Below are 43,378 nucleotides of genomic sequence, written 5' to 3'. Positions count from 1 at the left end.
GAGCATGGAGTGTAAATCACGCTAACAAGAAGGTACTGAAGATAGCCTTAAACGCAAAAAGAAGGCCATGGCTCGATGGTATTTTTGCTAAAGTCGAAAACCTTGCCCCTCCTTTTCAATATCTTAATGCATAATGCGGGATTAATTCATTTTACGGATACAAAATGGATGGAATTTATCAGTTATCCGACTTCAACTATGATGGAAGCTCATATACTCTAAAACCGGGAGTGGTTTCTGTTACCAATTATAATGCACAGCCTGGCGACATCAAATTCAAAGACATTAGTGGGGATGGAGTAGTCGATCCGAACAATGACAGAACAATAATCGGGAAACAATTTCCAGACCTAACTTACTCGCTAAACCTGAGTTTGGAATGGAAACAATTTGATTTTGCTGCATTTTTCCAAGGTGTACAAGGTATTGAGGGCTATCTTTATTATGAAATTGCTACTCCATTTAGTGGAGTAGCAAATCTAGGATCATGGTGGAAAAACAGATGGACTCCTGAAAATCCATCCAACAGCATGCCTCGGGTAAGTTTAGATGAGTATCGTACCAATGTTCATTCTTCTTTCTATATGGAGGATGCTTCCTACCTTCGTCTAAAGAACATAGAATTGGGATATACGATTAGCCCGAGAATTACTTCGAAAATTGGATTAGGTTCCGTACGCGTGTACGGAAGTGTTCAGAATGCGTTTACAATTACCAAATTTAAAGGGTTTGACCCGGAACAAACGACTGATCAAACGAGGGCTGAGGCTTTCCCTCAGGTTCGCGTAATGACTGTGGGTTTAAATGTTAACTTTTAAAAGATCAGGATTATGAAAATTCTAAATAGAATTATTACAATATTACTTGTGTCATCTGTTTTGTTTGGATGTACAGAGGATTTGTTGGATAAAACACCGATGGACAGATTATCTCCTTCAACTTTCTTTCAAAATGAAACCCAGTGTATGATGGCGTTGATGGGTGTTTATAATGCCATTCAACCAAATGCAACACCAACTCATTTTTATCAATTTGAATTCATGGCGGACAACGGCTATTGTCAGGCTGCCTGGCAAGGATCAAATGAGGTTGGCTCATGGAGTACTAATTCAACCAGTTGGGCGCCTGGTGCTAAATGGGCTCAGGATTATGCCATTGTAGCTAGAGCGAATGAGTTTTTGCAGGATATAGCGGAAGCTCCGGTTAGCGACGGCGTAAAAAATCAGATGATTGCTGAAGCTAAATTTCTAAGAGGGTATGCTTATTCTGATTTAATTACTTTTTTCGGTGATGTGCCTCTTATTACAGAAGTTTTGCCGTTATCGGAAGCATATGTCGGTAGAACTGCCAAAAGTGAAGTGCTTACGCAAATTCTTGCAGATTTTAACGATGCAGCAACGGTTCTTCCAACTACCTATTCTGGTTCAAATGTTGGACGTGCTACCAAAGGTGCAGTCTTGGCTTATAAGGCGAAAATATTACTATATAACCAAAAGTGGTCCGAAGCAGCACAGGCGGCTAAAGATGTTATGGACTTGTCAGTCTACGATTTTTACGGAGATTATGCCGGTTTATTCGAGGAAGCGAATGAAAACAATGTTGAGGTTATTTTCGATATTCAGTATATTCAAACTCAATCACAACCATGGCCTGCTGAGCCATTTGTACTTGGAACCTGGCAAACATCAAACATTACTGCCGACATGATTAATTCATATTACATGACCAATGGCAAGCCGATTACAGATGCTGCATCGGGCTACGACGATCAGGATCCTTATACGAATAGAGACCCACGACTAGATGCAACGGTTGTGTTACCAGGTACAAATTACGGCGATGCTACTTTTATCCCTGCTAGTTATGCTGAATACCCATGTGGTGCAAAACCTCGCAAATACGCCGAGTACGGGGTTGCAGATGTAAATATTAGTTCGCTGAACACCATTTTGATACGTTATGCAGACGTGTGTCTGATGCGTGCGGAAGCTCTTGTTGAATCGGGTAGTACGGATCAGGAAATTTATGATTTGGTTGATATGGTACGTGCAAGAGTTGGTATGCCTACCGTTGAATCTGTAGAGGGTACCGGACTTAGTCAGGATCAGTTGCGTCAGATAGTGAGACATGAAAGACGAGTGGAGTTCTGTATGGAGGGAACACGATATGCAGATATGTTGCGTTGGAAAGACGAATCGTTGGTTCATGATGTGTATGGCTATGATAAATCGAAATTGTCAGATCCTTCAAGTCCAGCAACATGGACTTTTTCACAGATTAAAATTGCGACAAGAATCTTTAACGCAGAGAAGGCATGGCTTTGGCCCGTACCTCAATCTGATGTGGATATCAATAAAAATTTACTGCCAAATAATCCAGGTTATTAGCAGAATTTGTAATTAAAGTGAAAAGGGAGCTCAATTAGTTTGGGCTCCCTCCCCCAAAAAAAATAGCCATGAAAATCAGCCAACCGTTCAAGTATGATGACGGCTCTGGTGATAGGTTTTGAGGAGGATAAAAATGTACTTGAGAAGGAAAATTATATCCAGGGTCAGCAATATACAGCTGCCCGTGAAATTCTTCCACGCAGCGATAACGGCGAACCTCTTGTTTACGTTAATAGTGTTCCCAGCATTGACCAATCAACAATGTATGATGGGTACCGCTGGGGGAAATTTGAATATGCTATCGGGAGTACAAACCGTTTAAGTAACGACTTTCCATTATTACGCTATGCCGACGTTTTGTTTATGAAAGCAGAAGCCTTGATGAGAAGTGGTCAACCGGGAGCTGGTGCTTTGGTAACCCAAATTAGAGAAAGGGATTTCAAAGATAATCCGGCGAAAGCTACTGTTACCGATGAAGATTTGGAAGGTGGTAGTGCATATGATTATGGTCGCCGCGACTCTTATGAAACGACTTACGAAGGAGGAGCTGATATTCAATATGGTCGATTCTTGGATGAGTTGGGGTGGGAGTTCTGCCAGGAAGGACGTCGCCGCCAGGACCTAATCCGATTTGGCGTATTTACCACTAAATCTTGGTTTTCGCATGACGCTAGTAGTAGCCACAAAATTTTATATCCGATTCCAAACCAAGCATTATTGACTAACTCTAACTTGACGCAAACCCCGGGTTACTAAGAGATAATTTATTAAATATTAGTGAGGGGATTTATCACGTCCCCTCACTTTCTCATTTTTAGGCCGAATGATGCCATCTTTTATAGAATTTGATGTGCGAATATCTTCTATGTTCTCAATTAAGTAAGACAAAAACCATTGACAATGAAAAGATTTTTTTATTTGATTTTAATGTTCCTGGCTCTATATATGGCAGCCTGCGCTCCTCAGGAATATGAAAAAACTCAGTTTGGATTGAAAACTATAGTCGATTCAACGGAAATCGAGATTCAATTTTTTTCACCCAAAATTGTACGCGTACTGAAATCGGAAACAGGATTCGACTTTGAAAAGCAAAGCTTGGCTGTAGTAAAAGGACCGGAATCAAATGAACTAAAAACTGAAACGAAGGGCGATGAGGTAGTGGTTTCATCTTCAGACGTTAGTGTCCACTTAAATCTGAAGACCGGTAAGGTTTCTTTTTATACACTTACTGGTACATCTATACTCAATGAGAAAGAGAATGGAGCCCAGTTTACACCAGTGAAGGATGTTGATGAGGATAGCTATGTCGTCAGCCAGTCGTTTGTTTTAGACCAGGATGAAAAAGTTTATGGGTTGGGACAGTTTCAGGACGGAAAAATGTCACAGCGCAACCAGGAACTTTATCTGTTACAGGATATTTTAATCACAGCGATTCCTATGTTGCAATCCGATAAAGGTTATGGATTATATTGGGACAACTATTCACCTACTTATTTTACCGATACAGAAGTTGAAACATCCTTTAGATCAACCGTTGGCGATTGTGTTGATTACTACTTTATGTACGGTGAAAATGCCGACGGAGTAATTGCCCAAATGAGGGAGCTAACCGGACAGGTTCCAATGTTTCCATACTGGACCTATGGTTTCTGGCAAAGCAAGGAAAGATATAAGAGTCAGGATGAAACCCTTGATGTTGTAAAAAGATATCGTGAGCTGGGAGTTCCCCTTGATGGGATCATCCAGGATTGGCAATACTGGGGAGATAATTACCATTGGAATTCCATGGAGTTTTTGAATCCTGAATTCCCTGAGCCACAAAAATTGGTTGATGAGGTTCATGATTTAAATGCAAACATCATCTTCTCGATCTGGTCGTCTTTTGGCCCTCAAACCAAGCCATATAAGGAGCTTTATGAAAACAATATGCTGTATGATTTTAAAACCTGGCCGCTTACTGATAAAAATGTATGGCCACAACCCAAAGATGCTGCACCTTCGGGAGTCCGGGTTTATGATGCATATAATCCTGAAGCACGTGATATCTATTGGAGGTATTTGAATCAGGGCATTTTCAAACTGGGTGTTGACGGTTGGTGGATGGACTCTACAGAACCTGACCATTTTGAACGGGTAGATTCAGACTATAATCAAAAAACACATTTAGGTTCATTTCGTAAATTCAGAAATGCTTATCCTTTAGTGACCGTTGGTGGTGTGTATACCCATCAACGTGAAACAAGTACTGAAAAGCGGGTCTTTATTTTAACCCGCTCGGCTTTTGCCGGTCAGCAGCGTTATGGGGCAAATTCCTGGTCGGGTGATGTTAGCACCGATTGGAGCGTGTTGCGGAATCAAATCTCGGCGGGCTTGAACTTCTCGCTTTGTGGAATCCCTTATTGGAACAGCGATATTGGTGGATTCTTTACCGGGCGTTTCCCAGGGGGTGTTGAGAATAAAGCATTTCACGAGATTTATGTTCGGTGGTTGCAATTCGGGACATTTTGTCCCATGATGCGCTCTCACGGTACTGATACACCGAGAGAAATCTACCAGTTTGGCAAAAAAGGGGATTGGACCTATGATGCGATTGAAAAATTTATCAACCTGCGTTACCGCCTGTTGCCTTACATTTATTCAACTTCGTGGGACGTAACAGCCAACAGCTCAAGCATGATGCGCGCATTGGTAATGGATTTTGCGGAGGATAAAAATGCCCTTGATATTAACAATGAATACATGTTTGGCAAATCGATTCTGGTCTGCCCGGTCACAGAACCAATGTACGTAAAAGCAAAACATGAAAATAATAAGTACACTGGGGCGAAAGAAGATTTTAGCAAGGTGAGGTCAACCAACGTGTATTTGCCAGCCGGAACGCAATGGTTCGATTTCTGGACTGGTGAAAAGATGGAAGGCGGTCAGGAAGTAGAAAAGGAAACGCCAATCGACATCATGCCGCTGTATGTAAAAGCTGGGTCAATTTTACCGTGGGGGCCTGAGGTGCAATATGCTTCAGAAAAGAAAGCTGACAATATGGAAATCCGGATTTACCCGGGAGCCGATGGCGAATTTACGTTATACGAAGACGAAGGTGATAATTATAACTATGAAGATGGGGCTTTTGCAACCATCACTTTCAAATGGGATGATGATGCTCAAACTTTGAGTGTATCTGATCGTCAGGGGAAGTTTCCCGGTATGCTGAATGAGCGTCAGTTTCGGATAGTTATCGTTGGTGCAAAGTCAGGAATAGGATTGGCCGATAGTAAACCTAAAAGCACCGTTGAATATGCAGGAGTAGCCCAAACGGTCAAGTTCTAATCCGCGTGTTGTTAATGAATTATGGCATCGACCAATTTGTAGATTCCCGGTGTTTGGATTGAAACATTTACAACGTTCCAACAGAGACCCGGTTGTTAAGTTCTATAAATTAAGTATGGTGGAGAGCAACGGTGTGTTGTTCTTCACTTTTACTTTTAATCCAATTCGAGTGAGAATTGGTTGGGGGAATTCCTCGTTTTCTTCGTCTTAGTCTTGATCCGTATTCTAAAGGCTGAAAATAGATTTTTTGTAATTCATACAACTTTTGGATTAATAGAATCCGATCACTTCTCTTGTTTGGAAAACGACTAAACTATGTCGGGAAAATCGTCTGTAGTTGGTTTTAAGTGTCAGTTGTGCAGTGAATTATGAATTCGGGATAGTTGTTTTTTGATTTGTGCCAGTACTGAAAATTGTCCAAATGAGATAAAAAACGTATTTTGTACTTTTAATGTTTCGGAATCGATTTTATCTAAGCATAAACAATCCAATAAAATGAAATTTTTAAACTACTCCACGGTCATTTTTCTGGTGGTTTTTTTGGCGTCCTGCCAATCTTCGAAAAAGAAAGCCGAACCCTTTGCTCAAGGTGGATTTAAAACCTGGGCACAAACACCACCAATGGGATGGAACAGTTGGGACTGTTATGGACCAACCGTTGACGAACACGAAGTAAAGGCTAATGCCGATTATATGGCTGAAAAACTGAAAGACTACGGATGGGAATACATCGTAGTGGATATTCGCTGGTTTGTGGAGAACGACAAAGCCGGTGGATACAATCAAACTGATCCGCGCTATGTAATTGATGAGTTCGGACGTTACCAGCCCGCTGTTAATCGCTTTCCTTCGGCTGAAGACGAAAAAGGCTTTAAAGAGTTGGCCGATTACGTTCACGGTAAAGGTCTGAAATTCGGGATTCACATCATGCGTGGAATTCCCAAAGTGGCTGTTGAAAACAAGTTGCCAATCAAAGGAACGGATGGTATTACGGCCGATCAAATTTACTCAACCGAATTACAATGCCAGTGGTTGCGTGACAATTACACCATTGTTGCCGACAAACCCGGCGCACAGGAATACTACAATTCCATTTTCGAATTATATGCCGGCTGGGGAGTTGACTTCATTAAAATAGATGACCTTTCCCGTCCGTATCATCAAGGTGAGATCGAGTTGATCCGCAAGGCAATTGACAACTGCGGCCGTCCGATTGTGCTGAGCACGTCACCAGGCGAAACGCCAATTGAAGCGGCTGACCATGTAAAAGAACATGCCAACATGTGGCGCATGGTTGACGATGTTTGGGATACCTGGCCGCACTTTACCCATCTGATTGATATTTGCCAAAAATGGTACCCACATATTGCTCCCGGAACCTGGCCAGATTGTGATATGATTCCGTTGGGACGAATTTCTATTCGTGGTGAACGCGGAGAAGATCGCATGACCCGTTTGACCAAGGACGAGCAATATTCGCTGATGACTTTGTTTACCATCTTCAAATCGCCTTTGATGTTTGGTGGTGATTTACCAAGCAATGATGATTTCACACTTTCATTGTTAACGAACAAGGAAGTGTTGAAGATGCACGCTGAGAGTACGAATGTGCACCAGTTATTCAATGAAAACGGGAAAGTGGCTATCGTTTCGGAACACCGGGATAATGGAGATAAATACATGGCGCTTTTCAATATTGCCGATGAACCGCAAACGATCATCGTGGATATGACGAAGCTCGGATATATCAGTGATTGTGGTTTGGTGAACCTGTGGACAGGTGAGGATTCCGGTCAAATTTCAGGGGAGTACAGTGTGGAACTTGCACCGCATGCCAGCGCATTGTATAAAATTGTGTACTAAAAATATTCCTACGATACGATTATGAAACTACAATCAATCATTTTCTTGTTCCTGGTAATTTTTTCAGCTTCGAAAGTTCAGGCTAACGAGCCCGATTCAGCCTATGTATTTTCTTATGCAACATTGGAAAATAACGGCAAAAACGGCTTGCACTATGCCTGGAGTATCGACGGCAATAACTGGAATAGCATCGGGCCGGAGTTCCGTTTTCTGTTTTGTGATTTCGGAACCTGGGGATCGCAAAAGCGCATGCTCACTCCTTTCCTGTTTCAGGATCAGCAGGGAACCTGGCACGAGGTATGGAGCTTGAACGAAGAAGTTGGCCAATTTGCACATGCCGAAACGAGTGATTTATACACATGGGAGCCCCAATCATACCCAGAAGTGATGAGCGAAGGCAATGTGATCCTGCCGGAGATTTCTTATCAAGCTGATCAAAACAACTATTTGATTACCTGGTTGAGCGATCAGAATGGGGTGCAAAAAGTTTTCAAAACAACCACAGCAGACTTTAAAAAATATACCGAAACTGAAGAGGCCACCGAAAGCGACCGACTGAATGCTCGCCGGGAAGTACTGGTTGACGGAGAGACGCAATTAGGTACGGTTTCGAAAGTTTCATGGTCGGTTATCGATGGAATAATTAAATTCTACGAACTGACGCAGTACTACGAGCAACAACGCGCTGAGCGTTTGACGGATGATGCTGTACGATACGCTGATTTGAAAGCCTTGGATGCAGAAATTACCATGTTGCCGGAGAATAGCAAAGCGATCAGTGATTTGCTGATTGGCGTTTTCTTCGAAGACATCAACTATGCTGCCGACGGTGGTTTGTATGCTGAACTGATTCAAAATCGTGGATTCGAGTATACACCGGCTGATACGAAGTTCCGCGGTAAAAACTGGAACAGCAAAAAAGCCTGGAGTTTTACAGGAGCTGAAGATGGTTTTGTAATTGACACGATGGCTCCCGTTCATTCGAACCAAAAGCACTATGCTGTTTTATCCGTTGCCAAAGTTGGAGATGCTCTTCAAAATGAAGGTTTTGACGGCATCCCGTTGAAGGCAGGAGACCGATATGATTTCACCGTATTTGCCAAAGGACTGGATGGCGCAAAAGGGAAACTGAAAGTTCGCCTGGTTGATGCGGACGGTAACGTATTGGCTGAAGGAATGACAAAATCAGTTGGCGCTGACTGGAAAAAACTGGAGATCACATTAACAGCCAATGAAGCTGTTGACAAGGCACAGCTACAGGTCATTCCGCAATTCACCGGGAAAGTGGCGCTGGATCTTGTTTCACTCTTTCCGCAGAAAACATTTAAAGGGCACAAAAATGGTTTGCGTTCAGATCTGGCACAGACCATTGCCGACTTGCATCCGCGATTTGTCCGCTTCCCAGGAGGCTGTGTAACTCATGGCGATGGATTGGATAATATTTATCGTTGGAAAAATACCATTGGGCCACTGGAAACCCGGAAGACAGACCGTAATATCTGGAATTATCATCAGTCGATGGGGCTGGGCTATTTCGAATATTTCCAGTTTTGCGAAGATATGGGGGCTGAGCCGTTGCCAGTGATTGCTGCTGGCGTGCCCTGCCAAAATTCCTCAACAGGCGGACATGGACAACAGGGAGGGGTCCCGATGTGCGATATGGATCAGTATGTGCGGGATATTCTTGATTTGATCGAATGGGCCAATGGCGACAAAAATACCAAATGGGGAAAACTGCGCGCCGAAGCAGGTCATCCAGAACCTTTCAACCTGAAATATGTAGGTGTTGGAAACGAGGATCTGATCAACGATATTTTTGAAGAACGCTTCACGATGATCTTCAATGCCGTCAAAGAGAAGCATCCGGAAATTACCGTGATCGGCACAGTCGGCCCGTTCTCAGAGGGAACCGATTATCGCGTTGGCTGGGAAATTGCTTCGAAGTTGGAAGTGCGCATGGTGGACGAGCATTACTACCAACCTCCCGGCTGGTATTTGAATAATCAGGATTATTACGACCGTTACGACCGGTCGAAATCCAAAGTCTACCTGGGTGAATATGCCACGCACATTCCGGGACGCAAACTCACCATTGAAACCGCGCTTTGCGATGCGTTGCATTTGATTAATGTGGAACGTAATGCCGATGTGGTGAGCATGACTTCTTATGCGCCGTTGCTGGCTAAACACGGGCACACGCAGTGGACTCCCGATTTGATCTATTTTAATAATACCAAGGTGTTTCTCACACCCGATTATTACGTGCAAAAATTATTCGGGCAAAACGCAGGTGACGAGTATATCGCTTCGCGGATCATTCTGTCGGAGAACAAAAATGATATGATAAAACGGGTAGGTTCGTCGCTTGTTCGCGACAGCAAAACCGGCGACTATATTCTGAAGTTGGCAAACTTATTACCCGTTGCCGTAATTTCTAAAATCAATTTGACCGGTTTGCCTGTCGCAACAGGAGAGGCAGCGCTCGAAGTTCTTCAAGGTGGTGTTGCTGATGAGAACGCGAGTCCGGAAAGCAGTGTGATCACTGTTTCGTCGGAGTTTCAATACAGCTTGCCGGCTTATTCCTTTTCAGTAATTCGGATAAAAGCGGAGCCTGCGAAATAAGCGAGGACGCTATAGGGTAGTCCCGAAATTATTTCGGGATTTTTAGCACAACGAGCAGCAGATCCTGAATTAAGTTCAGGATAACTGCACAGTACTTTGGCGTGTCATCAATTCAAAAAAAAGGTGATGAATGCAAACAAATAATAACCATGTTCTAATCAAAAATAATATGAAACCAGTAAATCAATTTTTTTTATCTTTTGCGGCTGCGTTTTTGCTGTCGGTGACAAGCATCTTTTTCAGTTCATGCAGCAAGCCGCTCGATGAGCAAAAGGAGGCTTACCTTTTTGCCTACTTCACCGGTAATGATCCGGGTGAAGAAGCCATTCGTTATGCGATAAGCACCGATGGTTACAACTATCGTGCGTTAAATGACAATCAACCAATTGTCGATTCCAAAGAAATCAGTACTTCAGGAGGTGTGCGCGATCCGCATATTTTGCGTGGAGCTGATGGAAAAACCTTCTACATGGTGGCCACCGATTTGTATGTGCCGGAGCAGGGATGGAACAATTTCGCGATGATCCTGATGAAATCAACCGACTTGATTAGCTGGGAAAGTACGGTAGTAAACATTCCGGAAACCTATCCGAATGATTTGGGCGATGTGCACCGTGTGTGGGCGCCGCAAACCATTTATGATGAGGTCGCCGGAAAATACATGATCTACTTTTCGATGAAACAGGGTGACAATCCGGATATCATTTATTACGCGTATGCGAACAATGATTTCACTGGTTTAGAGACTGCTCCCAAACAATTGTATTTCCCACCTGTCGAAAGTAATACCAAAGCTTGTATCGATGGCGATATCATTCCGTTCGAGGGTAAATTCTACCTGTTTCACAAAGCTGAAGATGGTGATCCCGGCATAAAACTGGCTATTTCTGACAAGCTGACTGAAGGCTACGAGTTGGTGAGCGACAAGCGCATTGACTGCCAAACCAAGCCCGTTGAAGGAAGTGGTATTTTCAAAATGAATAGTTCAGACGAATACATTCTGATGTATGATATGTACACCAGCGGTCGCTACGAGTTTACAAAAAGTACCGACCTGAAAAGCTTCTCTGTGATTGATGAAGACGTTTCGATGAACTTTCATCCGCGCCACGGAACAGTGATGCCAATCACCGGGAAAGAGTTGAAACGCCTGGTGAGCAAATGGGGTAGTTTCGATGATTTGTTGGTCGAAGCGACTTCTCCGGAACTCAAAAAGTTAAACGTTGATATTAAAGGTGATGCAAAAACGATTCACTTGCCGGTGAAGCGTGGTGTTGATCTGGCGAACTTCGACCCGCAGTTTAAATGCGTGGCGGGAATTACCGCCACGCCGGAAGGTCCTCAGAATTTCACTTCCGGTGCGCTCGATTACACGTTCACCATCGCCGGTAAAGGTGATGTTATTTATGCAGTTACTGCATCTGAAGATCATAACCCGGTGCTGGAAGGTTATTATGCCGACCCGGATGTTTTGTATGCCGAGAAAACCGGTAAATACTACATCTACCCAACCACCGATGGTTTCGATAGTTGGTCGGGTTATTATTTCAAAGTATTCTCGTCCGACAACCTGGTTGACTGGACCGATGAAGGTACCATTCTCGACCTGCACAAAGATGTTACCTGGGCCAATCGCAATGCATGGGCACCTTGTATTGTTGAAAAGAAGATTGATGGAGAATACAAGTATTTCTATTATTTCACGGCTGCTCAAACAATTGGTGTTGCTGTGGCCGATAATCCTACCGGACCATTTGTCGACAGCGGAAAAGCGCTGGTTGATTTCAAAACACTTGGTGTTGACCGTGGTCAGGAGATTGATCCTGATGTGTTTACCGACCCCAAAACCGGCAAAAGCTATCTCTACTGGGGGAATGGCTACATGGCGGGTGCTGAGTTAAACGACGACATGATCTCGCTAAATATGAAAACGTTGAAGCAGTTCAATATCGATGGAACGTACCGCGAGGGCACCTATGTGATTTACCGCGAGGGTACTTATTATTTCATGTGGTCGGAAGACGATACCCGCAGCCCGAATTATAAAGTTCGCTACGGAACATCGGATTCACCAATGGGCACGCTGACGATTCCGGAGCATAACATTGTCGTAAAAGGAGATCCGGAAACCGGTATTTTTGCTACCGGACACAATTCTGCGATCCAGATTCCCGGAACTGACGATTGGTACCTGGTGTACCACCGTTTTACTTATCCTAAAGGAGTTGATATGCCGCGCGGATCAGGAGGTTTCCATCGCGAAGTGTGTATCGATAGACTGAACTTTGATGTCGATGGAAACATACTGGAGGTAAAACCCACCTTTAAAGGAATCGATTCGGTAAACTGAAATACACTAAGCCAATGTCAATGATAAAGATTTGTAAAAAAGGAATTTGGGGAATGGCCCTTGCCGGTATGTTGTTTTGTTCTTGTAGTGCCAATAACAAGATTGAAACCCAAAGTGGTTCGGTTGTTTTTGAGCTGGAGGATCCGGATTACCAAACTAGCCCGCTAACGGGCATGACGCGTGAGCACTGGAAAGATGCTGCTCGTTATCTGCTAGATGGTGCTTTTAGTTACATCAATCAATTGGACGATCCGATGCAGTTCCCAAAACAACCGGGGAAAAGCTATCCGCAGCGGGAAGATCAGGTGCCAACGGAAAAACTGGAAGGTTTGTGCCGTACCTTGTTTGTTGCTGCTCCCTTGTTGAAGGACGATTCAACCTTAGTCTTGAATGACATCAAGGTGGCTGATTATTATCGCCATCAGATTTCGGATCTTATCAATCCCGAAAGTCCGGCTTTCATTGTTCCACGAAGCAAAGATGGAGGTCCCAGTCAGAACTTGGTCGAATTTGGAGCCTTAGCCATCTCTTTGTTTACCATTCCCGATGTAATTTGGCAACCCCTGCCTCAGTCGCAAAAAGATGCTTTAGCCGACGTCATGTTGAGCTATGGCGATGGGCCAACAGTTTCCTCGAACTGGAAGTTCTTCAATATTTTTGTGTTGAGCTTTTTCAAAGATCAGGGGTACTCTGTCAATGAAAAATTACTGGAAGAGTACCTCCGAAAATCGCTGGATGATTATCGGGGTGAGGGATGGTATAATGATAGTCCAGCCTACGATTACTATAGTATGTGGGCATTTCAGCTTTATGGTGCTATATGGTCGGAGGTATTTGGTCAAAGATATTACCCGGATTATGTCGCGAAGTTTAAGAAAAACTTTGTCGATATGGCGGAAAACTATCCCTACCTCTTCTCGAAAAATGGCACGATGGTAATGTGGGGGCGTAGTATTTCGTACCGAATGGGATCGGTTGCACCTTTGCCTTTTATCGGTTTAGTTGAAGGTGGGGAATTCAACCTGGGATGGATGCGACGTATAGCCTCTGGCACGATTCTTCAATTTTTGCAACATCCCGATTTTCTAAAAGATCGAGTGCCGACACTTGGTTTTTACGGTGCTTTTGAACCCGCTGTGCAAATTTATAGCTGTCGCGAAAGTGCCTTCTGGTTGGGGAAAGCTTTTCTGGGGCTCCTGGTACCGGCTGAAAATCCGTTTTGGACAGCCGTGGAAAATGAAGGACCATGGGAAAATGAAATGCAATCTGATCTGATATATAACCGTTTTTCACCTGCAACGAACCTACTGATCACGAATTATCCGACCATCGGTGCGTCGGAGGTGCGTTCGTGGTGTCATGAGAAAGTTGCCGACGATTGGCAAAAATTCCGGTCAACCGAAAATTACAACCGTTTGTCGTATTCCAGTGCTTTCCCCTGGCAAGCCGACGGTGTGAATGGTGAAGTTGCCATGAATTATGTTTTTCGAAATGCAAATGACGAGTGGGAAGCATTGCGTCTTTACACGTTTCGGAAGTTTGAAGAAGGGGTTTATTACCGTGATGCTGTTTTAGAAACTAACGAAAATATCCGAATTCAGTTGAGTGAGATGCCTTTGCCAAACGGTATCCTTCGTGTTGACCGGAACGTCAGCTTAGAGACAGTGTTCATGCGTTTGGGACATTACGCCTTGCCGGTAAAAAATGAGGAAATTCACTGTCGAACACAGCAGGTGGGCGACTATGAGGCGACCATTATTGATAATGGAGAGTATCAGTTGGCTCTGGTACCGCTGCGGGGTTGGGAAAATAGTGAAGTGGTGAAAGCCACCGGCTTGCATCCCGAATCGGTACAAAGCAGTGTGATTGATGTTACAGCCAGTTTTCACCCGGGGGTTGATAGTCAGTCGATTTACGCATGTCTGATGCTCTGGAAAAAGTCAGGTGAGCTATGGACCGATGATGAACTATTACCCGTAAAACAAATTGATGTCCTGAATAATGGGACTCAGGTGAAGCTCAGCTTCGGGGCGGAAAAGCAACAAACCATCTCGTTTGAATAGAAGATTACACAATAAATAGTTTATTAATGACTGCAAACCGTAGAGATTTTCTAAAAAAGGCCTGTATTGCCGGAGGTTGTTTATGCGGCTTTTCCAGTTTAGCCGGACAAAACGTTTCGGGCGCAGAAACTGTGGCGGATGATGAGGCCCGGCGAGAGATGATGCAAAAATAGATTTCGATTCTGATGGTCAGTGTGGACAAACATACTGATGAGAAGTTGTCATGCGATTTGTTGAAAAGTTGTGCTTGTGCGCATTATGAGCAGTTAGAAATGGATGGGGTGTTACAGCCATTCGAGGGAAAGGTAAACGGCTTTTGTTCATTTTTGGAGCAGCAATGGGGTTGGAAAGTGAAATACAATGAAGGGGCAAATACAATTTTGGCTGACGAAAACAAAAACTATTGTGTGTGCCCGATGATGAGCCACGACAACGGGCTTATTTATGCTGCTTTATGTTGTTGCTCTGAAGGTTATGCAGAACTCATGTTCTCAAAAGTCGCGGGTCGTCCGGTGGAGGCGACAATCCTTTCGTCGCTCCATCGGGGTGATGACCGTTGTAAATATCAAATTAAACTATAGACAGAAATGAAACTTAGAAATTTAATCTACTTGTTCGGTTTATTGCCGATGCTGGCAGTTGGCCAACAAAAACAGGCAGCTGAGGTTTTCCAGCTTTCAGAAGTCCGTTTGCTCGACAGCCCGTTTAAAAAAGCCATGATGACGGATATGGATTACATTCTGGTGCTGGATATGGACCGTTTGCTGGCTCCGTATTTAAAAGAAGCCGGTCTTCAACCTAAAGCCGAAAATTATACGAACTGGGAAAACACCGGTTTGGATGGTCACATCGGAGGTCACTACCTGTCGGCGCTCTCGAAAATGTATGCCGCTACCGGCGACGAACGTATGAAAGAACGCATGGACTACATGTTGGCTGAATTCAAGCGTGCACAGGACGCCTGTGGCGACGGATATTTGTCTGGTGTTCCCGGCGGTAAAGCCATGTGGCAGGAAATCTCGGAAGGAAAAATTGATGCGGGTTCATTCAGCCTGAATAAAAAGTGGGTTCCGCTGTACAATATTCATAAAATTTATGCCGGCTTGTGCGACGCTTATGTATTTGGCGGAAGTGATAAAGCGAAAGAAATGTTGATTAAGCTGACCGATTGGGCCATTCACTTGGTGAAGGACTTGTCGGATGATCAAATTCAGGATATGCTGCGCAGTGAACATGGTGGCCTGAACGAAGTTTTTGCCGATGTGGCAGCCATTACCGGCGATGAAAAATATGTGAAACTGGCTCAACAGTTTTCACAAAAAAGTATCCTCGAACCTTTAATTAAGCACGAAGATCACCTGACGGGGATGCATGCCAATACACAAATCCCCAAAATTATTGGGTACAAACGGGTGGCCGAAGTTAACGGTGATGAATCGTGGGCTGATGCAGCCCGCTATTTCTGGGAAAATGTAGTTGACAAACGGTCGGTTTCGATTGGCGGTAACAGCGTTCGTGAGCATTTTCACCCGATTGATGATTACTCGTCGATGATTGAAAGTGAGCAAGGCCCTGAAACCTGCAACACCTACAACATGCTGAAGCTGACCAAACAACTCTTTCTGAGCGATCCGGAAGTGAAATATATGGATTATTACGAGCGCACCATGTACAACCACATTCTCTCAACCGAGGAGCCGGATCATGGTGGTTTTGTGTACTTCACGCCAATGCGTCCCGGCCATTACCGGGTGTACTCGCAGCCGCAAACCAGTTTTTGGTGTTGCGTTGGCTCCGGTTTGGAAAACCATACAAAATACGGCGAACTGATTTATGCTCACTCCGGCGACGATATTTACGTCAATCTCTTCATCCCTTCAACCCTAAACTGGGAAGAAAAAGGGCTGGAACTGACACAGGAAACCAAATTCCCGGATGCCGAAAGTTCAACTCTGACCATCAATCCAAAAAAGAAAAGTGAATTCGCCCTTTACATTCGTTATCCGAAATGGGTAGAAGCAGGGGCTTTAAAAATTCAGGTGAATGGCGGAAATGTGGTTGTTGACGGAACTCCGGGCGAATATGTTGCAGTAAAGAGAACATGGAAGAAGGGTGACAAAGTGAACCTGACCTTCCCGATGGAAACAACAATTGAGCAATTGCCGGATGGTCAAAACTATTACTCGATCCTTCGCGGGCCAATTGTGTTGGCTGCAAAAACGGATACCGCAAATCAGGATGGTCTGTATGCCGATGATAGCCGTGGCGGCCACATTGCTGCCGGCCCAAAATATCCGCTGAGCGAAATGCCGGTTGTAGTTGGCGATGCGTCGGAATTGGCAGAGAAGGTGAACCCGGTTGCCGGAAAGCCAATGACTTTTATGCTAACTGGTTTGTCGGATAAGCAAGATTTGGTGCTGATTCCGTTTTTCCGTTTGCACGAGTCGCGTTATATCCTCTATTTCCAGGTGGTGAGTGCAGCCGATTTGCAGGCAATGGAAAATAAAACGGCTAAAGAGGAAGCGGAGAAGAAAGCATTGGCCGAAGCAACCATCGATTTGGTTTTCCCGGGAGAACAACAGCCCGAATCAGATCACTTTATTCAATCTGAAAACACGAATTCCGGTGTCAATCAAGGTAGGCACTGGCGCGATGCAACGGGCTGGTTAAGTTATCAGTTGAATGATAAAAACAGAAAAGCAGGCAAGTTGCGAATTATGTATTTCGGTCTCGATAGCGGGCGAAACTTTACAATCAGCATTAATGATGAGAAGGTCGCCGATGTGACTTTAGACGGAAGCAAAGGTTTCGAATTCTTCACGGTTGATTACGAAATTCCACAAGAAATAGTGGAGGACGCTGATGGTAAGTTTCGGGTTAAGTTTGAAGCCGCTCCGGGCTCGATTGCCGGAGGGATTTATGAAGTCCGGCTAATGAAGTAATCTTAAATTACAGGCAGAATATAGAAGGCCCGGCAATTGTCGGGCTTTCTTTTTGTAGTTTTGAATACATGAGAACAGTAAATAATGGATTTTAAAGCATTGGCAACGGATCGCTATACCACCAAAAAATACGATCCAACGAAGAAACTTCCGGAAGCATTAGTAAAGGAATTAAAAGAGATCTTGCATTTGAGTCCTTCCTCCATTAATAGCCACCCCTGGCGGTTTACATTTGTTCGCGATCAGACGTTAAAAGAAGAGTTGGCCGGGGTTTCGTTTCACAACGTGGAGAAAGTAAAGGATGCCAGTCATATTGTTGTTTTTAGCGTGATTGATAGCATTGAGTTGTTTGAAGAGCAGATGGCGGAATACCTGCCTGAAGGCGCAATCGGGTACTACAACAAAAACATAAAACCGGGAACAGAACAGCAAATTAAAGCTTGGATGGCGCACCAGATTTATTTGGCGCTGGGATTCTTCCTTAGCGCTTGTGCTTCGAAAGAAGTGGATTCAACACCAATGGAGGGAATTGACACGGCTGAGTACGATCGCATTTTGGCTGTGAAAGATTATAAAACTTTGTTTGCAGTGGCCTTGGGTTATCGTGATGCGGATGATGCGAACAGGCCTTCGGTGAAAGTCAAATCGAGACTGGAGATTGGAAAAGTAGTCTTTTCACTTTAAAGCAAACAAACCGAAAACGGCCCGTCAATCAGGCTGGCCGTTTTCGGTTTTTACGACAGGAAAAGTCAGTTCGCTTAATAGGAATTTTTAAGCACCTGGTTAAATGTCTCCGGTTGTGCTTTCTGCTCCCCATCTGTGCCGAAAGTAGGGCTGTATTTTCCTGCCGGAATATCACTAATAGTGTAAATGTTACAGCTACGTGCAACAACAATCTCTTTGGTTAGTGATGTCGCGAGCATACTCCCCACCAGATTGCCAACGATGCTGCCGGTATTCACCGAAATGTTTAAAGTTACGTCGCCGGTGCGGTGAAAAAGCACTTCGTCGGTTTTCGTTGATTTGAGCAGATAGTCGATGTTGACACTGATTTGCGATGCGATGGATGTTTTGCGCCATTCGTTGATGGTGGTGAACAAAACAGCATCGACACCGAATAAATCGCCAACCTGTTTCATGGAGCTATTCAGGAACATTTCGGCATCGTAAGCACTTTCTTCCTTCAGAATTTCCATCGATAAAAGCGGAGGCATAACGTAGTAACCCGCTGATGCAAAGGGGACAGACAGGGAACTGTAGAACAGCTCTTTCGCTTCAACTTTTGTGCTTCGGTTAATTGGTGGAAGCACGAGGATTGAGAGTGGTTTTTCTTCGTAGATGGTTTTATAGACCTCCGATTTAGGCAATAAATCGGCCGTGGTACAGCTAGCCATTAAGTATACGAATGCTGCGAAGTATAGAATTTTTTTCATTCTTCAAATCTTTTGATAATTCTGTCGATAAATTGTTTTGATTCGGGGTACAAAATGGTTTCACGAACCAGAAGTTCTTTGCCTTTTTCGGTTTCACCCTTTTTAAGCAGAATATAACCATAGTCGGCACAGACACCCGGTGGCGGAGCTTGTCTTGTCCCGCCTGGTTTCTCGATCAGTTTATCATAGATTTTAATGAGGTGCTCCACGCTCTGCTCATCGGCCGTTTTTGTATAGGCATAAACAGCATCATCGTATCCTTTCCAGTTGTAGAGAGGCTGTTGCACAGTGCACGATATTGCGGCAAAGGCGATCAGGCTTGCTGCGGTCAGTTTTGTTAGGTGGTTCATTGTAGGACTATTTTTTTAGTTTCTTGTAAGCCAATGAAAACATTTTCCTGGATCAGTGTTTTTCCGTCCGAAATAACTTCAATCTGATGCTTTCCGGGAGAAATGGCAACCGGGCGCGCTTTCCGGATCATCTTTAGTTTGTAGACTTTTTCAATAGGGTAGCTTTCTCCGTCAACAACAACCGATACGTTTTCGTATTGCTGTCCGTTGGTAACTACAACAATGAAAGATGAGTTATCTTTTCCGGCCGACATGCTGTTATACATATGCGGGCCACATGCTGTAATGGAAAACAGAATGATAATGGATGATAGTAGCTTTCTCATAGTTCTTATTTTTTCTCAACGATATAATACTGATCCAGAGCCGATAAATCTACTTGTCCATCGGTTAAAGAGGCCATCGAAATTTCATCTTGAGGCATTGTTCCCATTGTCGCGTCAATTTTAATTGATGCCACAACTTTGCCGGGTAGTTCAATGTTTAAGCCGGTTTGAGGGTTTTTAACCATCTTGCCTTTCTGGACGACGGAGAAAACATCTCCTTCGTTAATCCCTTGCGATTGCCCCCCCGAAATAATATAACTGCCGTCCTGTTCTGCCAGAATGTAGGCTTTCCAAGGCTTGTCCATGCAGGTGTTGATGATGTTTTCAACAAGTTTCGAGATTGCTGCGGAAATAGCTTTGTCTGAGAGCGTTGCGTCGTAATCGGCCGTTTTACCTAGCCCCATAACTTGCCGGTCTTCTGCTGTTGCTTCGCCTTTGGCCTCGCCACTGTAAATAATAATGCCGGTTGAAACGTCAACCAAACGGAGGCTAACGCCAGCTTCAACAATTTGTTCTTTGCTGTTGGAAAACACCTTCTGTGTTCCAATGGTTTTTCGGCCGTATTCGGTAATCGACCCAATAATCAGAAAATCGGCTCCGATATTTTGCGATATGCCACCACTGGTGTTCAGTTCATTCACGATCTTGTCGTAATCCTGGCGTTCAATTAAAAGAAATTTGTCGGAGGCAGCCAAACGGGTCGAAAGAATGTCGCTGGCCTGTTTGCCCATCGGATCATTTTCTTTATCGTAGAAAATGCTCTTCGCATATTGGGTTTCATTTGAGAAACGTCCAATAGCGACTTTCCTTTTTAACGCCATTTCCTGTTGTGCGTAACAATTAACACTGGTCATGGCAAGCACCAGTATTAAAAGGTAGAAAGGCTTCTTCATAAGAAATGAGTTTTTAAATAATTAAGATAAAAGTATTTCAATGTTATGTGAACGGTCGTATATTGTTCACTCAGCTTGTTTGCCGGTTGCTTTAGTCGTTTGTATTTATCTGTATATCATATTTTATTTAAGTTGTAGGTGTTGAAGGATCGTATGTGTGTGTGAATAATTTTGATAAGCAATATAGGTTGTTTTTATGAGCTGTAAATACGATTTAACTAAAATAGTTGTCCGACAATTTATTTTCTTGTTAAATAATCGAACCGAGAGCGCAGTCGCGGTGGACCCGGTCGTGCAGGGTCATTTCTAGTATTTGTACGATTCCGGTGAAAAATGTTAGGCTGAGTTTCGTCAGAATTGCTGTCGGTTTGTTTTTTTATTTTTGAAGCTAGGTTGAAAAAAATAAACTAGAATATGATATTCATGAAAAGATGGCTACTACTTGCAGGCATAGCCTTGCCTTTTTGGGGCTTGGGTCAACGTGTTGATCAGCAACAACTGCAAACAATCCGGTCGGGTTTTGTAAAAGACAAATACACCGTAGGGATGCAAAATGCACTTTCATCGAACCCGATTGAAAAACTGGCATGGAGCCGGGAAAATGAAGGAACGACCGACCACAATTTCACCTACCGGGTCGATGTGAAAGGTATTACCAATCAAAAAAGCTCGGGTCGTTGCTGGTTGTTTACTTCGCTCAATGTTTTTCGCCCAATGGCCATGCAGCATTTCAATACGGCTTCCTTCGAGTTCTCCGAGAACTATCTGTATTTCTGGGATTTGTTCGAAAAAGCGAACTTGTTTCTGAATAACATTGTAGCAACGGCTGATCGTGGGTTCGACGATGAGAAAGTACGTTGGTATTTCAGCTCTCCGGTTGATGATGGCGGACAGTGGATCAACTTTGTAAACCTGGCCAACAAATATGGCATGGTTCCACGCGAGGCGATGGAAGAAACCTACTCGAGCGAAAATACCGCGTGGATGACTCGTTTGCTGAAACGCAAATTGCGCGAACAGGCACTCGAATTGCGCGATCTGAAAAACAGTGGTAAAACCAGTAAGCAAATTGAAAACCGTAAGGTTGAGATGCTGGGTGTAATTTACCGTATGTTGGCTTTAAATTTGGGCGAGCCACCCGTTGAGTTCACATACCGATACAAGGATAAAGATGGAAAGTTAGCTGATACAAAAACGTTTACCCCGGCATCGTTTATGAAGGAAGTGTTGGGCGATATTCAACTGACCGATTATGTGATGCTGATGAACGATCCTACGCGTCCGTTCTGGAAACACTACGAGGTGGAGAACTACCGCAATGTGCAGGAAGGCGAAAACTGGCATTACGTGAATCTGCCAAACGAAGTCATTAAAGCATTTTGTATTGAGTCGATCAAAAATAACGAGGCCATGTATGCGTCATGCGATGTGGGTAAACAGTTGCGTCGCGATTTTGGTGTGCTCGATGTCGACAACTTCAACTACGAGGCAGTTTATAATGTGCCGTTTACGATGAGCAAATCAGAACGGATTCAAACCAAAGAAAGTGGCTCAAGCCATGGTATGGCACTTGTTGCTGTTGAGGTTGATAAAAACGAAAAGCCGCTGAAGTGGCAATTCGAAAACAGTTGGGGAGAGAAAGCCGGGGAAAAGGGCTATCTCACTTTTACCGATCGCTGGTTCGACGAGTATATGTTCCGTATTGTGGTGCATAAAAAATTTGTTAGTGAAAAGGTGCTCGACATTTACGGCCAGAAGCCCGAAATGCTACTTCCCTGGGATCCGATGTTCTAGTTGTATATAGAATGGCGAATGGAGCCCGGAAATGAATTGCACCCCAAAAGTTGAACACAACATTTGGGGTGTTTTTTATGTCACATCCAAAATGAAAGGGGGCTGTATTAGCGGCATGGAATAAATCGTTCGATCGGGTGCCGGATTAATAAAGTTCAATTTTCCTTATCTTCCCAATTCAATTAAATCGAAAAATGAAACGAAAAGTCTATTTTCTATCAACCTGCGATACCTGCAAGCGAATCATGAATGAAGTGGGTGTTGATGAAAGTTTTGAGCAGCAAGACATTAAATTCAACCCGGTTACAGAAGTGCAAGTGGCTGGTTTTTATCAACACACCGGTAGCTACGAGGCTCTGGTAAATAAGCGAGCGCGAAAGCTAAAAGACGCTCTGACTGCGCAGCCCGTAGCGGGTGATGCGGATTATAAAACGATCCTGCTGCAAGATTATACCTTCCTAAAACGCCCGGTTTTCGAAATCGGAGAGGAATTGTTTGTTGGCAATGCTGCCGGAACGATTGAGGCCATCAAGCAAACAATTAGGGGTTGACATCAACCGACTGCGATTCCGATTGGGAAATGTTAGTGTCGTTTTGTGCTTTATCGGTAATAGTTCGCGGGATGGTGACATAAAAAGTTGATCCCTGGTGTTTTTTTGATTCCACAGAGATTGTTCCGCCCAAAAGCTGAGCGTTTTCCTGCGAGATTGACAAACCAAGTCCCAAACCGCCAAATCGCCTCGACAACTCTTTTTCTTCTTGTGCAAACCGCTCGAAAATATGGCTCATGTTTTTATCCGAAATACCAACGCCGGTGTCGCTTACAAAAAAAGTCAGCTCGTTCTCGGAGCAGGTGTATCCCATTTCGATGTGCCCCTTGTTGGTGAATTTTAGCGCATTGTCGAGCAGATTTCCCAATATTTTCGACAGAATGTTTATGTCGGTGAATAGGGTGAGTTGTTGCTGATTTGGTGGAGTTTTCACTAAAATAGGCAGATTGCGTTCCCGGGCTTTTAGGCTAAATATTGTTTGCAATTCCAGAAGCAACTTGTTAACCGGAACTGGCTCCCGATTTACGCTGATATTCAATGTGCGAATTGAAGAAATCTCAAGAATAGAATCGATCGTTTGAAGCAGTTGGCGGCTGCAGCTGCGAATGATTTCAATGTAGCCAATTTGTTCGTCCGAAGTGACTTTTTCGTTCACCAATAGCTCGGTAAACCCGAATATGCCGTTCATCGGAGTGCGTATTTCGTGCGACATGTTACGCAAAAATTCGTTTTTGAGGTTATTCGCTACTTCCGCATTTTCTTTGGCGGTATACAGTTCGTCGTTTAATATCTTCAGACGGTCTTCCGAATCCTGAAGTTCCGCGATTCGTCGGGCCAGTTCTTTTTCAGTCTCCCGAAGTTTGGTTGTGTCTATGGTAACCACAATGTTTTTGTTCTCCGAGAACGAAGAAAATGCATAGATGATGGACGGGATGATCTGTCCGTCTTTTCGGGTATATTCGGTGTTGCCAACAAATGAGTGATTGTCCTTCAGCAGCTCTTTAATCAATTCTTTCAGCGTAGCCAGCGAGTTTTCATTAAAAATTCGGGGCAGGTTTTGCATCAATTCCTCTTTCAATTCATAACCCAGCATATCCACAGCCGCCTGATTAACATTGATGATTTTAAACCGATTCACACACTGAATTAAGAAGTCAGGATTTGATTGAACGTATGTTTCAATGTCGCCGTGTTCGTCGCGTATTTGTTGCAAATAGCTCATCAGTTCGCTAAAATCTTCCTCCCAAAGCGGAACCGGATTGTTTTCGAATAAATGTTTGAACCGATTTGCGTTCGTTTCGGCCAGCGCTATAGCTTGATGGAGCTCTTCGTTTTGGTGTTTGTACTTGTTATTTAATGCGATGTATTCCTCATTTTGTAATTGCAGTAATTTGGCCATTTTTCTCTTCTTCACAATAATTACCGACAAGATGAGAATAAAGAAAAGAGCCGAAATAAGCGCGGCAATCAGCGAAGGGATAAATTGTTTATAAGTCTCGAAAAAAGAAGCGGGTTGGTTTATGATGACCGAATCAGAAGGTAAGAGGGATTCCTTCACCCGGTAAAGGCTCAATAAATTATAGTCGAACATAAATTTATTGGGGCTTTCATTGTTGATGCTTATCTGAGAGGGCTTTTCACCGGAAAGGATCCGGGAGGCTATCAAGGCGGCTGATTGCCCCTGGTTGTAGTGAGAAATCAATTTTCCACCGAAAATTCCTTTTCCCAGGCCGTGTTCGTACATATGGAAAATAGGTGAGCGAAGATTCGAACGCAGCATTTTTACACTCTGGTTAAAGTCGATGATCTCCGATGCACTGTCCTGATAGGCCGAAATTAGAAGAACAGGTATTTCCGCCGGAATTTTTCTCAAACTGTCTCGAAATTCTGCAAATGTGAGTTGCCCCAAATCCAATTCGCGAGAGTCGATAGCGGGCATGGTTTTCACCCGTTCCCGGTACCTTTTTAAATCGGCTTGACCTGCATCAGTTCGGTCGCAAATTACATAGATCGTTTTATTGAGTGGGAAAAGTGTTACCATTAGGTCGATGGTTTCATCCATCGAAACGGCTTCAACGACACCAGTCACCAAGGGATTGTTCTCTTGGGCAAGAGCCAGATCAACATTGTTAACACCGCAAAAAACAATCGGTATTTTGCTGAATAGCTCATTTTGACGGGCCAGTACGAACTCTAAAGCCGCATCGTCGGTCGTAATTACAATGTCGTAACTTGCTCCATTCTGTATTTTGAAAGCCAAATTTTGTTCAAATTGATCGATGAATGCCTGTGCCGGGAATCGTTTGTAATCCATAAACTCCAGGTCGATGTCAGTATTGCATGTGTCCAGTATTGACTTGATGCCCTCGATTTGATTGAAGAACGTTGGGAAGCGCGAGTTGTACGAGCTTATTAGCAAAACTTGCTTGCGATCTTTAGCATGCAGAATCGTAATTGATAAGCAACAGATCAATACAAATGAGAGTATTTTAGATGTCATTTCCCACGGCAATTAGAGATTGAAATAGCATAACATTGGCTAAATATAAGTAAAACAATGAAATCATGGTTATTGTTCCTGTTGTTTTGTGTATCTGGTAGAAAATGAGTAGTGTAGGTGTTTCGGGTGAGGGGGCTGGCAACCCGTTTAAGACTTCAGGAATCGATAGGTAAGATGGCTGTATTCCCCCGGGAAGTGCAGCTGCTGAATGCGATCGTTTTCAATTCCCCGTTGTCATCTGCTTTCGCATCGATCGCCCTTGTTTTACGCCCCGCGAATAAGAACTGAGGTCGTACTCAGCGAGCCTGCGATTGATTTTTCGTTGAAAATCGAGATCCGATCTTTCTCCCTCTTTTTGGTGGCAGCGCGTACAGAAAAGGCAAATAATATTCGGGTGAGGAAATGGATTTCTTCGGAATGAAATTTCGCCCCTATTGCTAAATTTCAATTATCATTTGTGGCCGTGGTATTGATGATAGAAACAGATAAAGATATTCTTTACTATTTTGCAGGTAAATTGAATCGATAAGATTGAAATTTTGAGAGCAAATAGGGGGGTGTCGGGCCTAAGAACATTTAAAAAAAGATCGTTTAAACATGAACTTATGTCCCGCTTTTTTGTCGTAATAAGAGATTTTTCAATCTTTTTCTGTTTAATCAGACTATGGAAAAAATTAAACACAATCACTCTGCCGAGCATGCGGTGCCTGATAGCTCAAAGCAATCAGATTACACAACTGTGGTTGCCGAATTTAGGAGGAAGGTAGCTTTTGTAACCTCCCATGGGCCAACCAAAGCCATTGAGAAGCATCGGGGAAGGGGAAAGCTGCTTGCTCGCGAACGCATCGATTTTTTAGTCGATCCGCGAACGCCGTTTGTGGAACTTTCGTCCTTTGCGGCCTATGGGCAGTATGACGATGCCTTTCCGTCGGCTGGAATTGTCACAGGGATCGGTTTGGTGCAGGGGCGTGAATGTATGATTGTGGCGAATGACGCCACCGTGAAAGGTGGTACTTATATTCGGGAAACCATCAAAAAACATATCAGGGCACAGGAAATAGCCCGGCAAAACCATCTGCCTTGCATTTATTTGGTCGATTCGGGCGGCATTTATTTGCCCGAGCAGGCGCAGGTTTTTCCCGATCGCTTCGATTTTGGCCGGGTTTTTTACAATCAGGCTCGGTTGTCGGCTGAAGGTATTCCGCAAATAGCAGTGGTGATGGGCTCTTGTACTGCCGGTGGGGCCTATGTTCCGGCCATGTGCGACGAAACCATCATTGTGCGTAATCAGGGAACCATTTTCATTGGTGGCCCGCCACTTGTAAAAGCGGCTACCGGCGAAGAAGTCACAGCTGAAGAATTGGGTGGCGGCGAAGTGCATTCCCGTATCTCGGGAGTAGCCGACCATTTGGCCGACGACGACCTTCATGCTTTACGCATTTGTCGCGATATAGTAGCTGGCTTGCCTAAGGTTGGTAAACGGGAAATCACCGTTGAAACGCCGGTTGATCCGGTGTACCCGGCAGAGGAGTTGTATGACTACCTTTCGACTGATTTGAAGAAGCCGATTGAGGTGCGTGCGATTATTGAACGACTGGTTGATGGTAGTCGGTTGCAGGAGTTCAAAGCTGAATACGGCAAAACGTTACTCACCGGCATCGCCCGAATTAAAGGCATTCCGGTTGGAATTTTAGGGAACCACAGTTTTCTCACAGCCGAGACGGCCCGAAAAGGAGCGCATTTCATTCAGTTGTGTAATCAACGGCAAATTCCGCTGCTTTTTTTACAGAATATCAGTGGTTTTATCGTTGGCAAGAAATACGAACATGAAGGCATTGCCCGCGATGGTGCAAAGCTGATTAATGCGGTCGCAAATTCAACTGTACCGAAAATAACCCTCGTAATCGGAGGGTCATTCGGAGCCGGAAACTACGCGATGGCTGGACGAGCTTACGAGCCCGATTTTCTGCTTATGTGGCCACACTCGCGTATTGCGGTAATGGGTGGCGAGCAGGCGTCGGGGGTGTTGGAAACCATTGGCGGAAGCGGAGAAAACAATAATCTGGTGGAGCAATTCGATCAGGAAAGCTCAGCGTATTTTAGCTCGTCGCGCTTATGGGACGACGGCATTTTTGATCCGGCAGATACGCGTGACTTGTTGGGATTCCTTTTCAATGTCACGCTCAACCAACCAATTCGTCAGGCGAATTATGGCGTATTCCGGATGTAAATCTTAAAAATGAAAACCATGAAAAACGATCAAAATATTCTGCTTCAGATTGAACACGATAAAGCAACCATTTTGCTGAACCGTCCAGAGCAGCACAATGCCATCAATGCGGAGCTGATTTCCGAATTGCATGACGTGCTAGACGGACTGGCTGAAAACCCGGAGGTGCGTTTTGTTGTAATTGCCGGGCAAGGGCGTTCGTTTTGCGCCGGAGCAGACATAAGCTGGTTTGCCAACTCGGTAAACCGCGACAAGGCGGAAAATTGGCACGAGTATCTTGAAATGGCCGATCTGCTGAGAAAAATAAACAACTTCCCGAAAATTGTAATCGCGGCAGCGCACAAAAATGTTTTGGGAGGTGGAAATGGTATTCTCGCAGCCTGCGATTTCGCTGTCGCGGAAAAGTCGACAGCTTTTGCATTTGGAGAAGTGAAATTGGGGATCATTCCAGCCACTATTTTGCCTTTTGTAGCCAAACGGCTTTCAATCCAAAACCTGAAGAAACTGATGTTCTCCGGCGAACGAATCTGGACATCTGAAGCGCAGGCAATCGGGTTGGTCGACTTTGTCGCTGCCGATGATCAGCGTATGGCTGTGGTCGACAAACTGATATCGGAATTGCGACAGGTATCGCCAGCGGCGCTGGTGGCATGTAAACAGCTAATTCAAAAAGTGGGCTTAGGCGAAGTGACTACGGAAAGCAGTGAATATACTGCTGCAGTGTTGGCCGACTTGGTTGAGTCGGTTGAGGGGCAAGAAGGAATGCGGGCTTTCCTCGATAAGCGGAAACCCGACTGGAACGCACTAAAAATGACTGAGAATTGAGGCGTAAAATAAATAAAATACTCATTGCGAACCGAGGCGAAATAGCGGTTCGGATTATTCGAACAGCGAAGAAGTTGGGCGTTCGCACGCTGGCCGTTTATGCCGGCGACGACGCTGGTTCGCTTCACGTAAGTATGGCTGACGAGGCCTTTTTACTGGAAGGAAGCTCTTTGGCTGACACGTATCTGAATCAGCAAAAATTGGTACAACTTGCGTTGGATGCCAACGCTGACGCCATTCATCCCGGCTATGGGTTTTTGTCGGAAAATGCTGCCTTCGCGGCTTTAGTTGAGGCTGCCGGAATTTGTTTTGTTGGTGCCACACCCGAACAAATTAGTTTAATGGGAGAAAAGACCCAAGCGATTGATTTTGTGAAAGAACTGGGTGTTCCGGTAATTCCTGGAGTGCGTGGAGCGGTGAATGATATTATTCGCGAAATAGCAGAACTTGAGTTCCCGTTGTTGGTGAAGGCGGCTGCCGGTGGTGGAGGCAAAGGAATGCAGATTGTTCCGAAAGCTGCGGATTTACCATTGGCTTTGCAGCAGGCTCAGCGCCAGGCGCGCGAATATTTTGGCAACGGGGAGTTGTTTGTTGAAAAATATTTACCCAAAGCCAGACATGTTGAGGTGCAGCTGATGGGCGATGGAAATGGAAATGCCGTTCACCTTTTCGAGCGGGACTGCAGCTTGCAGCGTCGCTATCAGAAGGTGGTTGAAGAGGCGCCGGCGCCAAACCTGTCGGATAAAACCAGAGCAAATCTGCATCGGTACGCGTTGAAAATAGCAGAGGCGGCCAACTATCGCGGAGCCGGAACCATTGAGTTTTTAGTTGACGAAAAACAGAACTGTTGGTTTCTGGAAATGAATACCCGACTGCAGGTGGAGCATCCGGTAACCGAGGCAATAACCGGGCTCGATTTGGTGGAGTGGCAACTACAAATTGCTGCCGGAAACGGTCTTCCGTTGCTTCAGGATGAAATTCAGTTGTCCGGTCATGCGATTGAAGTGCGGATTTGTGCCGAAGATCCGGCTCACTATTTTGTCCCTTCATCCGGAACCATTGCCGCTGTTCAGCTGCCTGATCATGCTCGCTGGGACAGCTTTGTATCTCCCGGAATGCTGCTTTCTCCGGCTTACGATTCTATGATCGGAAAATTGATTGTGCACGGATCAGATCGAGACAAGGCAATAGCTCAAATGCAAACTGCGCTGGATGGACTTTTGCTTGGCGGAATTAAAACGAATCAGTCGTTTTTGCGCATGCTGGTCAGCGATGCGGCATTTCAGAATCTTACGGTGCATACCAATTATATCGAACAAAACTTAGCTGTACTGCTCGGGGCTATGACGAATCAGCGACTGGCGCTATTGCCTGTGATTCCAGCAATTGCCTACGTTTTGCATCATTTTTTTTCGGGCTCAAAAGCGTCGGGTAATCAATTGGACTATTGGCGCATTAACCCTGTTTTTCAACTTCAGTTGAATGGCGAGGAGATTGAATTAGTTGTCCGGAAAGATCGCAGCGACTATTTAATTTACTATAAAAATGAACCACTTTCTGTTGGCGACGTTTTCTACAATAATCAGCGCGTTTCCTTTAAAATAAACGGAACCGGGCATGATGTTTATTGGGTTGAAAAGTCGAATTGTACAGAAATTCAGTACGATACCCATCGATTTGACGTCAGAAGCCGACACATTCCCTCGCACGTAAAGCTTGAGCGGAAGTCGACTGCTGCAAATGGCGAAAGGCAGTCGCTAATTGTTGCCGAATTGTTCGGGAAGGTAATTGATGTGTTTGTCGAAGCTGGCGATATTTTGAAAAAAGGACAAAAATTATTGGTTATTGAATCGATGAAAACTGAGTTTACGATTCAAAGTCCGGTGGATGCTGTTGTGAAAACATTACATGTAAGCAAGGGTAAAACCGTACAGGACAAAGAACTACTATTGGAATTGGAAGGGTGAGGTATCCATTTGGCCGCATGATGCAAGCATTTTGCGGTACGATAAACCGAAACCCAAAACATTGAATATTATAGGTTAGAGACCCCAAACGAAAAACCATTTATGAACGCTTTACTAAAGAAAGTACACCATGAGGTGAGAGCCAAAGTTCGAGCTTTTGCCGAAGAAAAAATTAAGCCGGTAATCGGCGAATTTGAGGCTTTGGAGCAATTTCCGATGGATCTGGTGAAGTCGATGCGTAGCCTGAATATTTTTGGGATGCATGCCCCCGTTGCCTATGGTGGGCAAGGGAGCGACTACCTTTCCTTCATTATTGCAGTGGAGGAGTTGGCTCGTGTCGACAGCTCAATGGCTGCGACGCTGGCTGCTCATAACTCATTGGGAATTGGCCCGATAATGGCTTTCGGAACTGAGGAGCAAAAGCAGAAGTATTTACCCGGCTTGTGTACCGCTGAAAATCTTTGGGCTTTTGGTTTAACTGAAGAGAACGCTGGTTCTGATGCTCAGGGAGTTCAAACACAGGCTGTACAAACCGACAAGGGCTGGTTGGTGAATGGCCATAAAAAATACATTACAAATGCCGCTTCCGAAATGGTTGCCGGGATTAGTTTTGTCGCTCAAACGGGTATTCGCCCCGATGGAAAGAAGGAGTTTACCACCTTTCTGGTTTCCAAAGGAACGCCCGGCTACACGAAAGAATTTATGAAGCAAAAGTTCCTGTGGCGAGCGGCCGATAATGGAATGGTTTATTTTAAGGATGTTGAAATTTCAGCTGAAGATCAACTCGGAGAACGAGGGCAGGGCATTAAAATTATGCTGAAAACCATCGATTCTGGTCGCTTGTCGATTGCTGCAATGGGACTGGGATTGGCGCAGGGAGCATATGAGATGGCTGTTTCTTTTTCGAAAAAGCGGAAGCAGTTTGGTAATGCGATTGCCGGATTTCAGTCCATCGCGTTTAAGTTGGCCGATATGGCGACAAAAATTGAAGCTGCCCGCAACTTGCTTTACCATGCCTGTTGGTTGAAGGATAATGGTCATCCATTCGGAACACAGTCGGCCATGGCAAAGTTGTATTGTTCGCAGGTAGCCAGCGATGTGGCCAGCGAAGCGATGCAGATTTTTGGCGGAGCCGGTTTTTTTCGCAACGACGAATATCCGATTGAACGTTTCTTCCGCGATCAGCGACTGTTGTCGATTGGAGAAGGAACCTCGGAGGTATTGCGAATGGTTATCTCCCGTGATGTGCTGAAAGATAAATAGTGCACTTATGCCTGGTCGATTCGTACAGCGGATGATTTCAATCGGAGCTTTGGACTTCTTTCGGCTCGCCAATTTGTCGCTAAAACACACTTGCAATCGACCAATCATGGAAATTTCAATTGACTATTTTGAACCCAAAAGGAAGGAATAGGAAAATGCATTGTTTACATTTGCCTGTTAACTTTTCAAACAGTATGGAAAAAGACCGAAAACTCGAGCACATTCAAATGGCTTTCGCCTCACAAACCGGCTATCCGGAGCATGACCGCCGATTTATTTATGAGCCCTTGCTGGCTGCTCATCCAAGCCGGAACACGCCCGCATTTTCATTTTTAGGAAAGCAAATGGCAGCTCCACTTTGGGTGTCGAGCATGACCGGCGGGACTGGTGTGGCAAAAAACATCAACCGAAATTTGGCTCGTGTCTGTCGCGAGTTTGGCTTGGGAATGGGTTTGGGCTCATGCCGTAAAATCCTGTTCGATAAAAGCAATTGGGCCGATTTTGATATGCGTGACGAGATCGGTCCGGATCAGCCATTTTGGGCTAATTTGGGTATCGCGCAGGTTGAACAGCTTTTGGCGAAAAAGCAGGAACAGGCCATCGTTGATCTAGTTGGCGAATTGCGCGTCGATGGATTGATTGTGCATGTGAACCCGCTGCAAGAATGGTTTCAACCTGAAGGAGACCAGATAAATCAGCCGCCACTGGAAACTATTCAGCAATTGATGACCCGCATTCGTGTGCCGCTGATTGTGAAAGAAGTGGGGCAGGGAATGGGGCGAGAGAGTCTGAAACACTTGCTGAAGATGCCATTGGCTGCTGTTGAATTTGCGGCTTATGGTGGCACCAATTTCTCGAAACTCGAGATGATGCGCGAAGATGAAGCAATGAAACAGCTTCACCAGCCATTTGCTTTCGTTGGACAAACAGCCGCTCAAATGCTGGAAGATGTGAACAGCCTGATTGAAGAGTGCGACATCGCTTGCCAATCGCTGATTATTTCGGGTGGCATGAAAACTTATCTCGATGGCTACTATCTGGTTTCCAAAAGCAAATTGCCGGCTGTGTTCGGAATGGCCTCGGCCGTTCTGAAGCATGCAACGGGTGACTATGAAGACTTAAAAATTTATGTGGATAATTTATTGAAAGCCTACCGATTGGCGGAAACTTATTTGCGTATTAACCCTCATTATGAAGGAAAATAAACCGATAGCGGGCTTCTCAAAATTCAGCAAAAGCGATAAAGTCGCATGGTTGACTGAGCAGCTTAGTCTTGATGCCAAAACAAGCGATTTTCTGGCTGATTTCGAGACGAAAAATCACTCAGTACAAGCTATCATCGCTGAGCTCAGCGAGAATCATCTTTCAAATTTTCATTTCCCTTTTTCGGTGGCGCCTAACTTTCTGGTCAACGGCCGGTATCGGGTGTTTCCGCTTGTTACTGAAGAGAGTTCTGTTGTTGCTGCGCTGGGCAAAGCCGCCGGCTTTTGGGCAAAGCGGGGAGGTTTTCGTGCCGAAATATTGGGAACGGAGAAGAAAGGTCAATTACACTTTTTATGGGCGGGGAATCCAAAGAAGCTTACAGATAACATCGACGATTTAGCACAGAAATTGCGTGCTGACGCAGCGCCAATCACCAAAAAAATGGAGCAAAGGGGTGGTGGGATCAGATCGATCGAGCTATTTTATTTGCCAGATATTCTGCCTGATTATTATCAGATTGATGTGGCCTTTGATACTTGCGACGCGATGGGCGCGAACTTCATTAATTCTTGTTTGGAGCAGTTTGGGCGAAGCTTGAATGACTGGTTGTCGACGAAAGACGACTGGCGGGAAGAGGAGCGTCAGGCTGAAATCGTCATGGCTATTTTATCGAACTATGTACCCGACAGTCGGGTTCGCGTTTGGGTTGAATGTCCGGTGGAAGAACTGTTGGAGCATGATGCTCCGGAGGATGCGCGCCGGTTTGCCGGGAAGTTTGTCAGAGCGGTGCACGTTTCACGGAATGATGTTTCGCGGGCGGTGACCCACAATAAGGGGATTTTCAACGGGATAGACGCTTTGGCCATTGCAACAGGGAACGATTTTCGGGCGATTGAAGCCGGAGGACATGCTTTTGCCGCCAGAAACGGTCAATATTCAGGACTGAGTGAGGCGGTGATCCACGATGGCTTGTTTCGGTTTTCAATGGAACTTTCGCTTGCCGTTGGCGTGGTTGGTGGTGTAACAGCTTTGCACCCAATGGCGAGATTAGCCATGCAAATACTCGAAAATCCATCGGCCAAAGAACTGATGCAATATCTGGCAGTTGCCGGACTGGCCTCTAACTGGTCGGCTGTGCGGGCATTGGTAACCACAGGCATTCAGCAGGGACACATGAAAATGCATTTGAGCAATATTTTAAACAGTTTGCAGGCGACCGATGAACAAAAAGCCGCCGCACGCCTTTATTTTGAAAATAAGGAAGTGAGTTTTTCCGATGTGGAGCAATACTTAAAATATGGTGCAGGATCTTAAAGCAATAAAACAAACTTATCGGGCACATGGTAAACTGTTGCTCACCGGCGAGTATTTCGTGCTGTGCGGAGCCAAGTCGATTGCATTGCCGTTGCAATATGGTCAGCGCATGGAAGTAACCGAGGGAAAGGACAATGGAATCCTGAGCTGGAAAGCTTTTATGCAGGAAGGACTTTGGTTTTCGTGCGAACTAAAGCTGCCCGACTTTGAGATCGTTAATAGCTCGGATGTTGAAAAAGCTGAAATTCTCCGTGATACCTTTCGAACGATTCAGAAAATGAATCCTGACTTTCATCCAACTAATCCGTTGGAAGTGAATACATACATCGACTTCAATAACCAGTGGGGACTGGGAAGTAGTAGTACGCTGATCGCGAATTTGGCAAGCTGGGCCAAAGTTGATCCTTTCAAATTAAATGAACTGGTCTTTCATGGCAGTGGTTTCGATATCGCTTGTGCTACGGCTGAAGGGCCGATTTTCTATCGTCGGAATCAGCAGCCTGAGCCGCTGGACTTGGATTATCCGTTCCTCGAAAATTTGTATTTTATTTATTCGGGAGCGAAAAAAAGTACCCGTAACGAGGTGCGCCGTTTTTTAAACGAAGGAGCAGTGACCCGGCATCAGATTGAACAAATGGATCAGCTTTCGGAAGCTTTCGCCGGGGCTCAAAAACTCAACGATTTTCAGCGTTTGATTCGCGAACACGAACAGTTGGTGTCATCGCTGCTGGGTAGTCCAACGGTGAAGTCACAATATTTCCACGATTTCAACGGCGACGTGAAATCGCTTGGAGCCTGGGGTGGCGACTTTTACCTGATCGCTACGCCAATGAATGACCGTGATGTGTTAAGTTATTTCAAGGAGAAAGGTTTGCGGGTGGTTTTTCCATGGCGTGAATTGGTCCTGAACGCGGCGAAATAGTAACACGTTATACGGTTGTTTACAAACCGAAACAGAACATTTAAATTGGTCGGCGACCTTCAAAAAAAAACATTCATGACAACTTATACGTCCAATTGGTTGAGTCCTTCTAATATCGCATTGGTGAAATATTGGGGTAAAAAACCGGAGCAACTGCCAATGAATCCTTCCCTTAGCTTCAGTTTAAAACAGGCGCGAACACGCACTTCGGTGAGCTTACAACCGCTGGAGTCGAAAAAGTTCAGCTTTTTATTTGAAGGGAAAGAATCGCCTTTTGCAACGCGTATCGCTAAGTACCTGGATGCCCTTTCGATTGAACTTCCCTGGATTAACGATTTTTCAGTGCTAATTGAAAGTGCGAATACCTTCCCACATTCTACCGGAATTGCCTCGTCTGCTTCCGCTTTTGGAGCGTTGGCGCTTTGTTTAACAGACTTAAACCGGCAATTAACGGGTGCCAATCCGGAGGAGGAAAAGTTTTTTCAGGCAGCCTCTCGTTTTGCACGGCTGGGGAGCGGAAGTGCATCGCGGTCGGTTTACGGAGGTTTCGCCTGGTGGGGGAAATCATCGGCCATGCCCGAATCGACTGATTGTTACGCGATTCCGGTGTCGAAGTATATTCATGAGAGCTACTTCCAATTGTGCGATGCGGTTTTGCTGGTTGATACAAAGACGAAGAAAGTGTCGAGCTCGGCCGGCCACGAATTGATGAATAACCACGTCTACAAAGCAGCGCGTCTGACGCAGGTAAATCAAACAATAGAGCAGGCGTTGCAGCTGATGAAAACTCCCGATGAACGCATGGCTTTTATTGATTTGGTTGAGCAGGAAGCATTGAGTTTGCATGCATTGATGATGACCTCGTCGCCATCGTTCCTGTTGCTGAAACCGGGAAGCCTGGAGATTATTGAGCAGATACGCGATTTTAGGCGACAGACGGGTTTGCCTGTCGGTTTTACAATTGATGCAGGGCCTAATATTCACTTGTTGTATTGGAAGGAAGATCAGGCACAGGTTCATGCGTTTGTAAAATCCGAGCTTTTGTATTATACTGAAAATGGTGAATGGCTTGATGATCAGGTTGGTGACGGGCCGATAAAAGAATAGGCTATGAAGCGATATCCGGCAAAACTCCTGTTGTTTGGCGAGTATGGGCTTATGTTTGGCGCCAAAGCATTGGCCATCCCTTTTCCGACGTATAGTGGTTGTTTTGCAACACCCAATACGGCTTCACAGTCAGAATATCAGAAAAATAGTAATGCCGAGCTGCGGCGTTTTGTCAGTTGGTACGAACAAGAGCAGATTGCCTTGCAAATGAACTTCCCGTTGGATATTGGCCGCCTGTCGGTTGATTTGGAAGTTGGTTTGTATTTCGAATCGGATGTGCCATTGCAGTACGGCGTGGGAAGTTCGGGAGCGCTTTGTGCCGGCTTGTACGATTGCTACAGTCGCTTTTCGGGTTTGGATGATTTCAATCCGGAACTCGAAGGTGATCAAATTTTGCAGTTGAAGGCCGACTTTGTTTTGCTGGAATCGTATTTTCATGGCCGAAGCTCCGGGCTTGATCCTTTGGTTGCCTTCCTTAACCGTCCGGTACGTGTTTCTGATGGGAAAATCAATCTTCCGGCTCTGTCGCTCAATACCCAGCCATGGGCTGTTCATCTGATCGATACCGGAATGACCAGTGCGACATCGCCATTGGTGAAGCTTTTTCTGGAGAAAATGGCAAAAGCTGATTTTGGGGCTAATTTTCGGGACAACTACTTGCCGGTCAATGATGGGGTTGTTGACGCTTTTATGCGGCAGGATGCGGATTCGTTTTTTGAGAATTTAAAACGATTGCACGATTTCCAGTTGATAAATTTTTCAGAGATGTTCCCGGAGCCTTGCTTGCCGCTGATTGAGGAGCTTGCCCGGCTGGGGATTTTTGTGAAACTGTTGGGGTCGGGGGGCGGTGGTTTTCTTCTGGCCTTTGCTCCGTTGAACGCGGAATTTCCTGCTATAAAAAAGAGTTTCCGGATTTTCTGAAATTAGATTCTTCGATCCGGAAACATCGTATTGAGTTCGCTATTATCATTGTGGCTTAACCTTTTTAACAATCGGCCGGCGCTTGTTTTTCTGATTCTGGTTTGGCTTTCTACGCTTGTTACTTGGGCGTTTTTTCTTCTCCATTAAATCCAAATCAGCACTTCCTACATTCATCTCGTTAACCGGTTTTTCTTCTTCACCCAAATAGCGGTTTAGCGATGGCTTTTTGCCTCGCTTGTTGAGTTGAATGATCGCTTTTACGTCTTTCAGTTCAAGAACGATCGGCTTGTTGGAGTATGCTCCTTCAACCGTATACCAGACTCGTTTGCTCAAAATTTCCGTTTTGAAATGTCGGGCCAATCCTTTTTCTGTTTCCAGATTCAGCAGCTCGTACGGGAAATCGTCCTGAGCTTCCAGATAGCTGTCCAGTTCGTACATGAGACAGCATTTTAACTTGCCACATTGTCCGGCCATTTTCTCAGCATTGGGCGAAAGCCCTTGTTTTAGAGCGGCATCCGACGTTACACTCGAGAAATCGGTTCTCCAGCTCGAGCAGCATAGTTCACGGCCACACGATCCTATTCCGCCTACTAGCCCGGCTTCCTGACGAGCTCCGATTTGCTTCATTTCAACTTTAATTTGAAACTCGCGCGCATACCGACGAATCAGCTCCCTGAAGTCAACGCGTTCATCGGCAATGTAATAGAAGATTGCTTTTAAGCCATCTCCTCGAAACTCTACTTCGCCAATCTTCATATTTAACCCGAGCTCGGCCGCAATTTGTCGCGAACGAACCAGGACTGCATATTCTCGTTTTCTCGCGTCTTCCCATTTCTGCTTGTCTGTTTCGGTCGCTTTGCGGTATATTTTATTCCAGCTATAGCGCTCAGGCCGTTTTATTTTGCGTTCAAATTGCTTCTTGGCCAGCGTGCCGGTTAAGGTTACAACTCCAACATCGTGCCCTGGGTTGCAGGCAACCACCACCAAATCGCCCACTTTTAGCGAGAGCATATCTTCGTTTCTGAAAAAATCTTTATGTGTTGCCTTGAAACGGACTTCCACTATTTTGCTTAAGTGGCTGGTATCCGGCAAATCTTTTAACCAATCGTGGGTGGTTAACATTTGCGGCCGGTCGGAATCCATTTTCATGGTACATCCAGTGCATCCCATAGTTTTCTGTTTAAATTCTATTTCGGACAAATTTATCTAAAATTAGCAGTTTCTCTATGTTTATCGAGTCTAAATAAGTGACATTTGGAAAATAGTTGTAAATTGAAAAGGCGATTAAGTAAAAACAGAACAAAATAAAATATGGAATTGGTTGGACTATTGGATGCTATTAATTATCTGGCCGTGGTTATTGCCGCATTGAGCACGTTCCTGATTGGAGGAATCTGGTATTCCGGTATTTTGTTTGGAAGAAAATGGATGGAACTTAATGATTTCACCGAAGATTCTCTTAAAAAGCGGGCAGTTCCCATGCCTGTTATTTTTGGGGGTTCTTTCATCGCTTCTTTATTCGCAGCCTTTTCGTTGTCCCTGTTTCTAGGCTCGGCAGCTAATTTATGGTTCGGTTTATTTGCCGGATTTATGATTGCTGTCTTTTGGATCTCAACATCACGCCTGATTACAGTCCTGTTTGAACAACAAAAATTTTCCCTTTTCCTAATTCATGCAGGTTACGATTTGGTTTCGTATATGGCTATGGGAGCGATTATTGGCGCCTGGCGCTAATATTGTTTAACTGATCAATTTACATGAAAGCTGCCTTTCCGAAGGCAGCTTTTCTTTTGTTGAATAGTCCCGTGCAGCAATTCAATTCAAAAATCGAAAGGCCCAGGTTCGGGGGTGTTGAGAATTTAGACGGTACATTTCGTGATGTACCGGCTTTTTACTTCTTTTGAAGAAAAAACGTGAAACGGTTATTTCTGATTCTTTTTGTATTTCTCGGACTGCTTCAGTCGGTGCAATCTCAAAATATTCGCTTAAGCGATGAGGCTGAAATTTCGGTGTTGACTTGTGGCGCGAGCGATCTGATCCATGCCATTTACGGTCATACTGCCATTCGTGTGAATGATCCGGTTCGACATTGGGATGTTGTATTCAATTACGGGGTGTTTAGTTTCAATGCGCCTAATTTTGTCTATCGTTTTGCAAAAGGGAAAACCGACTATTTATTGGCTCCGGAGCGTTACGACAGTTTCTACGATGGGTATGTTCGTAATGGAAGAAGTGTACTGGAGCAGGTGTTGAATCTGACAAAAGAAGAGAAGCAGCTGCTGCTTGACTTTTTAATTGATAATGCGAAACCTGAGAATCGGGAGTATCGCTACAATTTCTTCCACGATAATTGTGCGACTCGGGTGCGCGATGTGATTGAAAATCAAGTTGAAGGTGCCGTGTTGTTTGCCTCTGCAGGAGAGGGGAGAACCTTTAGACAGCATGCGGAAGACTATCAAAAAATATTGCCATGGACTAACTTTGGTATCCAGCTCGTGCTGGGAAGCCCCTCCGATCGCTTGGCTTCGGCTTACGATGAAATGTTTCTGCCAGCGTACCTTTACCGACAGTTTGCTGAGGCCACAATCAGCCACAATGGCGAAACGCGTTCGCTGGTGAAAGCGACCAATGTTATTTACCAGGCCGAAGAGGTGACTGTTTCCTGGGTCACAATTTATTCGCCTGAACTCATTTTATTGTTGGCTTTGTTGGTGGTGTTCTGGAATAGTCTCAGGCAAATAAAAAGTCAACGGGTTCGCTATGGTGTCGATTACTTGCTTTTGTCGATTCATGGAATCATCGGATTAATTTTACTTTGGTTTTTCATTTACTCGGAACACCCGGCAATGAAGGCGAATTACAATCAGCTTTGGGCTGTCGCTCTTAATTTACCGTTCGTGTTTTTGTGGATGATAAAAAAGTGGCGTCCGCTCTTTCGCTGGTATTGGGTAGTTTTGTCGGCATGGCTACTGTTGTTTTTCCCGTTGAGTTTGTTTTTACCTCAGCAATTCATCCCCGGATTTTATTTGTTGGTTGCAATGTTGCTCTGTCGCTCGTTGCTGCATAGTTGGTTTATATTGAAGGGAAATTCATAAGCCATCGTCCGTTTTTCGCACTCGTAACTTGTTGAAAAGTTTCGGGGAACAACTGACGCATATTTTTCAACTTGCCTTCACTTCGTTTATCTTTGTTGGCTAAGCACACAAAAAAGGAGATTAGTTTGTCGAAGCAGAAAAAATATGTCGAAACACCTTTGATGAAGCAATATTATGCCATCAAAGACAAACATCCGGATGCAATTTTGCTTTTTCGGGTGGGTGACTTTTACGAAACATTTGGAGACGATGCGGTTGTCGCCGCCGGGATTCTCGGGATTACGCTTACCCGTAGGGCTAATGGCGCTGCGAGTTATGTGGAGCTGGCCGGGTTTCCGCATCATGCGCTCGATACTTACTTGCCCAAGTTAGTCCGGGCTGGGCAACGGGTCGCGATTTGCGAACAGCTGGAAGATCCGAAGATGACCAAGACGATCGTAAAACGAGGGATCACAGAGCTTGTAACTCCAGGTGTCTCAATCAACGATAATATTTTGGAGCATCGGGAAAATAACTTTCTGGCTTCAGTTCATTTTGATAAAAAGATGGCCGGTGTTGCCTTTCTCGATATTTCAACCGGTGAGTTTCTGACTGCCGAAGGAAGCTTTGAATATGTCGATAAACTTTTGAATTCATTCAAACCCAAAGAGGTCCTGTATCAAAAAGGGAAAGGGAATGAATTTACCGAATTATTTGGAGGGAAATTCTATACCTACACACAAGAAGATTGGGTGTACACCGATGATGCTGCTACCGATCGCTTGTTGCGTCATTTTCAAACCAAATCACTTAAAGGTTATGGTGTTCAGGAACTTAATTTTGGAGTTGTTGCCGCCGGTGCCATTCTTCACTATCTGGATCTGACTCAGCATAATCAGGTGCAGCATATCACAGCGCTGTCGCGAATTGAGGAAGATAAATATGTATGGCTCGACCGGTTTACGATCCGCAACCTCGAGTTGTTTGGTGTTTTAAACGAAGGGGCGAAAACTCTGGCGCAGGTACTCGATAAAACCATTTCACCAATGGGAGCTCGCATGCTGAAACGATGGATTGCACTTCCGTTAAAAGATATTATCGCGATCAACGAGCGTCTTTCGGTGGTGGAATATTTCACCCGGAGGGAGGATGAAAAGGAGGAACTTGAAACTCATTTGCGCCATATTGGCGACTTGGAGCGGATAATTTCCAAAGTAGCAGTCGGGCGAATTAATCCACGTGAAGTGGTGCAGCTGAAAAATGCGTTGACGGCAATTGAGCCGATAAAACAGTATGCCGGGAGTGTCGACAACCCGGTGCTGAAACGAATGGCCGAGCAGCTCAATCCGTGTCTCTCCATCCGGGAGCGAATAGAACGAGAAATTACCAACGATCCACCGATGCTTTTGCATAAGGGGAATGCGATAAGAAACGGAGTGTCGGAAGAATTGGATGAACTTCGTAAAATTGCCTATTCCGGGAAAGATTACCTGGCTCAAATGCAGGAACGGGAGTCAGCCCGAACCGGAATTCCTTCCTTGAAAATCGCGTTCAATAATGTGTTTGGCTATTATATCGAAGTTCGGAATACCCACAAAGATAAAGTGCCGGCAGAATGGATTCGCAAACAAACGCTGGTGAGTGCCGAACGTTATATTACCGAAGAATTAAAAGAATACGAAAGTAAAATACTGGGTGCCGAAGAGAAAATCCTGGCTCTCGAGGCCAAATTGTTCAATGATTTGGTGGTGGCGCTGGCTGAATATATTCAGGCAATTCAGTTAAATGCAGTGGTGATTGCCCGATTGGATTGTCTCTTGTCATTCGCGACTTGTGCTTTAGCCAACAACTATGCGAAGCCTGAGTTGAATGATACGAAAGTCATTGAAATTAAAGATGGCCGACACCCGGTGATTGAACAGCAGCTGCCTATTGGTGAAGAATACATCAGCAATGATGTGCTATTGGATCAGGACGAGCAGCAGGTGATTATCATTACCGGGCCTAATATGGCCGGTAAATCGGCTATGTTACGCCAAACAGCGTTGATTGTGCTGATGGCGCAAATGGGATCGTATGTGCCGGCCCGTTCGGCAAGTATTGGCTATGTTGATAAGATATTCACCAGAGTTGGAGCCTCGGATAATATTTCGCTGGGTGAATCAACCTTTATGGTCGAAATGAACGAAGCTGCCAGTATTTTGAATAACGTATCAGACCGCAGTCTGATTTTGCTCGACGAACTTGGTCGTGGAACTTCAACCTACGATGGTATCTCCATTGCCTGGTCGATTGTGGAATACATTCATGAACATCCGCAGGCGAAGGCCAAAACGCTATTTGCGACTCACTACCACGAGTTAAATGAGATGGAGAAATCGTTTGGTCGGGTGAAAAACTACAACGTTAGTGTTAAGGAGGTTGGTAATAAGGTGATTTTTCTGCGGAAACTGGTACGAGGAGGCAGTAACCACAGTTTTGGGATCCATGTGGCTCGTATGGCCGGTATGCCGCCATCAGTCGTTAAACGAGCTGACGAGATTCTGCTACAGTTGGAAGGTGATAACCGAAAAGATAATCTGGCCAAGCCTCTCGATGGAATGGCTGAAAAGCGCGAAGGCTTTCAATTGAGCTTTTTTCAAATGGATGATCCGGTCTTAAAGTCTATTCGGGATGAGATTCGCACCCTTGATATTAATAATCTCACCCCAATTGAGGCGTTAAATAAGTTGAATGAAATTAAAAAACTCACTGGCTTAAAGTAGCTTCCGTAAAGACCCGAAAAATAGATTTCAAAAATTGAGATTTATTTTTGGATAAAAAAAAATTAGCAATATATTTGCATCGCTGTTTCCGAAAGGGATGGCAGAGTTCTAATAAGTAGATATCGCAAGAATATTCCGGTTGCTGAAATCAGTTTTGTTCTTTTAAAGAGCAAAAAGTTTGAATTGAATTTTAGCGTCAGATATAGCACAATGCGAGAGTAGCTCAGTTGGTAGAGCACGACCTTGCCAAGGTCGGGGTCGCGGGTTCGAATCCCGTCTCTCGCTCCATCTTAGGATGCCCGGATGGTGGAATGGTAGACACGTTGGACTTAAAATCCAATGATCATTACGATCGTGCGGGTTCAAGTCCCGCTCCGGGTACTTTTTTT

Annotated in this window: 32 protein-coding genes and 2 tRNA genes; 28 read left to right on the top strand and 6 right to left on the bottom strand. The window is 44.8% G+C overall.

The annotated features are described in order from the left end of the window. The first annotated feature begins 164 nt into the window (after positions 1–164). The 12 genes from ABZD21_RS13755 (at position 165) to ABZD21_RS13700 (ending at position 18,235) form a co-directional block, all read left to right on the top strand. The gene (locus ABZD21_RS13755; RefSeq protein ID WP_372775613.1) at positions 165–818 is read left to right on the top strand and encodes a hypothetical protein; all 654 of its coding nucleotides are present in this window, start codon (positions 165–167) and stop codon (positions 816–818) included. Positions 819–830: 12 nt separating this feature from the next. Next, positions 831–2,387 carry a RagB/SusD family nutrient uptake outer membrane protein gene (locus ABZD21_RS13750; RefSeq protein WP_372775612.1) on the top strand — a complete coding sequence of 519 codons (1,557 nt, stop codon included), beginning with the start codon at positions 831–833 and terminating at the stop codon, positions 2,385–2,387. A 93-nt stretch (positions 2,388–2,480) separates the two neighbouring features. After that, positions 2,481–3,143 carry a RagB/SusD family nutrient uptake outer membrane protein gene (locus ABZD21_RS13745; RefSeq protein WP_372775611.1) on the top strand — a complete coding sequence of 221 codons (663 nt, stop codon included), beginning with the start codon at positions 2,481–2,483 and terminating at the stop codon, positions 3,141–3,143. Positions 3,144–3,287: 144 nt separating this feature from the next. Further along, the gene (locus tag ABZD21_RS13740) at positions 3,288–5,711 is read left to right on the top strand and encodes a TIM-barrel domain-containing protein (protein ID WP_372775610.1); all 2,424 of its coding nucleotides are present in this window, start codon (positions 3,288–3,290) and stop codon (positions 5,709–5,711) included. Between the two features lie 495 nt (positions 5,712–6,206). Then, on the top strand, positions 6,207–7,574 hold the full coding sequence (locus tag ABZD21_RS13735) for a glycoside hydrolase family 27 protein (RefSeq protein ID WP_372775609.1): 1,368 nt from the start codon (positions 6,207–6,209) through the stop codon (positions 7,572–7,574). A gap of 21 nt (positions 7,575–7,595) precedes the next feature. Beyond that, a complete protein-coding gene (locus ABZD21_RS13730) occupies positions 7,596–10,196 on the top strand; it encodes an alpha-L-arabinofuranosidase C-terminal domain-containing protein (protein ID WP_372775608.1) in 2,601 nt (866 codons plus the stop codon). 169 nt (positions 10,197–10,365) lie between these two features. Next, a complete protein-coding gene (locus tag ABZD21_RS13725) occupies positions 10,366–12,546 on the top strand; it encodes a family 43 glycosylhydrolase (RefSeq protein WP_372775607.1) in 2,181 nt (726 codons plus the stop codon). 20 nt (positions 12,547–12,566) lie between these two features. Next, on the top strand, positions 12,567–14,609 hold the full coding sequence (locus tag ABZD21_RS13720) for a DUF2264 domain-containing protein (RefSeq protein ID WP_372775606.1): 2,043 nt from the start codon (positions 12,567–12,569) through the stop codon (positions 14,607–14,609). A 26-nt stretch (positions 14,610–14,635) separates the two neighbouring features. Continuing rightward, positions 14,636–14,782 (top strand): twin-arginine translocation signal domain-containing protein, encoded by a 147-nt coding sequence (locus ABZD21_RS13715; RefSeq protein WP_372775605.1) that lies wholly within the window; start codon positions 14,636–14,638, stop codon positions 14,780–14,782. Between the two features lie 12 nt (positions 14,783–14,794). Beyond that, a complete protein-coding gene (locus tag ABZD21_RS13710) occupies positions 14,795–15,190 on the top strand; it encodes a DUF6144 family protein (protein WP_372775604.1) in 396 nt (131 codons plus the stop codon). A 6-nt stretch (positions 15,191–15,196) separates the two neighbouring features. Then, positions 15,197–17,551 (top strand): beta-L-arabinofuranosidase domain-containing protein, encoded by a 2,355-nt coding sequence (locus ABZD21_RS13705; RefSeq protein ID WP_372775603.1) that lies wholly within the window; start codon positions 15,197–15,199, stop codon positions 17,549–17,551. Positions 17,552–17,635: 84 nt separating this feature from the next. Beyond that, entirely contained in the window at positions 17,636–18,235 is a 600-nt protein-coding gene (locus tag ABZD21_RS13700) for an NAD(P)H-dependent oxidoreductase (protein WP_372775602.1), read from the top strand. A gap of 74 nt (positions 18,236–18,309) precedes the next feature. Here the strand turns inward: ABZD21_RS13700 and ABZD21_RS13695 are convergent, their stop codons facing one another. The 4 genes from ABZD21_RS13695 to ABZD21_RS13680 are packed head-to-tail and all read right to left on the bottom strand — an operon-like array spanning position 18,310 to position 20,553. Beyond that, complete coding sequence (locus ABZD21_RS13695; RefSeq protein ID WP_372775601.1) at positions 18,310–18,984, bottom strand: GNA1162 family protein; 675 nt, start codon at positions 18,982–18,984, stop codon at positions 18,310–18,312. Next, positions 18,981–19,334: a DUF4810 domain-containing protein gene (locus tag ABZD21_RS13690; RefSeq protein ID WP_372775599.1), complete on the bottom strand. Its 354-nt coding sequence runs from the start codon at positions 19,332–19,334 to the stop codon at positions 18,981–18,983. The genes ABZD21_RS13695 and ABZD21_RS13690 overlap by 4 nt, the downstream gene beginning before the upstream one ends. Beyond that, on the bottom strand, positions 19,331–19,660 hold the full coding sequence (locus ABZD21_RS13685; protein ID WP_372775598.1) for a hypothetical protein: 330 nt from the start codon (positions 19,658–19,660) through the stop codon (positions 19,331–19,333). The genes ABZD21_RS13690 and ABZD21_RS13685 overlap by 4 nt, the downstream gene beginning before the upstream one ends. A 5-nt stretch (positions 19,661–19,665) precedes the next feature. Next, positions 19,666–20,553 (bottom strand): CsgG/HfaB family protein, encoded by an 888-nt coding sequence (locus ABZD21_RS13680; RefSeq protein WP_372775597.1) that lies wholly within the window; start codon positions 20,551–20,553, stop codon positions 19,666–19,668. Between the two features lie 423 nt (positions 20,554–20,976). Between ABZD21_RS13680 and ABZD21_RS13675 the strand changes: the two genes are divergently transcribed. Further along, positions 20,977–22,347: an aminopeptidase C gene (locus ABZD21_RS13675; RefSeq protein ID WP_372775596.1), complete on the top strand. Its 1,371-nt coding sequence runs from the start codon at positions 20,977–20,979 to the stop codon at positions 22,345–22,347. A gap of 194 nt (positions 22,348–22,541) precedes the next feature. Then, on the top strand, positions 22,542–22,898 hold the full coding sequence (locus ABZD21_RS13670) for an arsenate reductase family protein (protein WP_372775595.1): 357 nt from the start codon (positions 22,542–22,544) through the stop codon (positions 22,896–22,898). On the opposite strand, the gene ABZD21_RS13665 is transcribed toward ABZD21_RS13670, so the two are convergent. Next, positions 22,888–25,398, bottom strand: coding sequence for an ABC transporter substrate binding protein (locus ABZD21_RS13665; RefSeq protein WP_372775593.1), 2,511 nt, complete (start codon positions 25,396–25,398; stop codon positions 22,888–22,890). The genes ABZD21_RS13670 and ABZD21_RS13665 overlap by 11 nt on opposite strands. Before the next feature lie 664 nt (positions 25,399–26,062). On the opposite strand from ABZD21_RS13665, the gene ABZD21_RS13660 reads away from it, so the two are divergent. The 9 genes from ABZD21_RS13660 to ABZD21_RS13620 all read left to right on the top strand — a co-directional run bounded on the left by ABZD21_RS13660 (position 26,063) and on the right by ABZD21_RS13620 (position 37,150). Next, positions 26,063–27,628, top strand: a complete 1,566-nt coding sequence (locus ABZD21_RS13660) for a carboxyl transferase domain-containing protein (RefSeq protein WP_372775592.1) — start codon at positions 26,063–26,065, stop codon at positions 27,626–27,628. Between the two features lie 18 nt (positions 27,629–27,646). Next, entirely contained in the window at positions 27,647–28,453 is an 807-nt protein-coding gene (locus ABZD21_RS13655) for an enoyl-CoA hydratase-related protein (protein ID WP_372775591.1), read from the top strand. After that, positions 28,450–30,420: a biotin carboxylase N-terminal domain-containing protein gene (locus tag ABZD21_RS13650; RefSeq protein WP_372775590.1), complete on the top strand. Its 1,971-nt coding sequence runs from the start codon at positions 28,450–28,452 to the stop codon at positions 30,418–30,420. Before ABZD21_RS13655 ends, ABZD21_RS13650 begins: the two co-directional genes overlap by 4 nt. Positions 30,421–30,522: 102 nt before the next feature. Next, positions 30,523–31,683, top strand: coding sequence for an acyl-CoA dehydrogenase family protein (locus ABZD21_RS13645; protein ID WP_372775589.1), 1,161 nt, complete (start codon positions 30,523–30,525; stop codon positions 31,681–31,683). Between the two features lie 194 nt (positions 31,684–31,877). Further along, the gene (locus ABZD21_RS13640) at positions 31,878–32,888 is read left to right on the top strand and encodes an isopentenyl-diphosphate delta-isomerase (protein WP_372775588.1); all 1,011 of its coding nucleotides are present in this window, start codon (positions 31,878–31,880) and stop codon (positions 32,886–32,888) included. After that, complete coding sequence (locus ABZD21_RS13635) at positions 32,875–34,200, top strand: hydroxymethylglutaryl-CoA reductase (RefSeq protein WP_372775587.1); 1,326 nt, start codon at positions 32,875–32,877, stop codon at positions 34,198–34,200. Before ABZD21_RS13640 ends, ABZD21_RS13635 begins: the two co-directional genes overlap by 14 nt. Next, on the top strand, positions 34,184–35,122 hold the full coding sequence (locus ABZD21_RS13630; protein WP_372775586.1) for a GYDIA family GHMP kinase: 939 nt from the start codon (positions 34,184–34,186) through the stop codon (positions 35,120–35,122). The genes ABZD21_RS13635 and ABZD21_RS13630 overlap by 17 nt, the downstream gene beginning before the upstream one ends. 75 nt (positions 35,123–35,197) lie before the next feature. Next, positions 35,198–36,229, top strand: a complete 1,032-nt coding sequence (gene mvaD / locus ABZD21_RS13625) for a diphosphomevalonate decarboxylase (protein ID WP_372775585.1) — start codon at positions 35,198–35,200, stop codon at positions 36,227–36,229. A gap of 3 nt (positions 36,230–36,232) precedes the next feature. Next, positions 36,233–37,150, top strand: coding sequence for a mevalonate kinase (locus tag ABZD21_RS13620; RefSeq protein WP_372775584.1), 918 nt, complete (start codon positions 36,233–36,235; stop codon positions 37,148–37,150). A gap of 45 nt (positions 37,151–37,195) precedes the next feature. Here ABZD21_RS13620 and ABZD21_RS13615 read toward each other — a convergent pair whose 3' ends face one another. Then, entirely contained in the window at positions 37,196–38,320 is a 1,125-nt protein-coding gene (locus tag ABZD21_RS13615; protein ID WP_372775583.1) for a stage 0 sporulation family protein, read from the bottom strand. 141 nt (positions 38,321–38,461) lie between these two features. Between ABZD21_RS13615 and ABZD21_RS13610 the strand changes: the two genes are divergently transcribed. The 5 genes from ABZD21_RS13610 to ABZD21_RS13590 all read left to right on the top strand — a co-directional run bounded on the left by ABZD21_RS13610 (position 38,462) and on the right by ABZD21_RS13590 (position 43,370). Beyond that, entirely contained in the window at positions 38,462–38,884 is a 423-nt protein-coding gene (locus tag ABZD21_RS13610) for a DUF1761 domain-containing protein (protein ID WP_372775582.1), read from the top strand. Positions 38,885–39,063: 179 nt separating this feature from the next. Continuing rightward, positions 39,064–40,245: a DUF4105 domain-containing protein gene (locus ABZD21_RS13605; protein ID WP_372775581.1), complete on the top strand. Its 1,182-nt coding sequence runs from the start codon at positions 39,064–39,066 to the stop codon at positions 40,243–40,245. 161 nt (positions 40,246–40,406) lie between these two features. Next, entirely contained in the window at positions 40,407–42,989 is a 2,583-nt protein-coding gene (mutS, locus tag ABZD21_RS13600) for a DNA mismatch repair protein MutS (RefSeq protein ID WP_372775580.1), read from the top strand. Positions 42,990–43,201: 212 nt separating this feature from the next. Further along, positions 43,202–43,277: transfer RNA gene (locus ABZD21_RS13595), tRNA-Gly, on the top strand. Positions 43,278–43,286: 9 nt separating this feature from the next. Next, positions 43,287–43,370 (top strand) — tRNA-Leu (locus tag ABZD21_RS13590). Positions 43,371–43,378 lie beyond the last annotated feature (8 nt).

It is taken from the genome of Mangrovibacterium sp., from assembly GCF_041596335.1.
In the GTDB taxonomy this organism is placed as follows: domain Bacteria; phylum Bacteroidota; class Bacteroidia; order Bacteroidales; family Prolixibacteraceae; genus Mangrovibacterium.
The sequence above is the reverse complement of the archived record's forward strand: the minus strand, read 5'-3'. Positions and strand labels throughout refer to the sequence as shown.

Bases quoted from the DNA above. Each gene is read 5' to 3' on its own strand.
- ABZD21_RS13705 (WP_372775603.1), top strand. From the start codon at position 15,197: ATGAAACTTAGAAATTTAATCTACTTGTTCGGTTTATTGCCGATGCTG.
- ABZD21_RS13620 (WP_372775584.1), top strand. From the start codon at position 36,233: ATGAAGCGATATCCGGCAAAACTCCTGTTGTTTGGCGAGTATGGGCTT.
- ABZD21_RS13640 (WP_372775588.1), top strand. From the start codon at position 31,878: ATGGAAAAAGACCGAAAACTCGAGCACATTCAAATGGCTTTCGCCTCA.
- ABZD21_RS13720 (WP_372775606.1), top strand. From the start codon at position 12,567: ATGATAAAGATTTGTAAAAAAGGAATTTGGGGAATGGCCCTTGCCGGT.
- ABZD21_RS13700 (WP_372775602.1), top strand. From the start codon at position 17,636: ATGGATTTTAAAGCATTGGCAACGGATCGCTATACCACCAAAAAATAC.
- ABZD21_RS13715 (WP_372775605.1), top strand. From the start codon at position 14,636: ATGACTGCAAACCGTAGAGATTTTCTAAAAAAGGCCTGTATTGCCGGA.
- ABZD21_RS13655 (WP_372775591.1), top strand. From the start codon at position 27,647: ATGAAAAACGATCAAAATATTCTGCTTCAGATTGAACACGATAAAGCA.
- ABZD21_RS13615 (WP_372775583.1), bottom strand. From the start codon at position 38,320: ATGGGATGCACTGGATGTACCATGAAAATGGATTCCGACCGGCCGCAA.
- ABZD21_RS13740 (WP_372775610.1), top strand. From the start codon at position 3,288: ATGAAAAGATTTTTTTATTTGATTTTAATGTTCCTGGCTCTATATATG.
- ABZD21_RS13645 (WP_372775589.1), top strand. From the start codon at position 30,523: ATGAACGCTTTACTAAAGAAAGTACACCATGAGGTGAGAGCCAAAGTT.
- ABZD21_RS13670 (WP_372775595.1), top strand. From the start codon at position 22,542: ATGAAACGAAAAGTCTATTTTCTATCAACCTGCGATACCTGCAAGCGA.
- ABZD21_RS13755 (WP_372775613.1), top strand. From the start codon at position 165: ATGGATGGAATTTATCAGTTATCCGACTTCAACTATGATGGAAGCTCA.
- ABZD21_RS13695 (WP_372775601.1), bottom strand. From the start codon at position 18,984: ATGAAAAAAATTCTATACTTCGCAGCATTCGTATACTTAATGGCTAGC.
- ABZD21_RS13730 (WP_372775608.1), top strand. From the start codon at position 7,596: ATGAAACTACAATCAATCATTTTCTTGTTCCTGGTAATTTTTTCAGCT.
- ABZD21_RS13735 (WP_372775609.1), top strand. From the start codon at position 6,207: ATGAAATTTTTAAACTACTCCACGGTCATTTTTCTGGTGGTTTTTTTG.
- mutS (WP_372775580.1), top strand. From the start codon at position 40,407: ATGAAGCAATATTATGCCATCAAAGACAAACATCCGGATGCAATTTTG.
- ABZD21_RS13685 (WP_372775598.1), bottom strand. From the start codon at position 19,660: ATGAGAAAGCTACTATCATCCATTATCATTCTGTTTTCCATTACAGCA.
- ABZD21_RS13680 (WP_372775597.1), bottom strand. From the start codon at position 20,553: ATGAAGAAGCCTTTCTACCTTTTAATACTGGTGCTTGCCATGACCAGT.
- ABZD21_RS13610 (WP_372775582.1), top strand. From the start codon at position 38,462: ATGGAATTGGTTGGACTATTGGATGCTATTAATTATCTGGCCGTGGTT.
- mvaD (WP_372775585.1), top strand. From the start codon at position 35,198: ATGACAACTTATACGTCCAATTGGTTGAGTCCTTCTAATATCGCATTG.
- ABZD21_RS13665 (WP_372775593.1), bottom strand. From the start codon at position 25,398: ATGACATCTAAAATACTCTCATTTGTATTGATCTGTTGCTTATCAATT.
- ABZD21_RS13710 (WP_372775604.1), top strand. From the start codon at position 14,795: ATGGTCAGTGTGGACAAACATACTGATGAGAAGTTGTCATGCGATTTG.
- ABZD21_RS13660 (WP_372775592.1), top strand. From the start codon at position 26,063: ATGGAAAAAATTAAACACAATCACTCTGCCGAGCATGCGGTGCCTGAT.
- ABZD21_RS13690 (WP_372775599.1), bottom strand. From the start codon at position 19,334: ATGAACCACCTAACAAAACTGACCGCAGCAAGCCTGATCGCCTTTGCC.
- ABZD21_RS13750 (WP_372775612.1), top strand. From the start codon at position 831: ATGAAAATTCTAAATAGAATTATTACAATATTACTTGTGTCATCTGTT.
- ABZD21_RS13630 (WP_372775586.1), top strand. From the start codon at position 34,184: ATGGTGCAGGATCTTAAAGCAATAAAACAAACTTATCGGGCACATGGT.
- ABZD21_RS13635 (WP_372775587.1), top strand. From the start codon at position 32,875: ATGAAGGAAAATAAACCGATAGCGGGCTTCTCAAAATTCAGCAAAAGC.
- ABZD21_RS13725 (WP_372775607.1), top strand. From the start codon at position 10,366: ATGAAACCAGTAAATCAATTTTTTTTATCTTTTGCGGCTGCGTTTTTG.
- ABZD21_RS13745 (WP_372775611.1), top strand. From the start codon at position 2,481: ATGATGACGGCTCTGGTGATAGGTTTTGAGGAGGATAAAAATGTACTT.
- ABZD21_RS13675 (WP_372775596.1), top strand. From the start codon at position 20,977: ATGAAAAGATGGCTACTACTTGCAGGCATAGCCTTGCCTTTTTGGGGC.